Raw genomic sequence first — 40,600 nt, 5'->3', positions numbered from 1 at the left:
CGACCGGAGCGGGCTCGGGGGCCGGGGCGGCGGCGGGAGCGGGTGCAGCGGGGGCCGGGGCGACGACCGCGACGGGCGCCGGTGCTGGCGCGAATCCGGACGTGAGGGCCGGCTCGCTGGGGCAAGTGTCGAGGATGCGCGTCATCGCATCCCGCTCGGCCTGTGTCACCCAGAGACCGTAGGTCGCCTTCACCGAGATCTGCCGGGCGACGTAGTGGCACCGGTATGACTTGTTCGCGGGCAGCCAGGTCGCGGTGTCGCCGTCGCTCTTCTGTTCATTGGAGCGCCCGTCGACCGCGAGCAGGTTGAGCGGATCGTTCGCGAGCGAGACGCGCTGCGCCTGGCTGAGCTGCTGCGCGCCGGTCTGCCACGCGTTCGCGAGCGGTACGACGTGGTCGATCTGCACGAGAGCGGATGTCGACGCTCCCCGCGCGAAGGAAATCGTCGCGTTCGTGTACGGGGAGACGATGGTGCCGGTCATGACCTTGCAGCTGCCGGACTTGACGACGCTCGTGAGGTCGCGGCTGAGCACGTCGTTGCGGGTGTCGCAGCCGTTGCGGTCGACGTCGAGCCAGGCGGTGCCGAAGTCGCCGACTCGGTCGTACCCGGTCTTGGGCGCCTTGCCCTTCACCGCGAGTGTCGCGAGCAGGGTGACGGCGAGAGTATTGGTCACCGAGGTGTCGGTGATCGCGACCGTGGCGGCATCCGAGGCCGCGGTGACGCTCGTCGGGTCGGCGGGCGATTCCGCGGTGAATGCCGCGGCCGCTGGCGTGGCCGTGGCCGTGGTTTTCGCGACCGAACTGGAGCTGGCCGGGGTGGCACTCGCGCTCGCCGCCGACGTGTCGGCAAGCTGCCCGCCGCCCGGGCGCGTGGCCGCGGCGACGCCACCGGCGACGAGAGTGACGAGCAGCACTCCGGCGACGCCGCCGATCACCCGGGAGCGGATGCTGAGTGAACCGACGAACCGACGGATCTTCGCTTCGAAGGTGGCGGGTTTCTGTGGTGCGGGCGTCATGGCGGCCTTCCGGGTCACCTGAGCCTAGGCGTAACCGGAGGCTCGCCCCCACACCCACTCCGGGGCGTTCCGAATGCGGCTCAGTCGGTGAGGCGCAGGATCAGGTCGGCCCGGTCGCGCGTGCGTTCGATGAGGTCTGCGTTGGCCTGGTCGCTTCCGGCGGCGAAGGCCGCGGCATCCGCTTTGTCGCGCCCGAACCGCACGTGCCGGCCGATCAGCCGGGGGAGCCGCACCGCATCGGGAACGTCGACGAACCAGACCGCGTCGAGCTCGCCGCGCAGCTCGCGCCAGACGGGAGCGTCGGCAAGCAGGTAATTGCCCTCGGTGATGACGACCGGCACGCTGCGAGGCACGGCGATGGATGCCGCGATCGGCTCCTCGAGGCCGCGGCGGAACGAGGGGGCGTAGACGACGTCCTCGTCGCGGGCGCGGAGCCGGCGGAGCAGCGACAGGTACGAGCCGGGATCGAAGGTGTCGATCGCGCCGCGGCGTTCGGCGAGCGGCGTGCCGCGGATCAGGTCGGTCGCGAGATGGAATCCGTCCATCGGCACGATCACGGCGGTCCCGGCACCGAGCAGCTCGACGAGCGCGGCGGCGAGAGTCGACTTGCCCGAGCCGGGTGCGCCGCAGAGCCCCAGCAGGATGCGCGGTGCCACTGTGGTGGACCCGGCGAGCACCCGGCGCACGCGCGCTGCGAGTTCATCGACCGTGGCCTCGATCACGGGCGGGGAGCCCGCTCCCGTCCCGGTCACCGGGTCACCCGCGCGTCGAACTCGGCGCGGCGGGCGAGGATCTCCGCAGAGCTGCCCCTGGCCCAGGTCGCGAAGGCGAGCGCCGGTGGCAGCAGGGTGTGGCCAAGCGGCGTGAGGTCGTATTCGACCCGCGGCGGAATCTCCGCAAAGCTCTCCCGGCGCACGAGACCGTCGCGCTCGAGCTTCTTGAGGGTGAGCGTCAGCATCCGCTGGGAGATGCCGGGCACCCGGTTCTTGAGTTCGGAGTACCGGATCGGGCCGTCCTCGAGCATGCCGACCACGAGGAGGGTCCACTTGTCGCCGAGATGCTCGAGCAGGTCGCGCACGACCCGTCCGTCATCGCCCGCGCCGGAACAGATGTCGTCCATCCGGGCGGTGTGTACGTCGGCTGTCGTCATGCGGAACTCCATTTCTTACCTTCGTGTGCCCAAGGCACAGAGCTGTGCGTGGGCCCCGTGCGGTATAAAAGTAACCACTCGTGCCGTTAGGCACGAATCGTAACAATCACCGGTGCGGCACACCTGCCAGACTCCCAGACAAACACCGGAAACTCAACGAAACGGATGCCATGACTCTCGCCCTCTGGATCACCGCGGTCCTCCTCACCCTCGTCTACATCATGGCCGGGGGGATCAAGGTCGTCCGCAGCAAGGCGCAGCTGCAGCCGATGATGCCGTGGGTCGAGGACTTCACCGAACCGCAGGTCACCCTGATCGGTGCGCTGGGCCTGCTCGGCGCGCTCGGCGTAATCCTGCCGCTCGCCACCGGAATCGCGCCCGTCTTCACCCCGATCGCCGCGATCGGACTCGTGCTGCTGCAGATCGGCGCCATCAGGGTGCACGTGCGGCGCGGCGAGCGGTCCTCGCTCGGCGTCAACGTCTTCCTGCTCGCGCTCGCCGCCGCCGTCGCGATCCTGGGTTTCCTCGCCTGAGTCAGGGCACGAGCACGATCTTGCCCACGTGGGCCGATGCCTCCATCCGGCGATGCGCGGATGCCGCATCGTTGAACGGGTACCGGCTGTCGATCACGGGACGGAATGCTCCTGATTCGAGCCAGGGCCAGGCATCCGTGCGGAGGGCGGCGATGATCGCGGCCTTCTCGGCGAACGGCCGGGCGCGCAGGGTCGTGCCCCAGTACCGGCCGCGCTTCTGCATGAGGTACATCGGGTTGAAGACGGCGTCCTGGCCGCTCTGGTTGGCGATCACCATGATCCGCCCGTCGAGGGCGAGCGCGGCGACGTTGCGCGCCGCGTATGAGCCGCCCATGATGTCGAGGATCACGTCGGCGCCGTGCCCATCGGTGGCCCGGTCGATCTCGGCGGGGAAGTCCTGGCTGCGGTAGTCGATCAGGATGTCGGCGCCGAGTTCGCGGCAGACCGCAAGCTTCTCGGGGGAGCCGGCCGTGACGGCGACGCGCGCGCCGGCCAGCCGCGCCAGCTGGATCGCGGTCGTGCCGATTCCGCTTGCTCCGCCGTGCACGAGCAGCGTCTCGCCGCTCTGCAGCCCGGCGGCGAGGAACACGTTCGACCAGACTGTCGCGAGCGCCTCGGGCAGTGCGGCCGCGTCGACGAGGTCGATCGCGTCGGGAACGGGCAGGGCGAGTTCCTCGTGCACGACGGCCTCGTCCGCGTAGCCACCGCCCGCGAGCAGTGCGCACACCCGGTCGCCGACGGCGAAGAGCGTGACCGCGCTACCGACCTCGGTCACGATCCCCGACACCTCGAGACCCGGCCAGACCGGCGCCCCTGCGGGTGAGGGATAGTAGCCCTGCCGCTGGGAGACATCCGCCCGGTTGACGCCGGCAGCGGCGACCCGAATGCGGATGTCCCGGGGCCCGACCTCCAGGTCGGCCACTGTCGAGAGGGTGAGGGCGTCCGGCCCTCCGGGTACGGGTACCAGAATTGCGCGCATGCCCTCATCCTACGAGCCGCCGCTGGGACGCGGCCGGGGCCGACGGCCGCCCGAGCCCGGGTCCGGTGGCCGCGCGCGGGTCCGGTGGCCGCGCGCGGGTGAGCCTACTGTGCTGCCGAGTAGAACTTCTCGTCACTGAACGACTGCGAGATGACCCAGGTGCCGGTCGCGGCATCCGCTGTCGGGATGGCGATCACGACGTTACCGGTCGCCGTTCCGGCCGGGTAGAGCTCGTTGATGTCGGACAGCGGCGCGGGGCCGACGACCGAACTGTCCATCTCACTGTGGGTGGTGCCGGCAGCCGACACGAAGGACACGTCGAGGTCCATCCACGGGGTGCCGGTCTTGGTGCCCCGATAGGTGACCGTGATCGGCAGCATGGCGTACTGCATGCCGGCGGGTGCGGCGTCGTTGAACTGGTTCTCAGCGGCGACGATCACGTCGGCGTTGAGGGTCGGGGCGCCGAGGGTGATCTCGTACTCCGGCTCGCCGTTGGCGGTGGTCGCGATCGTCGTGCCGATCGGGGCCGGGTTCGTGCGGGTTCCGACCTCGCCCTCGTTCGAGGGAACCTCGGTAGGATCGGTCAGGCTGTTGCCGGACGAATCGCCCGACGAGGCACCGGCTTTCACGTGCTGGGCGTCATTGACGGCGGCGACGAAGCCGATCGTGTAGACGATCGCGAGCACGATCGACAGCAGAAGGGCAACAGCGGATGCCGCGATCCCGCCCTTCGCGAGACCCTTCGGCTTGCCCTTCCTGGTCACGGCGATGATTCCGAAGACGAGCCCGGCGATCGCCGCGAACCCGGACACGTAGTTGATGATCGGGATGAACGCGCCCACGAAGGCGACGGCGCCGACGATGAGGGAGACCAGGCCGAAGGTGTTCTTTGCGGGCGCTAGCGGCGCGGGACCGACCGGGGGCACCGGGGGTGCGGGTGGAACGTTGCTTCCGCCGAATTCTGGGGGTGAACTCAATGTTTGCTGTGAATCGGACATGCATCCAGCCTTGCAGCGTCCCGCTATTTTCAACTACTCCTGACTACCCCCACTTAGGGGAGTCTTCAGTACGTGTCGTTCAGCCAGCCGTCGCACGACCCCTCGCTGCCGCCGTCGTACCCGGCGAGGAAGGCCTCGTTCCGCTGCTCGGGGGTGCCGTGGTGCTGCGGGTTGTCGAACGCGTAGTCGCCGAGGTCGAGGGTCGTCTGGCCGGCCTCCACAATGTCGCCCGCGTCGAGGATCCCCTCGTCCTCCGCCGACTTCGCCCAGACCCCGGCCCAGCAGTCGGCGTGCAGTTCGATCTTGTAGACCGGGTAGATCGAGCCGGCCGAGGTGAAAATGCCGAGCTCGTTCTGCAGCTCATGCGCGTACTCGTGCGCGACCACGTAGGCCACCGAGAAGTCCCCGGTGGTGTGCGTCCTGGTGCCGTCGGTGTTCGCGTACAGGGTGCCGTCCCAGATCTTCTGGGCGAGGCTCTGCGACACCGTGATCTTGTCGTCGTACAGGCAGTAGTACGCGCTCATGTCGTCGGAGAAACCCGGTGCGCACAGTGACGGCACGACCTCGCCCGCTGCGGGGAAGGCATACGTCACGAAGGGTGCGGGGCGGCCGTCGTCCGTCCAGACGCCGGTCCAGTAGGCATCCACGTCGCCGAGCACCGATACGAGGAAGTCCTTCATCGTGCCGCTCGACCCCGCGATATTGGCCGTCGGCCCGCCCCCGATTCCCGGCGTCCCCGAGGTGCCCGTCGGCGTGATCGCCGAGGGCGCTGAGCCGACGACGGCCTGGAGTGCCCCGCCCGGTACCGTGCTGCGGGCCGGACCCTGGCCGGCGGATGCCGCGGCGAGCCCGCCGCCGGGAGTCGCGGCGACCGCAGTCACCGCGCCTCCTCCCGCGAAGGCGAGGACCGACATCAGGGCGATGGCACGCAGAGCAGACGTGAGTTTCATGGCGGTGGACTCCCTTGTGGAGTGCGTTTGTCGTGTTTTCAGAAGCGACCGGAGCGACATCATCCGATTCGCGGCGTGGAGCCCGAATGTCAACTCTCGCGAGTATAGGCAGACTCACAGCCGCTCGATAGGTCCCGTCGCACACCGTCGGGGAGAGGGAAGGAGGGGCGATGTGCGGACATCCGGGAACGAAACTACGATGGGGGTCCAACCGCTCTCCACGTTCACCAGTGAGCGGAGACCAGAAGTGAATGGGTGCGTTTTGTCAATGTCGTCAAAATCCTCGTCCGAATTGTCTACAGAGCAGGCGTCCGCCGTGGCGGCGTCCTCTGGGTCCTCGTCCGGCTTCGTCGCCGACTACTACGAGCACCTCGGGGATGATGCCCGAGAGTACGATCCCGCCACGCTGCGTGCCCGGGCGGAGAGCCACTGGCAGGTGGCCCGCACCCGGCCGCCGAAGACCGCGAACGTCGAGATCCGCACCGAAGCCGATCGCAGCATCCTCTACGTCGTCACCGACGACATGCCGTTCCTTGTCGACTCGGTCAACGCCGAGCTGGTCCGCCAGCATGCGGCCATCCACCTCGTCGTGCACCCGCTGCTCATCGTCACCCGCAACAAGGAAACCCACGAGCTCGTCAGAGTCACCCGCATGCCGGTCAACGTGGGCGTCTCGAGCGGTGACACGTCCGCGATGCCCGACATCTCCCACCTGCTCGGCACCGCGGAAGACTCGCCGCACCTCGAGTCGTGGATCGCGATCGAGATCGACCGCGCGAGCGTCGGGGCCAGCGAGCGCCTGGTCGAGGGCATCTCGCGGGTGCTCCGCGACGTGCGGGCCGCGGTGGACGACTGGCGCCCGATGCGCTCGAAGGCCCGGGAGATCGCCGACGCGCTCGGCACCGTGCCGCACGCCGAGGGCATCCCGGACCTGGTGCAGGCCAGGGACCTGCTGCATTGGCTCGACCAGGACAACTTCACCTTCCTCGGCTACCGCGAATACGACCTCGAGTCCATCGACGGCGAGGATGTGCTCAGCATCCGCGACGACAGCGGTCTCGGCCTGTTGCGCAACGTGCAGGACGGGCACGAGATCCAGCACCTGACGGATGCCGGGCGCAGGATGGCCCGCGAACGGCGCGCCCTCGTGATCACCAAGGCCAACTCCCGGTCGAGCGTGCACCGCCCGGCCTACTTCGACTACATCGGCATCAAGAGCTTCGACGCCGACGGCAACGTCAACGGGGAGCAGCGTTTCATCGGCCTCTTCGCCGTGAGCGCGTACACGAGCTCCGTGCGTGACGTCCCGATCCTGCGCGAGAAGATCGATGCCGTGATGAGCGAGGTCGGCTTCCCGCCGGGCTCGCACAGCGACAAGGACCTGCTCGGCATCCTCGAGACCTACCCCCGCGACGAGCTCTTCCAGATCGACGTGCCCACCCTCGTCGCCACGGCCGTCGCCATCCAGCGGCTGCAGGAGCGCAGGCGCACCCGGCTCTTCCTCCGCCCGGACCTGTTCGGCCGGTTCATGTCCGCCCTCGTCTACTTCCCGCGCGACCGGTACACGACGGCGGTGCGGCTCAGGATCGAGAAGGAACTCACCGATACCTTCGGTGCGGAATCCCTCGACTTCGAGGCCCGGATGACGGAGTCCACCCTCGCCCGGCTGTTCTACCGGATCCGCCTGCCGAAGACGGCCACGGTCGGAACGGCCGACGACGTCGCGGCAGCGGCCGCGGCACTCGAACCCCGCCTGGCCATGGCCGTCCGGTCCTGGGCGGAGGGGATCACCGAGCAACTGCACGACCCCAGGCTCGCTCGCCTCTGGGCCGAGGCCTTCCCGCCGAGCTACCGGGTCGACTACGAAGTCGAGGACGCCCTCGTCGACATCGGCCGATTCGAGGCATACGCTGCGGGCCTGAAGACTGCGGCGGCCCGGGATGCCGCGGCATCCGTGACGGGTTCGCCGCGCCCGAGCGTGCACGTGTACCTCTCGCCGAACGCCGCCGAGCGCCCGGTTGAAGATGCCCGGGTGAAGCTCTACATGATGGAGTCGCAGAGCCTCAGCCAGATCCTGCCGTACTTCCAGAACCTCGGCATCGAGGTGCTCGACGAGGTGCCCTTCGAAATCAAGACCTCCGACGCGCGCGAGTTCTTCCTCTATGACCTCGGCCTGCGCTACCCGGCCGGCGTCGACCCGCTCGGCACGGGCGAACTGCTCGCCGACTCCTTCGGCGCAGCGGTCAGCGGGGCGATCGAGTCCGACGGCCTCGACCGCCTGGTCCTGCGCGAGGGCATGCCCTGGCGCCGCGTCGTCATCCTCCGCAGCTACGCCAAGTACCTGCGCCAGATGGGCAACACCAACTCCTACGACTTCATCGGCGACACCCTGCTCGCCAACCCGGTCGTGACGCTCGGGCTCGTCGACCTCTTCGAGGCCCGGTTCGATCCCGCGCGGGACGAGACCGAACGCATCCGTCGCACCGAGGAGGTGCGTGCGCAGCTCGCCGCGGCCATCGAACAGGTCGCCACCCTCGACGCCGACCGGGTGCTGCGAGTGCTGCTGAACCTCATCGAGGCGACGCTGCGCACGAACTACTTCCAGAACAAGCCGTACCTGAGCATCAAGCTCGACCCGAGCCGCATCGAAGCGCTGCCGTCCCCGAAGCCGATGTTCGAGATCTGGGTGTACTCGCCGCGTGTCGAGGGCGTGCACCTGCGCTTCGGCACCGTCGCCCGCGGCGGGCTGCGCTGGTCGGACCGGCGCGAAGACTTCCGCACCGAGGTGCTCGGCCTCGTCAAGGCGCAGACGGTCAAGAACGCGGTGATCGTGCCGACCGGCGCCAAGGGCGGGTTCTTCGCGAAGAAGCTGCCTGACCCCGCGGTCAACCGCGCGGCCTGGCTCGCCGAGGGCATCGACGCCTACAAGACCTTCATCCGCGGCCTCCTCGACCTGACCGACAACCTCGTGCTGACGGATGCCGGTGAGCAGGTCGTTCCGCCGGAGAACGTCGTGCGCCACGACGACAACGACTCCTACCTCGTGGTCGCTGCCGACAAGGGCACCGCTTCGTTCTCCGACATCGCCAATGGCCTCTCCGCCGAATACGGCTTCTGGCTCGGCGATGCGTTCGCCTCCGGCGGCTCGATCGGCTACGACCACAAGGCCATGGGCATCACGGCCCGCGGCGCCTGGGAATCGGTCAAGCGCCACTTCGGTGAGCTCGACCTCGACACCCAGAACGAGGAATTCACCGTCGTCGGGATCGGCGACATGTCCGGCGACGTCTTCGGCAACGGGATGCTGCTCTCCGAGCACGTCAAGCTCGTCGCGGCCTTCGACCACCGGCACGTGTTCCTCGACCCGAACCCCGACCCCGCGGTGTCCTTCGCCGAACGGCGCAGGCTCTTCGAACTGCCCCGGTCCTCCTGGGCGGACTACGATCCGAGCCTGATCAGCGCGGGCGGCGGGGTCTTCCCGCGGCAGGCCAAGGTGGTACCGATTTCCGCGGAGGTGCGCGCGGTGCTCGGGTTGCCGGAGAACGTCACGCACCTGAGCCCGCCGGAACTGCTCCGCGCCATCCTCACGGCACCCGCGGACCTGCTCTACAACGGCGGCATCGGCACGTACGTCAAGGCGAGCACCGAAACCGCGGCGCAGGTCGGCGACAAGGCGAACGACGCCATCCGGGTCGACGGACGGGACCTGCGCGTCAAGGTCGTCGGCGAGGGCGGCAACCTCGGCTTCACCCAGCGCGGCCGCATCGAGGCGGCCCTGGCGGGGGTGGTGCTCAACACGGACGCGATCGACAACTCCGCCGGCGTGGACTGCTCAGACCACGAGGTCAACATCAAGATCTTCGTGGACCGGATGGTCGCGGCCGGCAGGCTCACGCCCGCGGAACGCCCCGAGTTCCTCGCCGCGATGACGGACGAGGTCGGCCGGCTGGTCCTGGAAGACAACGTCGACCAGAACATCCTGCTGCTGAACGACCGGGTCAAGGTCGCGAGCTGGAGCCCGAGCTACGAACGCCTGATGGACTCGCTCGAGGCATCCGGTGACCTCAACCGCGAGCTCGAGGCGCTGCCGACCACCACGGAGTTGCACGAGCGGATCGACCGGGGCCAGGGGCTGACCTCGCCCGAGCTGGCGGTGCTCGCCGCATACGCCAAGATCGAGCTCGCGACCGCGCTGCGGGACAGTGACCTCGCGGACGACCCCTGGTTCCGGGGCACCCTCCGCCGGTACTTCCCGCGCCAGCTCGCCGAACGCTTCGACGCCGAGCTCGACACGCATCCGCTGCGCCGGGAGATCATCGCGACCGTCGTCGCGAACGACATGATCAACCTCGGGGGAGTGACCTTCGCCTTCCGGGCCATGGAGGAGACCAGCGCGACCCCCGCCGCGATCGCCCGTGCGTTCGTCGCGCTGCGGGAGATCTTCGAGCTCGAGACCATGGTCACCGAACTCAGTGCCCTGCCGAAGTCGTTCCCGACGGCGCACTGGACGGCGATCCACCTCGACATCCGCCGACTGCTCGACCGGGCCGTGCGCTGGCAGGTCAACCACGGTGGTTCGCAGTCGGTCGCTGAGGTCGTGGCGCGGTACAAGCCGCAGATCGCGCTCGTCCGCGCGCACCTGGGCGACTACGTGCGCGGCGCCGACCAGGCCCGGCTCGGGTCGCTGCTCACCAAGGCGGAGGAGTGGGGCCTGCCCTCCGGCCTCGGTCACCGCTGGACCCAGCTCTTCGAGGCCTTCGCGCTGCTCGACGTCGTGAAGATCGCGGCGCAGTCCGGCGAACAGCTCGGGGATGTCGCTTCCGTCTACTACACGGTCTACGACCGGTTCGGCGTGGACAACCTGCTCGAGCGCATCACCGCGCTGCCGCGCACGGACCGCTGGCAGGCCCTCGCCCGTGCGGCCCTGCGCGACGACCTCTACTCGACGGTCGCCGACATCACCACGGCCGTGCTCGAGGCGACGGATGCGGGAAGTGCGGAGCACCGTCTCCTCGCCTGGGAGGCACTCAACGCCGAAAAGCTCGCCCGCTCACGCAGCGTGTTCGACGAGGTCAACGCCCTCGGCCAGGACGACATGGCGTCGCTTTCGGTGGCGATGCGGCTGCTGCGCTCGATCGTGCGGCGGTAGGCAGGCCGCGGGCGGATGTTGCGGACGACGCGCCTGGCAGCGGGTTCGGTCGAGTACCGGCTCGATGTTCGCGCGTCCCCGGTGATCGTGGTCTTCCACGGCGGGCATCTCCGCGCCGGGATCGCGGTCGGCGAGGAGGTGTTCGCCGCTGCCGGCTACACCGTGCTCGCACCCTCCCGACCTGGCTACGGGCGCACGCCGCTGTCCACCGGGACGACCGTGACCGGATTCGCGGATGTCGTCGGTGACCTGTGCGAGCACCTGGGCATCACCGGGGTGGCGGCCGTCGTCGGAATTTCCGGCGGCGGACCGACCGCCGCGACGTTCGCCGCGCGGCACGCCGGCCTCGTCCACCGGCTGATCCTGATCAGCGCAGTCGGCTGGCTGCCGTACCCGGGCCCGGTCACTCGCCTGGCATCCCGGATCGGTTTCAACGGCGTGACCGGGAGGGTCACCTGGGGCCTGGTCCACGCGCTCGCCCGGTTTACTCCCTCCGTCTGTCTGCGCGTGATGATGGGAGCGCTGTCCACCCGCCCGGTGGGCGAGGTCCTGGACGGGTTGGACGCGGGTGCCCGCGCCGGACTCCTCGCGCTGTTCCGGCGGATGAGCTCCGGACGCGGGTTTGTCAACGACCTGCGCCCCACCCCCGATATCACCGCCCGGATCGATCAGCCCACCCTCGTGATCGCCACCCGGTCCGACGGCGGAGTGCCCTTCGCGCAGTCCCTCTCGCTCGCCTCAAGCATCCGTTCTGCCGAACTCGTCGAGAGTCACGCAGATAGCCACATGGTCTGGCTCGGTGCTGACTGGCCGGTGGTCGGCGAACGAATCGTCGCCTTCCTCGGGGGCCCTTCCTGAGCAGGCTCTGCTCAGGGCCGCACACCGCGCGGATGCCGCGTCACAACTTCCGCGCCCGGCCACCGGTCTGCCGGGAGGGGTTGCGATTCTGTTCGGCCCGGTCTGCCCGGAACGGCTGCGCTTCTGGCCGGCGTCCGGTCTGCCGGGAGGGGTTGCGCTTCTGCCCGGCCTCGGGTCTGCCGGGAGGGGTTGCGTTTCTGCCCGGCCTCGGGTCCGCCATGAGGGGTCGCGTTTCTGCCCAGCCTCCGGTCTGCCGGGAGGGGTTGCGTTTCTGTTCGGCCTCCGGTCTACCCGGAGCGGCGATGCCTCTGCCCGGCCTCCGATCTACCGGGAGCGACTGCGCCTCTTCGGAAAGGGCGGCTTCGCGGAGCCCGCGTGGGCGAGCGGCCTAGAACGGGTTCGGGTTGTCGGGGTCGTTGGGTTCGGGGTCGAGGTTCCAGACGTCGACGATCGGGGCCGGTGGTTTCGGTGCGGGTTTGGGATGTTTGGGTGGTCGCATGTCGGCGGAGGGTTCCACGATGTAGCGGTACCCGGCCGGGGACGTCCACTCGATACGACCGTCACCCAGGTGCCGGGGTGTCCACCGCGTGTAGCTCTTCACCGCGTGGTGATACGGACAGAGGTGGGCGAGATTCATCGCGTCGGTCTGCCCGCCGTGTTGCCATTCGACGCTGTGGTCCACGTCGGAGCGTTTGGCGGAGCGGCGGCAGCCGGGGAAGGTGCAGGTTTCATCCCGTACCTCGAGCCACTTCTTGAGCGCGGCCGGGACTTTGTAGGTGTCGCGTCCCATCGAGAGCACGACCCCGGTCTCGGGGTGGGTGAGCAGCCGGGTGAAACTTGGCGCCCTCGCCGCCAGGCGCCTCGCGGTGTCGGGGTCGATCGGCCCGTACCCGGCCAGATACCCGGGTTCCTCACTCTTCCCGAGGAGGGTGAGGACCGGGACGGTGACATTCACCTGAGCGGCGACCCCGGCACCGGTCCCGTCCGGGGTGACCCCGCCGATCAGGACGTCGGTGAGCACGTCCGCCGCGAGCTGGGTCAGTGTGCGGGTCTCGTCCGGGCGTTGCAGGGTGAGGGCGGTGTCGAGGGTGCGGTGATACGCGGCCTGGATCTTCTCGGCATCGCCAGTCACGTACAGGGACGCCATGCTGTCGTTGAGGGCCTGAAAGACCAGGTGCCGGTCCTCGACGCCTTTCTGGTGCCGGGCGGTGATGGTCTCCGGGTGGGTGCGTTCCCGCACCCGGCGGGCCCGGTCGGCGAGCTTCGCCACGGTCAGGAACTCCGCATCGGGCACGAGGATGTCCTCGAACACGGCCCGGGCCCGGGCGGCCGCTTCTGGGTCGCCGTCGACGGTGATGCCCCACGCCTGATCCATGATCACCTGCGCGTGCCGGTAACTGATCGCCCCGGTTGCAAGGGCTTCCCGGGTTGCGGGGAGTTCTTCGGCGAGGGTACGGCTGGCTTCGATCAGGGTCTCCGTCGTGCGCCGCGGCAGCCGGAGCAGGGCGCCGACCTCGCAGGTGAACTCTTCCTTCGTGGCCTCTTCCGGCGACCACGGCGGGCGCCGCCCGCCGGCCTGCACGGCGGCCTCGGCTCGGGCCCTCCCGACGTCGATGAGCACCCGCTGCGCGGCATAGATCGCCGCCGCCCGCTTCGCGGCGGCCCGGTTCATCTCCCGGTCCGCCTCCTTGATCGCGTCATACACCTCGGCCAAGGACGGCTCCACCAGGCCGAGGTGGCGGGCGTTGAGGTAGCTGTCGGGAGGGACGTCAGGAGGCACGTCGGGAGGGACGTCAGGAGGCACGTCGGGAGGGACATCGGGAGGGACGTTGGCAGGGGCCCTGGGAGGGGTACCTGGCGGTGGTTCCGCCGTGCAGTCCAGGTGAGATTCTGAGGGTTCTTCAGCTGTCATGGGGGCACTCTACGGACCACCACCGACATTCCACCGGCATCCGCACGCCCCACAGGTGACCTGTGGAAAACCCGGTGAAAGCCTCCTGGCGAACGTCGGCAGCCGTCAATCGTCCAGACAGATCACGTGCGGAAAGATTACCGGGCTCCCCGATGAGCGACTCCAGTCCAGCGGGGCGTCTGGAACGTCGGCTCGCAGCAGCCCCACGTGGCCGCGAAGCGCTCCCAACGTGTCGGCCAGGGCTAGACGAATGACATCCAGGCCTAGACGAGGGACATGATGTCGCGTGCCGCGGTGAGGAGAAGGGGGGCGTACGACTCGAGCTTCGCCTGCGTCACCAAAGGTGCGATTGTGGTGATGCCGATTCCGCCCAGCAGATTGTGCCGGGTGTCGAAAACGGGCGTCGCCATGCAGCGGATGTGCTCCTCGTTCTCCTCATCGTCGATCGAGTAGCCGCGATTGCGTACAAGTTCACCGTCGGCGAGGAGGCGGGTGACGTCCGTGATGGTGTTGTCCGTGCGCCGCGGCAGCCCGGTGTTCACGGCGTACCGCCGCACCTCGCTCTCGGGGAGGTAGGCCAGGACGGCCTTTCCGATCGCGGTCGAGTGCAGCGGGATCTGGGCGCCGACCCGGGACGCCATCCGGATCGGCTGCGCGGTGTCCTCGATCTTCTCGACGTAGGTGGCCCAGTCTCCGGTGCGGAGCGCGAAGTGGATGGTGCTGTGCACGTCCTGCTGCAGGCGCTGCAGCCGGGTGCGCACGCGGTCGGAATCCTCCGTGCTCGCGGTCAGACGTAGTCCGAGGAGTCGCAGCGCGCGTCCCGGTGCGTACGCCCCTTCCGCCGTGCGACTGACGTAGCCGTCGTCCACGAGCTCGGACAGCAGACGGAACACGCTCGTCTTCGAGAGGCCCGTCTCCTTAACCAGGTCGCTCAACCGGTGCGTTTCGCCGGGGTTCGACACGGCTTCGAGCACTCGGAGCAGCTTGCGCGCGGCGCTGTCCTTCGTGGGTTCGCCCGCCTCGTCCGAAGTGTGAGATTCGTCGATCAAAGTCGCTGACATTTTGTCCTCCTGCGGCCAAAGATTGTGCATTGTGCACCATGAAGGGGCGGTTCTGCCCGATGGAACTCAATACGGCAATTCTACCGTGAAAGCAGGTGGAAGGAACCTGTAAGCGAGTGCTAGTGTTTCATCTGACGGACATGCGTTCTGCTGAACGGAACGATTACCAGGCTCCGCCACACCTCGCCTCACGTCTCTCGCCTCAAAGAGGAGTACGCATGACAACCCAGGAGCTCGCACAGGGCATCCGTCTGGTGGACGGCCACGGCGGCCTCGCCGCCATCGAAGTCACCACACCCGCGGCATCCGCCCTCATCTACCTGCACGGCGCGCACGTCGCCGACTGGACTCCCGCAGGCGGCAAGCCCGTGCTCTGGATGAGCGCCTTCGGCGTCTTCTCCGAGACCGACCCGCTCCGCGGCGGCGTTCCCCTCTGCTTCCCCTGGTTCGGCCCGAACGGCACGGATGCTTCCGCTCCCAACCACGGCTGGGCGCGCCTCTCCACGTGGTCGCTCGTCGACTCCCGCACCCTGGACGCCGCGACCGCCGCCGCCGCTGCCACCGAGCTCGTCTTCGAACTGACCCAGGACAGCGTCGGCGTTCCCGCGGGATTCCACCCCTTCACCGCGCACTACACGGTCACCGTCGGCGCCGAGCTCGGCCTCGAGCTGACCGTCCGCAACGACGGCGCCACCCCGTTCGCGTTCGAGGAAGCCTTCCACACCTACTTCGCCGTCGGCGACGTCACGACGAGCACCCTCACCGGGCTCGAGACGCTCGGCTACACGGACCGCTCCACCAAGCCGGCCACCGAGGGCTCCTCCCTCCTGCCGCTCGGCTTCACCGGCGACGAAATCGATCGCCTCTACCCGATGCCCGATGCGCTGGAACTCAGCGACCCGGCGAACGACCGCATCCTCCGCGCCGTATCGCAGGGCGCCGCGCAGACGGTCGTCTGGAACGCCGGCCGCATCAAGGCCGCAGCCATCGCCGACTACGGCACCGACGAGTGGACCGAAACCGCCTGTGCAGAGACGTGCAACGTCGGCGCCCACTTCATCACCCTCGACCCCGGAGCGACGTCGACCATGCAGGTCACCGTCACAGCCACTTCTACCGAACGGAACACGAAGACCATGCAGAGACTGTCCAAGAGCGTTGTTCCCGCGATCGCGGAACTGCCCACGAAGGCCATCCAGTTCGGCGAGGGCAACTTCCTCCGCGCGTTCGTCGACTGGCAGCTGCAGCAGATGAACAACCAGGGCCTCTTCAACGGCGGCGTGAAGATCGTCCAGCCCATCGAAGGCGGCCGCGTCGCCTCCCTCGAGGAGCAGGACAACCTCTACACGGTTCTCCTCGAAGGCCTGCAGGACGGCAAGGACGTGCAGAGCCACGAGGTCATCACCGTGGTCACCGGAACCGTCAACCCGTACGTCGACAACCAGAAGTACCTGGACCTCGCCAACGACGACAACATCGAGTTCATCTTCTCCAACACGACCGAGGCCGGCATCGCGTTCGACGACCGTGACCGTTTGGACGACAAGCCCCAGCACAGCTTCCCCGGCAAGCTCACCGCTCTCCTCTTCGAGCGCTTCTCGCTCGGTAAGAAGGGCTTCCAGATCATCCCGTGCGAGCTCATCGAGCACAACGGCGACAAGCTCAAGGAATCCGTCCTCGCGACCGCCGCGCTCTGGGAACTCGACGCCGCGTTCGTCCAGTGGGTCAACACCGACAACACCTTCTACTCCAGCCTCGTCGACCGGATCGTTCCCGGCTACCCGGCCGACCGCGCCGCCGAGCTCGCCGAGGAATTCGGCTACGACGACCAGTCGATCGTCAAGGCCGAGCCGTTCCTGCTCTGGGTCATCGAAGGACCGCAGTCGCTGACCGAGTCCCTTCCGCTCGCGAAGGCCGGCCTCAACGTGACCGTCACCGACGACATGACGCCGTACCGCGAACGCAAGGTGTTCCTGCTGAACGCCCCGCACACCACGATGGCCTCGATCGCTCGCCTCGCCGGCGTCGAGACCGTGCGCGACGTGATGATCGACCCCGAGTTCTCCCAGTTCGTGAACGCGGAAATGTACGAAGAGATCATCCCGGTCATCGACCTGCCGCACGACGAACTCGCCGCATACGCCGAGTCCGTCAAGGAACGCTTCGAGAACCGTTTCATGCACCACGAGCTCGCCTCGATCGCGCTCAACAGCATCTCGAAGTACAAGTCCCGTCTGCTGCCGATCTTGGTCAACTTCCACGAGAAGGTCGGCACCTTCCCGCCCCGCGTCACCCTGGCCCTGTCCGCACTGCTGCTCACCTACAGCGGCGACGCGAATGTCACCGTCGTCCCCGTCGACAGCGACGAGGTGCTCGCCACCTTCCACGCCGCATACACGACGGCCACTACGACCGGCAGCAACGTGACGGCCGACTACGTCGAAGCGATCCTCGGCGACGACTCGCTCTGGGGCCGCGACCTCACCGAACTCCCCGGCCTCGTCGCCGAGGTCACCACCGGCCTCGACAACCTGCGCACGCTCGGCGCCCGCGCGACCATCGCGCTCCTGGCCTGATCGGCTGAATCACCCCCACCACTGCTTCACACACAACAACGACTGCACGGAACAAAGGACTGTTTCTGATGTTTTTGAATGACGATTTCCTGCTCACCACGCCGATGGCGAAGAAGCTCTTCCACAATCACGCGAAGAACATGCCGATTGTCGACTACCACTGCCACCTGAGCCCTCAGGAGATCCTCGACGACGGCAACTTCGCGACGATCACCGAGGCCTGGCTCGGCGGCGACCACTACAAGTGGCGCCTGATGCGCACCAACGGGGTCCCCGAGCGCCTCATCACCGGAGACGGCGCCGACTTCGACAAGTTCTACGCCTGGGCAGGCACCCTCGAAAAGGCGCTCGGCAACCCGCTCTACGTCTGGGCGCACCTCGAACTCAAGCGCTTCTTCGGCATCGACACCGTGATCAGCCGCGAGACCGCCCGCGAGATCTACGACGCGGCCAACCTGCTGCTCGCCACCCCGGAGTTTTCCCGCCGCAAGCTGATCACGCACATGAACGTCAAGGTCGTCGTCACGACGGACGACCCCGCCGACGATCTGCACGTCCACGAGCTGCTCAAGACTGAGAGCGCGTTCAAGGTGCTCCCGGCGTTCCGTCCCGACAAGACCCTGAACATCGACCAGGCCGGCTACGCGGCGTACATCGCCACGCTCGGCACGGCGGCGGGAGTCACCATCACCGCGTTCGCGGACATCGTCGAGGCACTCACCAAGCGCGTCGACTTCTTCCACACCATGGGCGGACGCCTGTCGGACCACGCCCTCGACATCGTCGTCTACGAAGAGGCCACCCCGGCCGAACTCGACACGATCGTCACGACCGCCCTCGCCGGCGGCACCCTGACCGCGAACGAGATCGCGCAGTACCGCACGGCTCTGCTCAAGGCCCTGATGCGCATCTACAGCGCCAAGGACTGGACGATGCAGTACCACATCCACGCCCTGCGCAACATCAACGACCCGGGCTTCGCCCGCATGGGCGCCGACACCGGCTACGACGCGATCAACGACCGCAACATCGCCGAGCCCCTCGCCAGGCTCTTCAACGCGATGGAATCCGAGGATGCGGTTCCCCGCACGATCATCTTCTCGCTCAACCCGAACGACTACCTGCCGCTGATCACCCTGATGGCCTGCTATCAGAAGGACGTCGTCCAGAAGCTCCAGCTCGGCAACGCCTGGTGGCACAACGACACCCGCAACGGCATGCGCCTGCAGCTGTCGACCTTCGCGGAGGAGAGCCTGCTCTCCAACTTCGTCGGCATGCTCACGGACTCCCGCAGCTTCCTCTCCTACCCGCGCCACGAGTACTTCCGCCGCATCCTCTGCGAACTGATCGGCGAATGGGTCGAACTCGGCGAAGTTCCCGACGACGAGGCCATCCTCGGCCGGATGGTCGAAGACATCTCGTTCAACAACGCGAACACCTACTTCGGGTTCTAGCCCGTTCGGCTCCGGCGCTTACCCGCTCGAAGCATCCACCCGCACAGTACTTCTGCACGAACGCACGAACGCACGAACGCACGAAACAGCACGACCAGCACGACCCCATTAAATCCAGCACATAGGAGTGAATCCGCATTATGAGTACAACCACAAAGGGCCTGCCCGGCGCCATGGGGGCCACCGGACCAGAAGGCTCTGCCGGCGTCACCGTTATTGAACGCATCTCCCGCAAAGAGAAGGTCGCCTATGGCTTCGGCGACTTCGGTAACGGCTTCATGTTCGACCTCGGACAGTCGTACCTGACCAAGTTCTGGATCGACACCGCCGGCATCGCGCCCGCTGTAGTCGCGCTTATCTTTACGCTCAGCAAACTGTTCGATGCCTGCATGGACCCGCTCGCGGCCGCATTCATCGACAGCCGCCGCTTCGGCAAGCGCGGAAAATTCCGTCCCGTCATGATGGTCTCCTCCATCGTGCTCGCCGTTATGACCGTCGTCACCTTCACCATGCCCGACGTGGAAATGGGCTGGAAGATCGCCTTCGCCGCCGGCACGTACGCGGTGTGGGGCATCATCTACTCCTTCACCAACGACCCGTACGGCTCCCTCGCCTCGGTGATGACCCGCGACATCAAGGACCGCGCTGAGCTCGCGACCAGCCGCCAGGCCGGTTCGCTCGGCGCCCAGTGGATCTGTGGCTTCGCGTTCATCCCGATCATGATGATGTTCGGTGGCATGACCGCCCAGAACTACATGTTCGCCGCGATGATCATGGCCATCATCGGCGTCGTCTCCTTCTACATCTGCTACCGCGGCACCAAGGAGCGCGTCTACGTCAACCGTGCCGTCGGCTTCGACAAGAACGGCGTGAAGGACTACGCCAAGGCGATCTTCACCAACAAGCCGCTCCTCGCCCTCGTTCTCATGACGCTCTTCACCATCTCCTCGATGAACGTCAACAACATGATGATGATCTTCTTCGCCCAGTACAACCTCGGCAACATCGCCCTCCAGGCCGTCCTCAACCTCGTCATGATCGGTGCCTCGATCGTGGGCATCATGTTCATCCCGAAGATGGTGGCCAAGTGGGGCAAGAAGAAGACGGCCATGGCCGGATTCATCATCTCCATCGTCGCCAACGGCCTCAACTTCGTCATCCCGACCAACCTGTGGACGTTCATGATCCTCGTCACCATCGGTTACGCCGCGCTGGCAATCCCGAACGGTGTCACCTGGGCCTTCGTCTCCGACACGATCGACTACGGCGAATGGCACACCGGTGTCCGCAAGGAAACCATGACCTACGCCGCATTCAACTTCTCCCGCAAGGTCGCCCAGTCCCTCGCCGCTCTCGTCGGAGCCGGAATGCTCGCGATCACCGGTTACGTCGTCAAGGCCACAACCCAGTCCACCGAGACGCTCGCCGGTATCAAGGCCGTCATGACGATCTACCCCGCCATCGCGCTCACCATCGCCGCCGTCATCATCTACTTCCTCTACAGCCTGAGCGACGAGAAGTACCACGCCATCGCCATCGACCTCGAAGAGGGTCGCTGGGAACACGGCATCATCGGCGAAGAGGCCCCCGCGGCCACCAAGGCGTAGTCACCCGTCGGCAGCGAACCACCCCGACCGCTTTCATCAGCACCCCAGAGAGAAAGATCTCATGAGCCACATCAACAGCATTGCGACAGGCACATCCGTGCTCGTCATGGCGGAGGGCGACGACGTCGCTGTCGCCCTCAGGGACCTCGTTCCCGGAGAAGCCATCACCCTGGGGGACAGCGTTCTGAATGTGGTCGGGGCCGTGCCCAGCGGCCACAAGATCGCACTCGGATCGGTTGCGGTCGGGGACAAGGTTCACAAGTACGGCCAGTCGATCGGCACCGCGACGGCGCCGATCGTGCGTGGCGAACACGTGCACAGCCAGAACCTCGGGATGGACCTCGGTGCCCGCGTGCACGAGTTCGGTACCGTGCACACCGAGCTGCCCGCACCGACGGTACGTCGCACCTTCGACGGCTACCGTCGGGCATCCGGGCGCGCCGGCACCCGCAACTACATCGCGATCCTCACGACGGTCAACTGCTCCGGCACGACCGCCAAGCTGATCGCGGACCGCTTCCGCGGCGACCTGCTCGACCGCTTCCCGCACGTCGACGGCGTCATCGCCCTGACCCACCAGAGCGGCTGCGGCCTGGTCCTCGAGAGCGAGGGCGCGCAGATGCTCGTCCGCACCCTCAACGGCTACGCGGCCCACCCGAACATCGCCGGCGTGCTCGTCCTCAGCCTCGGCTGCGAAATGACGCCGGCCGACGTCATTCTCGGCCAGGGCGAGCTCCCGGCAGACACCCTCCTCACGACCCTCTCCATCCAGGAGACGGGCGGCATGCGCGCCACCGTCGCGGCCGGCGTCGAGGCGATCCTCGAGATGGCGGAAAAGCTCGACGAACGCCGCCGCGAGCCCATCGACATCTCGGAACTCGTCCTCGGTCTCAACTGCGGCGGCTCCGACGGCTACTCGGGCATCACCGCGAACCCGGCCCTCGGCTGGGCGTCCGATGTCCTCGTGGCCAACGGCGCGACATCCGTGCTCGCCGAGACGCCGGAGATCTACGGCGCAGAGCACCTGCTCACCGCCCGCGCCACCTCCCGCGAGGTCGGCCTCAAGCTGATCGACCGGATCAACTGGTGGGAGAAGTACATCGTCACCGGGGGCGGCACGATGGACAACAACCCCTCACCCGGCAACAAGGCCGGCGGCATCACCACCATCCTGGAGAAGTCGCTCGGCGCCGTCGCGAAGGCCGGCCGCGCCGACCTCGCAGCGGTCTACGAATACGCCGAACCGATGAGCGTGCGTGGCCTCGGATTCATGGACACCCCCGGCTACGACCCGGTGTCCGTCACCGGCCTCGTCGCCGGTGGCGCGACGGTCGTCGTCTTCACGACCGGCCGCGGCTCGGTCTTCGGCTGCAAGCCGACCCCGAGCATCAAGGTCGGCACCAACACCGCGCTGTTCGTGCGCCAGGGTGACGACGTCGACATCAACGCCGGACGGATCGCCGACGGCACCGCCCGCGTCGAAGAGGTCGGCGCCGAGATCCTCGACATGATCATCGCCGTCGCCTCCGGCAAGCAGACCACGAGCGAAGAGTTCAATGTCGGCCAGGAAGAGTTCGTGCCGTGGCACATCGGGGCCGTGACCTGATGACGGACGAGCAGGCGGGCGCCCAGGCGCTGCAGGACGAGCCGGGCAACCCGGTCGGCTCCGGCGTCGCGCAGGGTGACCCGCAGGTGGTCTGCTTCGGCGAGACCATGGGCATGTTCACCCCGACCTCGACGACCTCGCTCGACATCGCAGAGGGCTTCCACCTCGGCGTCGGCGGTGCGGAGTCCAACGTGGCGGCGCACCTCGCCGAGCTCGGCCACCACGTGGCCTGGGCCGGCAATGTCGGCCAGGACCCGATCGGCACCAAGGTCATTTCGACGCTCGACTGCGGGGGAGTGGACACCCGCTGGGTGAACCGCACCACGGCCAGCCCGACCGGACTGTACCTCAAGGAGCCGGACACCGGCTCCGGCGCGCACGTCTTCTACTATCGTGCGGGCTCCGCCGCCTCCCAACTGGGCGTGGCGGATGTCGCGGGCTGGCCCCTCCAGTCCGCCCACCTGATCCACACGAGCGGCATCACGCCCGCGCTGTCGCCGAGTTGCTCCGCCCTGGTGGAACACGTGCTCGACCACGCGGCCGAGTGGGGCACCTCGGTGTCGTTCGACGTCAACTACCGGTCCAAGCTCTGGCCCGTGAGCGTTGCAGGACCCCGGCTGCGGGAGCTCGCCGCCAAGGCGACGGTCGTCCTCGTCGGGCTCGACGAAGCCGCCACCATCTGGGGCTGCGTCACGTCCGGAGACGTGCGGGCCCTGCTGCCCGACGTGCCGTACCTCATCGTCAAGGACGGGGCCGTCGACGCGACGGAGTACGCCCTCCTCCCCGATGGCACCCGCCGCACGACGGTCGTTCCCGCCCGCAAGGTCGAGGTCGTCGAGCCGGTCGGGGCAGGCGACGCCTTCGCTGCCGGGTACCTGTCCGCACTCCTGAACGGGGAGTCCTCCGAAGTCCGGCTGACTCACGGCCACGCGCTCGCAGCCTGGGCGCTCGGCAGCCGGGAGGACTTCCGGCCCGGTCACGGACTGTTCGCCGCAACGCCGGAAGCCGGCGCCGAACCCCGGACCACTGTCGGGATCGACTCCGACGCCCACGACTCACAATCCGATCGAACCGATCTTAGGAGACTGTCCGCATGACCAGCACAACCGCCCTTCCCACCGCTGAGTGGTTCCCCGGAGACTTCTTCCGGGTCCCCGTCCTCGCCGTTCTGCGTGGCCTCTCGCTGACCGAATCCGTGCGCCTCTCCGAGCGCGCCTGGGATGCCGGCGTCCAGCATGTCGAGATTCCGATCCAGACCGCCGACGCGGTTCCCGTCCTGAAGGCCGTCGCAGAAGCGGCTGCCGAGCGCGGCCTCGTCGTCGGCGCCGGCACCGTCACCAACCTCGAGCAGCTCGACGCTGCCGAAAAGGTCGGCGTTGCCTTCACCGTGTCCCCGGGCTTCAGCCCGGAGATCGTCGCGGAGAGCGTTCGCCGCGGCATCCCGCACCTTCCGGGGGTGGCCACCGCGACCGAGATCCTCCAGGCTCGTGCGCTCGGCCTCCGCTGGGTCAAGGTCTTCCCGGCCTCGATCCTCGGCCCGAACTGGGCGAAGTCCATGAAGGGCCCGTACCCCGACATGAACTTCATCGCCACCGGCGGAGTCACCGCGCTCAACGCGCCCGACTTCCTCTCCTCCGGAGTCAGTGTCGTCGGCCTGAGTTCCTCCTTCGGGGACGACGCCCAGCTCGAGCTCGTGCGCGGCATCATCGCCGCCAGCGCAGCATCCGCTCTGACGGGTGCAGGCCGGAAGTAAGACTCAGCAAGACCGAGTCGCACAAAGACTGCGGCGTCCAGGACGTGCTTCGGCCCCTGGGCGCCGCGTTTGCGCTTTAAAGCGTGCCGGGATGACGCCTGCTCAGAGAACCGGGTCCATCGAGTTCAGGTGGCAGGCGTCGTTCCACATCTGCAGTACGCGGTTGTCGCGTTCCCAGCCGAGGGTGGACACCGTCGCAGTCCCGAGGCTGAAGTGCTTTCCCGCTGAGGCGGGCAGGCCCATCCAGCGGGCCGTCATGATGCGCAGGAAGTGCCCGTGCGCGAACACGGCGACAGGGCCCGGAGCGGCCAGGCACTGCTCGATGGCGAGGTCGGCACGCGCGCCGACCGCATCGGCGGACTCCCCACCGGTCATCGGATGCGTCCACACTGACCAGTCTGGGATCTCCCGCCGGATGTCCTCGGTCGTTCGCCCTTCGAACACGCCATAGTCCCATTCGAGAATGTCCTGGGAAGCGATGCCCTGCGCGGCATATCCCGCGCGTTCCATGGTCTCCCAGGCCCGCTGCAGGGGGCTGGACAGCACCGTCGGGAATGCCTCGCCGTCGAGCATCTCGCCGAGCGCATCCGCCTGCTGCCGGCCGAGGTCGGTGAGGGGGATATCGGTGCGCCCGGTGTGCCGACCGGAGATGCTCCATTCGGTCTGCCCGTGCCGGACCAGGACGATGTCGTGCGCGGTCATGATGAAACCCCGTGATCTTCAGTTTCGTGGGAACGTCCGCGGATATCGACCGAAATGAACCTGTCGATTCTTCGAGTTTAGACAGGCTCGTCGCGGAGGAGGGCGGGGCACGGGTGCGGAACGCAGCGCGATTCCCATGACTTTCGGAGGGAAAAGGGATGGTTTGTGCAGGAATCCCGGCCACTATGGCCGATTCGCCTGCGCAGCATCCGAGCGCGCGGGCCTGAGACCAGTGAGTGCTGGCCCACGAAACCCTGTTCGTGCGCCCGCGCTTGCGACACCGGGACCATATGACATCGCATTCAGCACCTCTCCGCCGTTCCCCGCATTCTCGCCGGATCATCGCCATTTCCCTGGCTTCCGCGGTCGCCGTCGCCGTCGTCACCGGCGGTTCCTTCGCCCTTCAAACCGCGAACGCCGCCCAGGACCGCGCGGCCGCCACCACCGCCCTCTCCGACAGCACCGGACGCCAGCGCGACCAACTGGCGGTGTACGACTCGATCGCCACCGTGCACGCGAAGGACGCCGCCGCGGCCGCCCTCGACCGGGCCAACGCGGTGCTCGCCAGCGCACAGAACAAGGTCGACGCGACCACCCTGAGCGACGTCGCGAGCTCGCTCGCGAGCTACCAGGTGCTGCCCATCGACCAGGTCGAGTCGCTGACCCAGCGCGCGGCCGCCATCTCCACAACCGTCGAAGCCGCGGCAGCGGAAGCAGACCGCATCGCAGCAGAGAAGGCGGCCGCCGCAGCCGCCGCGGCGGAGGCGCAGCGGCTGCAGGCCCTCGCCGCATCGAACACGCCGGCCGGGGCGAAAGCGGTGGCCCAGAGCCTCGCCTCCTCGAAGTACGGCTGGGGCGACGGCCAGTTCAGCTGCCTCGTGCAGCTCTGGCAGAGAGAGTCCGGCTGGTCGTACACGGCCTACAACCCGAGTGGGGCCACCGGTATCCCGCAGGCGCTTCCCGGGAGCAAGATGGCCTCGGCCGGCTCCGATTGGGCCACGAACGCCGCAACGCAGGTCGCCTGGGGCCTCGGCTACATCGCCGGCTCCTATGGGACGCCGTGCGCGGCCTGGGCGCACTCCGAGTCCTTCGGCTACTACTGATCGCGCACTGATCCGTCGCTGCGTTCCTTCGCTGCGTTCCGTCGCTGTGGTCCGTCGGTCAGACGGCGGCCGGCCGTAAACGGGAAGCAATTCCCTGAGAAAAACTCAGGAACGGACACTTCCGCTCCCTGACAGTGGCGGACCGGACCTCGTCCGGCCCGCCACTCCGGAGGACCCAGTCGCCGGCTGCCGGCGTGGATGACTTCCGGAGGTTTTGGTCGGGACTTTGCCAGAAAGCGTCTGCACTATGGCCAATTCGCCCACGCCGTCACCGAGAGCGTGGGCCTGACACTCAGCGGACCGGACCGTTTTTCGCGCCGGTTCCCGATTGCAGGAAACATGAACTCATCTCCATCAGCACCAGATTCGCCAGCAGCTTCGGCTCCGGTCGACACCCGGGCTTCCCGCAGGACGCGCACCCGGGGGCATCGCTCCCCACGGTTCACCCTCCTCACGGCCGGTCTCGCGATCGCCGTGATCGTGGACGGAAGCGGCTTCGCCGTCAGTGCGGCCGCCGAGGCGGCCACGCGCTCCGAGAGCCGGATCGCGGCCACCGTCGACGTCGCAGCGGCGACGGGCCGGCAGCACGACCAGCTCACCGTCTACACCTCCATCGCGAAGTCACACGCCGAGGATGCGGCATCCGCCGCGTTGGCCGACGCCAACCAGGTCATCGCCGCAGCCGCGAACAAAGTGGATGCTTCCACTCTGACCGCGGCGGCGAGTTCGCTCGCGAGTTTCCAGGTTCTGCCCATCGATCAGGTCGAGTCGCTGACCGCCCGGACCAAGACGGAGACGAGCACCGTGCAGGCCGCCGTCGCGGAAGTCGACCGTATCGCTGCCGAGAAGGCCGCCGCTGAGGCGGCAGCCGCCGCCGCGCGGGCCGCAGTCGAAGCCCAGGCTGCCCAGGCGGCCAAAGCAGCGAAGGCGGCTGCTGCAGCTGCGGCGGCCGCTGCCGCACCGCAAGCGGCGTCGTCGGGGGACAACAGCCCGGCCGGCGCGCGCGCGACAGCGAGTGCGATGGCTTCCTCCCGGTACGGCTGGGGCAGCGGGGAGTTCAGCTGCCTCAGCCAGTTGTGGCAGAGGGAATCCGGCTGGAACTACGCGGCGTACAACAGCTCCAGTGGGGCCACCGGTATCCCTCAGGCAATGCCCGGCAGCAAGATGGCGTCTGCGGGTTCGGACTGGGCGACGAATGCAGCGACCCAGATCAGCTGGGGCCTCGGCTACATCAAGTCGGCCTACGGCACGCCCTGCTCGGCCTGGGCGCACTCCGAGTCCTTCGGCTACTACTGATCGGGTCGTAACCACCGCTCCACCGCTGCGGATGTCGGTGGCCGCTGTTAGCGTCGTTCCATCCACTCCCTGAGGCTCGTGCCGAGACCGAGGAGGACGGAATGAAGGTACTGGTGGCCACCGGCTCGACGCAAGGAAGCCGCAGCAGAGACTCGAACGGGTGCACCGAGGGTGAACTCGTGTGGATGCTCGAGCCGTGCCCGTACAGCCGGTGGGCGCCCTACGGGGACTGCGGTTGCGGACGCTCGTTCAGTGGCATGAATTCGCTCCAATCCACGACGACGGCGCGGGTGTCCGACGTGGCCGGCCTGACCAGGGGCGACTGCGAGCAGGCCCTGCGGGCCTGCTTCGACGCGCTCGGCTGGTGTGTCTGCTGCCAGGCGCGCCCGGTGCCGGAGGTCGTCGACGAGCTGATCACTCTCGCGACGATCCTCGAGGAGGGGACCGTGGTGGAGCGCCGCCTCGACACGCTCAACGTGCGTCGGGTGCCCGGGGGGAAGAAACGAAGCGGGAGCGAGCGCGGGTAGCGCGCCCGGCCCGGGCAGCGGCGTCGCCGGCGCGGCGCCGGGAAAACTCGGCGCCCCATCCGCGCTGCACCGCGGCATGAAGCGCGTCGGATTCCTCTCGTTCGGCCACCACCACGCGGTGCGGGGCTCCCTCGCCCGCACCGCACGCGACGCCCTGCTCCAGACGGTGGAGCTCGCGGTGGCCGCAGAGGAACTCGGTGTCGACGGGGCATAAGTGCGCGTGCACCACTTCGCGCGGCAATTCGCCTCGCCGTTTCCGCTGCTCGCGGCGATGTCGGCGCGCACGAGCCGGATCGAGCTCGGCACGGGCGTCATCGACGTGCGCTACGAGAACCCGCTACATACGTAGTAATCCTGCTGGCAGATGGTCTTCTCTGGTCCGGCAGGAGTCTATTGCAGCTCGGTAGCTGGAACTTGCCGGGCGGGCACTGGTCGTTTGGCAGCAGCACGTCTTGAAGCGCGCGATTTCTTGATTTCCCAGGCAATTCGTTTCTTCTCTGCGTCGCTTTCGGCGGAGTAGCGAACGTCGAAAAGGCGCTGATCGAGGGCGACATTGCCGTTCCAGCGCAGTTCGACCTTTCCCTTGACCAATATCGATCTAACTACGCGATCGCGACGTGAGGTCACCATAAGGTCGAGAGCAAGCACCATGAACAAGACGTAGCCGATGGCAAAACCTGTCAGCTGCCACCCCAAGGAATCCACAGCCTTCGACAACGGGGCGGACTGGGCTTCGTCACGAAGTCTCGCCAGCATGACGGCACCGAATCCAGCGCTCGCCAGAACCATAAGAATGGCGCTGCGCATTCCCGTCGGATGCTGGACGAGCGACAAGGAAGCAAGCCGCACGGCGTCACGCTCGGCAGCGTTATTCAGCGCCGACCGAGACACTGATCCGATTTCGAAGGAACTCGCGAGTTCGAGGGACTCTCTTACGGATTTCCGAAGGCGAACCACGCGGGAGAAGTTCACGCCATACGCAAGGGCGCCCGCGAGGCCTGTACTGCCGAACGTTGCGGCAAGCACGCCGACTACTGAAGGGTCCATTCGTCCAGCATATGTGGTCACCGTGATTTAAATTCCCGGTCAAATTCACTTTATTGAGTGCTGTTGTGGTCTGATTTTTGGGACAGGCGGCGCGTTGGGAAGGGGCAGGTGAACAGCCTCAATCGTCAGATTGTGATTCTGGACCGAGACTCCGATGAGCTGCGCGGCGCTTATCGCGAGATGATGCGAGCCCGTGGCCGATGGTCGAAGGCCCGTCGGCTGACGGCGCTCTCCTCCCCGCAGCTGAGCTGCTAATGGCATGTAGAGCGGCGAATGACTCCACGCGCGACTACTTGATCGCACTTCAGGTGAATGTCGCCCAGCGTGACAGGCAGTACTTCCCGCCGATCGTCGAGGCGCTTCGAGAAGGTCAACGAGACTCGCAGGAGCGGCTGGAGTGCCGGCGAGCTGAGTTGCTTGCGCTATTAGGCGACGCGCCGAAGGCTACTGTTGGCACCAGCGGTGGGGCGGAGTCATAGGCTCGGAATATCCAGATGGGGGCATAGTGGGAATTCTTGATCGATTTAGAGCGGCGCCGGTGCAGAAGTACGACACGGAGTTCGTTCCGGAAGAATCGACGGTCTTCGTCCGCGGCGTGTCCTTCCGCCAGGTCGAACTGAAGAAGCTCGGCGCGGGCAAGCACATATTCGCCCTCGTCGCCGAGCCGACGAACAAGGCCGACAAGCACGCGGTCCGCGTTATGGGGATGAAGGGCGGCGCACTGATCCACGTCGGCTATCTGCCTGGCGGTGACAAAGCGACTGAAGCCCTCCAGGGGCTGTCTTTGGCTATGGCCGCGCGCGGCAAATTGCCGGTAGTGAACGGTGTCGTGAAGAAGGGCGACGCCGGGCTGATCGTAGATATTCGCACGCCTTACATGCGAACGACCAATACCCTCAGGGCCTCGTTAGGCTAGTGGCGGCGTAGGTATCGACGCTAATCGCACGGTAGCGTCGGTTTGCAGACAAATGGGAGAAGTAATAGCTGGTCAGGCATTCGCGTCGATAGGCATATGACAAACGGGCTCAACAGGCGCCGCGGTGACGCCCTCTGGCTAGTCGCAGTCGCGGGCCTAGCGCTTGGCGCAATCGTCACGCTGGCGGGAATCGTGATGCTCGAAGATGGACCGGCGCCACTGATCGTTGGCATAGCGTTCCTAGCATTCGTCGGTGGGGCTCTATTTACCTAACTCTCGCGCGAATAAGCTGCGGCGGACGCCTCGCCGACTCCAGTCGTTAAGAAGCCCGTCGATGCGACTCCGCGTGCTGACGCTGAGAGGCGCATGATGCGGTCATGGACGGCGACCTCATTTGGAGAGGTCCGCCGTGCCCTCCCTGTTCCGGAGAAATGAACGGCGGTGCGGTTCGGACTCGATGCGGGCTCGTGGTCGTCCAGCGGTGTCCCATATGCGACCTCACGATGATCGTGCGGGAGTCGTTTTGGGTCTTCTCTCAGTAAATGAGGCCGCGACGCGCCGTTAGGACCCCGTTCTGGGAAATCTCTGTTTGCCGATTAGTTGGGACGTTATCCACAGTCGGCTACGGATACGCGAATTGGCGGTGGATCGCTGAAGGTGTGTGGGAGGCAAGGCGAACGTGATGGTCGAATTGTCCGCTGTGTGGGGGCCGATATGCCTCTATGCGGACATGTGCGGCGTTGTGCGCAAACCATTCTCGTCCTGCGCGTCGCACAGATCGACCCAGAAAGGTGCTAGGCGCCTCGTCGGCGCCGGAAGTTATCCACAGATTCGAATGTTCGCGCGCACGGTTTCCTTTTCGAAGACCGCCTCTTTCGAACATGATTCCACCCCGTGGTGTGCTTGGTCACAGGTACTCTGAGAGCACGCAAACGCAGTAGAGACTCCGTATGAAGACTTACTGCGCCACACGTTAAAGACGAAATCTCCCGGTCGATTGTTGACCGGGAGAGATCGTGTTTTAGAAGTACCCCCGCATCGACTCCAACATCGATTGCACGTTCCATTCACCAGTTCCGCCAACGCAAGGAGACTAGTTGACCAAATCTCGAAGAACTACCGGAAGGAAGCCAGACCGTGCAGCGGCGGCTCTTCCTGCCAACGATACGACAAAGAGTGACCATATTTGCCACTATGAGGTCAATTCTGGGCACGAAGGGCATGTATCTGGCCTCCGCCGGACGAAGGCTCTCGTGTCAATCCTGATCGGAGTCGCCGTCATCATCGATCATGTCCTCAAGTGGTGGATTTTGAGTGGGGCGCCTTTCCCGCTCGCGTAGCAACGAAAGATAGTGGGGCCTCGATCGCCAGAACGGCGACCGGGGCCTCTCTGTTGTTTGGGGCGTCTATGGTGCCACACTGGGGCTCGGACGAGTCTGGGGTCGTCCGGTCCGGGGAACAGTGCTGCGGCACGGGCTGCCGGGAATACCCGGCGACCCGTCTGCGCTGCACCGGGCATGAAGCGCATCGGATTCCTCTCTTTCGGCCACCACCAGGCAGTGCGGGGTTCCCTCGCCCGCACGGCACGCGACGCCCTCCTCCAGACGGTCGAGCTCGCGGTCGCCGCTGAGGAACTCGGAATCGATGGGGCGTACGTGCGCGTGCACCATTTCGCCAGGCAGTTCGCCTCGCCGTTCCCGCTGCTCGCGGCCATGGCCGCGCGCACGAACCGGATCGAACTCGGCACCGGCGTCATCGACATGCGCTACGAGAACCCGCTGTACATGGCGGAGGAAGCCGCGATCACCGACCTGATCAGCAACGGGCGCCTCCAGCTCGGAATCAGCCGCGGGTCGCCCGAGACCGCGCTGCGCGGCTACGAGAACTTCGGCTACGGTCCCGCTGAGGGGCAGACCGACGCAGACGTCGCCCGCGAGCATACGTCGATCTTCCGGGCGGCGATCATCGGGGCGGGAATCGCGACCCCGAACCCGCAGATGTCGGCTGGCACCGCCCGGCTGCCGATCCAGCCGCAGGCGCCAGGGCTCAGCGAGCGGATCTGGTGGGGCTCCGGCACCCGGGCGACCGCGAAGTGGGTGGGGGAGCAGGGCATGAACCTGATGAGCTCGACGCTCCTCACCGAAGACACCGGCGTCCCGTTCGGTGACCTGCAGGCGGAGCAGATCGCGATCTACCGCGAAGCCTGGGCCGCTGCGGGGCATGCCGGCACGCCGCGGGTGTCGGTGAGCCGCAGCATCCTGCCGCTCGTCACCGAGGAGGACCGCGCCTACTTCGGCCGCCCGGGCAGCCGGGAATCCGAGGACCAGGTCGGCTACCTCGATGGCGGTCTTGCGCGTTTCGGCAAGAGCTACGTCGGCGAGCCCGACCAGATCGTCGCCGAACTGGCGACGGATGCCGCGGTGCAGGCAGCGGACACCGTGCTCGTGACGATCCCCAACCAGCTCGGAGTCGCCTACAACGCGCGCCTCCTCGAGAGCATCGTCACCCATGTCGCTCCGGGCCTCGGCTGGCGCTGAGCCTCCTGAGACGGGCACGCGACCGGCGCGAGAAAGTTCGCTGTCCCGGCTAGCGTGAACGCGGCCCACGTCGTACCGTGATCGCACCGGGCCACGCGGCCCGGCATCGGGGCACACGGGCCGAAAGGGACACGGGATGCCGCACACCGGGCTGACCGCCGCCGAGGTCGCCGAACGCGTCGCGGCAGGGCGCACCAACGCCTTCGTGCAGGACACCAGCCGCAGCGTGTGGAGCATCGTGCGCGCGAACGTGCTCACGCTGTTCAACGGCATCATCCTGGCCTGCTTCCTCGTCCTGCTGGCGATCGGCCGCTGGCAGGACGCCCTGTTCGGCTTCAGCGCGATCGCGAACGCGATCATCGGCACGGTCCAGGAATACCGGGCCAAGCGGGCGCTCGACCGGCTGGCGCTCCTCAACGCCCCGCACGCCCGGGTGCTCCGTGACGGCGGCGAGCAGGAGATCGACGTCGCCGCGGTCGTGATGGACGACACCCTCGTGCTGCGCGCAGGCGACCAGGTGACCGCCGACGCGATCGTGGCCGGCTCACGCGGCCTGCAAATCGACGAGTCGATGCTGACCGGCGAATCGGATGCCGTCGACAAGGCGCCCGGCGACCGGGTGCTGTCCGGCTCGGTGGTCGTGGCCGGGGAGGGGACCGCCACAGTCGACCGGGTCGGGGCCGACTCGTTTGCGAACTCCCTCACGGCCGAAGCGAAACGGTTCTCCCTCGTCGCCTCGGAGATCAGGACCTCCCTCAACCGGGTACTGAAGTGGGTGGCGTGGATCATCGGTCCGATCGCCCTGCTGGTGCTGAACGCCCAGATGGTCGCGCAAGGCGGCTGGGAGGAGGCGACCGCGGGCGGCGCGTGGCGGGATGCGGCCACCGCGACGATCGCCGCCGTCGTCGCGATGGTGCCCCTCGGACTCGTGCTCATGACGAGCATCACGTTCGCCGTCGGCGCCGTGAAGCTCGCCCGGCAGCAGGTGCTCGTGCAGGAACTGCCCGCGGTCGAAGGACTCGCGCGAGTGGACATCATCTGTCTCGACAAGACCGGGACCCTGACCCAGGGCGACATCGTGTTCGACGAGACGCATCCGCTGACACCGGTCGCCGGGTGGGAGGGCGTCCTGGCCTGGTACGGGGCGCAGCACGATGCCAACGCGACCGCACGGAGCCTGGCCGGTCGCTTCACCGATCCGCCCAGCGAGGACCCGGTCGACCGAGTCCCGTTCTCCTCCGCCCGCAAGTGGAGTGCCGTCGTATTCGGCGACGGCATGTGGGTCCTCGGCGGGCCGGAAATGGTCTTCCCCGGGGGAGAGTCCGACAGTCCCAGCCTCCGACAGGTCGCCGGCGCGGCGCGCGACCTCGCGGCCACGGGTCGGCGCACCCTCGTGCTCGCCCACGGCACGCCGACTCACGACGAAACCGTGCCCGGCGACGCCGTTCCGGTCGTGCTGCTCACCTTCCGGGAGAACATCCGCGAGGACGCCGCCGCAACCCTCGCCTACTTCGCGGCGCAGGACGTCGGTGTGCGGATCATCTCCGGCGACAACCCGCACACCGTCGCCGCGATCGCCCGCGAGGTGGGCCTCGACGCTCCGGACGGCTTCGACGCCAGGGAACTGCCGACCAGGGACGAGGACCTCCTCGCGGTCCTCGGCGAGCATCTGGTCTTCGGGCGGGTCACCCCCGACCAGAAGAAGCGGATCGTGGTCGTGCTCAAGGCGGCCGGGCACACGGTCGCCATGACCGGCGACGGCGTGAACGACGCCCTCGCCATCAAGGAGGCCGACATCGGGATCGCCATGAACTCCGGAGCGGCCGCGACGAAGGCGGTCGCCCGGCTGGTGCTGCTCGACGGCCGGTTCTCCCATCTGCCGAGCGTGGTCGCGGAGGGACGCCAGGTGATCGCGAACATCGAACGCGTCTCGATGCTCTTCCTCACCAAGACCGCGTACGCGACGTTCCTCGCGATCACCTTCGGGATCCTGCTGCTGCCGTTCCCGTTCCTGCCCCGGCAACTGTCCGTGACCGACGGGCTCACCATCGGCATCCCGGCTTTCTTCCTCGCGCTGCTCCCGAATGCGCAGCGTTACGTGCCGGGTTTCCTCCGCCGCTCGCTGACCTTCGCGATTCCCGCGGGGGTCGCCGTGACCTTCGGCCTCGCCACGTACTCCAAACTCGCCGCGAATCTCCACATCCCCGAGGCCGAGATCCGCAGCGGCTCCACGCTCATCCTAACCATCATCGGCCTCTGGATCCTCGTGGTGCTCTCCCGGCCCGTGACCCGGTTCAAGGGCCTCGTCATCGGCGCCATGATGGTCGGGCTCGTGCTGATGTACGCGCTGCCGATCAGCCGCAGCTTCCTGCAGCTCGTCGACCCCACCCTGCCAACGGCGGTGCTCGTGCTCGCGACCTCCGTCGTGTGCATCGCGCTCATCGAGATCGTGCGCTTCGCCCACCGACGCATCGCCCGTCGCGATGCGGAGCGGGCCCTCGGTCAGCGCCTCGCGAAGTAGCGGCGCCCCGCCCCCGTCCACAACGGCAGGACCACGCACGCGACGACGACGCCCTGGATCGCCACGCCGGACCAGTCCCCGTCGTCCGTGACGATCAGGTCCGCGAGCATGAGCACCAGGCCCAGTGCGACCACGACCGTCGCACTCAACCGCGAGACCCGGCTGCCCCGAGCGACCCCGGATGCGAGAGCGACGACGAACAGGCCGAACAGGACCATGCCGGCACCCGTCAGAGACACCGCGAACGTGGTCCCGTCTGCGGCCACATCGGGTGCGTACCGCAGGAAGATGGTCAGGACTCCGAGGGCGATCTGGATGATTCCGCCGATGTACATCAGCACGACCGCGAACGTCACCCCGCCGGGCCGCTTCACCGTCATGGACCTGGCCTCCTCGGGTTCGCCGTCGTCGCGACCAAACTACCGATGCAGGGTACCTCTGTGCAATGACCACGGTGCAACCCAGCTGAGCGCATTAGGCTTGAATCACCACCACGAGTCGGAAGTCAGGTCAGAGACGTGCGGGTCATCAGCTACAACCTCAGGAAGAACCGGGCGGTCGGCGAACTCGCCGCCCTGTCCATCACCTATGAGCCGGACATGCTCTGCCTCCAGGAGGCGGACACCCTCGAGTTACCGGACGACATCGGCACGCTGCACCTCGCCGATTCGACCCTGACCAACCGGCTCGGCCTCGCGATCTACTATCGCCAGGACCGCTTCGACGCCGTCACCTCGCAGGCCTTCGCGCTCAAGAAGTCCCTGCACGACATGGTGCTGCGTCCGGCGCACGAGCGCCTGATCGGCACCCGGCTCGTCGACAAGGAGGCGCAGCGCGAGCTCGTCGTCGCGTCCTTCCATGCGGCACCGCTGACCGCCCGGAACTCCCTGCGCCGCAACCAGATCCGCTCGGCCCACGAGGAACTCAGCCGGCTCGGCCCCGGCCTCCCGACGCTCATGGTCGGCGACTACAACTACCCCATCTTCAAGGGCAACCTCGGCGACAAGGTCACGGAGTCCGGGTACGACCTCACGCTGAGCGACACCCGCACCTACACGCGCTACAGATTCTTCCGCGGGCACTTCGACCTCGCGACCTCGGTCGGCCTGACCATCGAGAACGTCGAGACCCTCCCGCGCGGCACGTCCGACCACATGCCGATCATGGTCACCTCCTCCTATACCGAGGATCTGCCGACGCAGACCCTCCGGCAGAGCGCCCGGAAGAGCATTCGCGAGACGGATGCCGCCCGCTCGTCGTCGAGGACCGCGACGACGACCGCCGCGCCAACCGTCGCGGACTTCGACATCTGATCGAACCGATCTCGGCCCGCAGGGCTGGCCCTGCGGTTCAGTCCGTGGGCGGCGGAACCGGGAGCGGCCGACCGGCCAGCCGCTCAACGAGGGCCTTGAGCTCGCCGATCTCGACGGTGAGGGCGTCGAGCTTGTCCTCGTTCACGCCGAGCTCGACCTTGATCGCCTCCTCGGCCTCGCGGCTGGCGGTGGCGAACCAGGACGCGATGTATGCGGTGATGGTGCCGATCAGCGCGATCCCGGTGACCACGAGGCCGACCGCGACAAGACGGCCGTCGATCGTGACGGGGAAGTGGTCCCCGAATCCGACGGTGGCCATCGTGATGAACGACCACCACCAGCCGTCCCACACCGTGACGATATTCGCGCCGGGCGCGTTCCGTTCCGCGTCGGTCACCGCGAGGCCCGCGATGAACCAGACCGACACGGCCGTGATGCCCACGTAGGTCATCACGCGGTTCTTGAGTACCTTGCTCAGCCTGCGCGTGGAGAGAATCACGACCGAGACCACCCGCAGGGCCCGCAAGGGCCGGAACAGCGGGAGGGCGACCGCGAGCAGGTCGAGCACATGCGTGCGCACGAACGCGCGGCGATCCTCCGCGAGGCTCACCCGAACGACGAAATCGGTGGCGAAGGCCGCCCACGTGCCGATCTCGATCCACTCGAGGAACAGGTGCCAGCCGGGGCTGATCTCCGGCGCGATGATCGGGGTCGCGTATGCGATCAGGAACGCAATACCGAGAGCCAGCAGGGGGGTGTCCGTCGCGCGTTCCCAGCGGGAGCTTCGTGTCATCGCCTTCTCCTGGCTCGTCATGGTCGCAGGTTGCGTGCCCATGCTAGAGGGCGATTGTTGCGCCCGCGTTTCCTGCCAGCGTGTCCGGCTCAGGCGAGCGGGAACACGATCCGGGTGCGCCAGTTCGCGGGGTCCGGTTCGGAGTCCGGACCCACCAGGTACTCCTCCCACATGTCCCCGGCGACGGTGAGCTTCTGCGCGGCGATCCAGTCCGTCACGGCCGCATACGTCTCGGTCATCGTCTCGTACGGGCCCACGTGGAACGTCTCCACCGCCGGACCGGACGGGAGGTGCACGACCTCCACGGCCCTGGTCGCACTGACGTCGTCGATAACGGGGAATCCGGCGGTCACGTCGACCGCGGCATCCGTCGGGGCGCCGTGATACAGCGCGATCGGCGGTCCGCTCGGGTGGGCCCCCATCCTGCCGAGTTCGGCCGCGGAGGTCCTGAAGGCGCGATCGAAGTATTCGGTCAGCCTGCTCATCGGGATCACTTCGTGGACTCCGAGGAACGTGCGTGGTTCGAGGGTGATCTGTTCGGCCTGCATCTGACTCTCCCTGGTCCGCGGCGGGGCCCCGGACGGGCCCGATGCGGCCCAGAGTAGACCGCGGCCCGTATCGAAGTAAGGTCCACCAGCGTGGCGATTCTGCACCGACAACCCGGATGCGGGTCGATCCCGGTAACCGCTGAGGTCAAAACCACCGTAGCGTTGACTCGTGGTCTTCGAACACGGGTATTCGAAGAATGTGGGGGACACGAACACGAGAGGTTTTCTGGCTTTGAGCAACGAATGCATCCACGGACTCGAAGGAGGCCTCTGCGCCCTCTGTTTCCCGAAACCGATTCCGGAGGCTGTGCCAGCGGCACCGGCTGTGCGCGCGAGCCGTGCCAAGTCCGCCCCATCGCCGGTCCGCTCGAAGTCGGCTTCGAAGCCGCCGTCGCTGCGAAGCGCTCCAGCGAGCGCCGCCTCCGGAACGACGAGTGTGACCCGCCCCCGCCCCTCGACCAGGGCGAAGTCGTCGATCGGGCCGAAATCCGCCCCCGACAACGTCGGCGAACAGCGCATCTACCACCTGACCCACATCCGCAACCTCGCGGGCATCCTCTCCAGCGGCGGCCTCCTCGCCGACGCGAGCGAAGCCTGGGCTGCGCGACCCGCTGTCGACATCTCGTCGGCTCCCAACCGGGAGAAGCGCCGCAACACCCTGATCGACGGCACCGAGAACACGACCGTGGCACACTTCGTGCCGTTCTTCCTCTCGCCGAACGCGACCATCTGGGACAACATCCTCACGAACACCGGTGACCCGCGTCTGTCCAGCGATGCCCCGTCTGCCGAGAACTTCGACTTCGTGATCCTGGTCAGCACCGTGAAGAAGGTCGTCGAGGCCCAGTCAGGACCGGGCGAGGCCGCTCTCGGCATCGTCGCCGTCACCGACGGGGACGCGGCAGGCACCCTGACCCGGGTCGGAACGACGCCGGAAACGAGCGAGAGGGTACTCCGCCGGCTGCGTGCCGCGACGGATGCCGCAGCGCTCCTCGAAGCCGAACTCCTCGTCGAGGAGACCTTCCCGTTCGAACTCGTCACCATCGTCGCCGTCGCGAACGACAAGGTCCGCGACGTAGTGCGCGGCATCCTCGCCGAATCCGGTCACCGCCCGAAGGTCGCCGTATACCCGCCGTGGTTCCACGCCTCGGAGACGGTCACGGCCTAGGCCGGCAGACCCCGGCCCAGGCCGGGACCGGCGCCCGTCACACCACGCCGAGGGGGACCTGGTCCCCCTCGGGCAGCTCGATCCGGATCGCGTCGCCGGGCTCGACCGCGCCACCGGACGCGACCACGCTCATCACACCGGCCTTGCGGGTGATGCGACCGGCGGCATCCGTGGCGATGAGTTTCTTCATAAGCCCGCCCTGGTACCCGTTGATCAGTGAGCAGGGGTTGCGCAGGCCGGTCAGTTCGACGACGGCACTGGCGCCGAGGTGCAGCCGGGTGCCGCGGGGGAGAGCGGTGAGGTCGATCCCCGTCGTCGTGACGTTCTCGCCGAGCTCGCCGGGCCGCACGGTGTAGCCGCCGCGCGCGAGCTCGTCGAAGAGCTCGGCCGGGATCAGGTGCACCTGGGTGAGGTTCGGCGCCGTCGGGTCCTTCTTCACGTGGTACCGATGCTGCACGGTCACCCCCGCGTGCACGTCGCCCTCGACGCCGAGCCCTTCGAGCAGGCGGATGCGCGGCGCGGCCGGCTTGCTGAAGTGGTGCGCGTTATCGAGGCTGACCGACACGACCGCCGCGCCCTGAGCGGGCTCTGCGTGCGGGTGGTGTGGTGTGGGCTGTTCGGGCGGAGTAGTCACCATGAGACGATTCTGGCATGCCACCCCCTGACGAATTCGTCAGGGTCGGCGGCCGGGGCCGGCGGCCAGCCAGGCATCGAACTCGGCGGCGGGGAGCGGCTCGCCGAACAGGTCGCCCTGGGCGGAGTCGCAGCCGAACCGTACGAGGGCCGCATAGGCCTCTTCGTTGTCGACGCCTTCCGCGACCATCCGCAGCCCGAGGCTGTGGGCGAGGGCGATCGCGGAATTGACGAGCGTCGACGAGCGTTCGTCGTGCCCCATCGCCACGATGAACGATTCGTCCAGGCGGAGTTCGTCGATGGCGAGGTCGCGGAGCAGCGCGAGGGAGCTGTAGCCCGTCCCGAAGTCGTCGATGGACATCCGCACGCCCTGACCCCGCAACCGGTTGAGCACCGCGCGCGCCCGGGACTGGTCGGCGAGCAGGAACTCCTCGCCGATCTCGAGGGTGAGCACGAACGGCGGCAACGCGCGATTCGCGATCATGGCGCCGAGGTGTTCGGGGAGTCCGGCGTCGATCAGGGCGGCCGGGGGAAGCCGGATCGCGACGCCGAGGTCCAGTCCCCGGTTCCGCCAGACGACCACCTGATCGAGCGCCTGCACGAGCAGGATTTCCGACAGCGCCCTGACGAGGCCGGCGTCCTCGATGAGATCGATGAAATCGGCGGGCTGCACCAGTCCGCGCACCGGGTGATTCCAGCGGATCCGGGCCTCGGCGGTCGTGACTTCCGATGTGTCGAGATCGATGCGGGGCTGGTAGTGCAGGGTGATCTGGCCTTCGACGAGCGCGTCCCGCAACTCCTGCAGGGTGCGCAGGCGCACCTCGCTGTGCCGGTCGTCGTCGGACTGATAGACGTGGAACCCGCTGCCGGAGGACTTCGCCACGTACATCGCCGTGTCGGCCTTGCGCATCAGGGCGCTCAGATCGCGGCCGTGGCTCGGGTACAGCGCGATGCCGATGCTGACACTCGTCTGCAGGGAAATTCCCTCGAGGGTGAAGGGCACGGCCAGCGCCGCCCGCAACCGATCGGCGAGGGCGGATGCCTCGCCATCCCTGTTCCGTGCGACGAGAATTGCGAACTCATCGCCGCCCAGCCGCGCCAGCAGGTCGAGCGGACCGAGCTCGCGCGCGAGGCGCACGCCCACCTGCACGAGGAGCCGATCGCCGGCGTCGTGACCGAGGCTGTCGTTGACCTCCTTGAACCGGTCGAGGTCGAGGAGGAGGAGCGCACTGCCCTGCTTCCGGTCGGAGGCGAGGCGCGCAGCCACGTCGGAATACATGGCCCGGCGATTCGGCAGCCCGGTCAGGTCATCGGTGCGGGACAGGTGGTTCAGCCCGCGCTCCCGGGAGATCATCGGGAAGACGGCGAGGGCCAGGGTGATGCTGGCGAGACCGATCGCGAGCGCCGAAATGTGGACCTGGGTCGCATAGATCAGGATCCCGAGCCCCGCGGCCGTCGCGATCGCCGGAACGACGAACGCCATCACACCGTTCGGTTCCCGCGCCGACCCGATCACGGGGTACGACGCCCGGTCCACCCAGACGGCGACGAGTACGAGCCCGATCGCCCAACTGGCATCGAGCAGGGTGCCGAGGGCGTAGCCGCCGTCCAGAAGCGCGTAGATCACGTCGGCGCCCGTGACGATCACGAGGCCTGCGATGAGGGCGACCCAGGCGCGCCCGGCGTGCCGGCCGTACAGTGCGGCAACTCCCGCGATGGCCGCGATCAACAGCAGGTCGAGCAACGGGTAGGCGAGGCTGATGACCGTTTCGAGGGAAAACGGTTCGGCGGATGCAGCGACGAGCACCGGGTTGAGCAGGAGGGCCATGAACGCCGCGACGCTGACCGAGCCGACGGCGCTGTTCAGGAAGACCGACCAGGGCACCCTGCGGAGC

At 67.5% G+C, this 40,600-nt stretch carries 32 protein-coding genes and 1 pseudogene (1 of these 33 running past the window's edge); 18 read left to right on the top strand and 15 right to left on the bottom strand.

Going from position 1 to position 40,600, the window contains the following annotated elements:
* From E3O44_RS04770 to E3O44_RS04760, 3 genes are all read right to left on the bottom strand, one after another.
* Positions 1 to 1,015: HNH endonuclease family protein (locus E3O44_RS04770; RefSeq protein ID WP_134532913.1), on the bottom strand; the 1,015-nt coding region annotated here is incomplete at its 3' end.
* A gap of 80 nt (positions 1,016 to 1,095) precedes the next feature.
* Positions 1,096 to 1,767, bottom strand: a complete 672-nt coding sequence (locus E3O44_RS04765) for a nucleoside/nucleotide kinase family protein (protein WP_134532911.1) — start codon at positions 1,765 to 1,767, stop codon at positions 1,096 to 1,098.
* Entirely contained in the window at positions 1,764 to 2,165 is a 402-nt protein-coding gene (locus tag E3O44_RS04760; RefSeq protein WP_241976030.1) for a winged helix-turn-helix transcriptional regulator, read from the bottom strand. Before E3O44_RS04760 ends, E3O44_RS04765 begins: the two co-directional genes overlap by 4 nt.
* A 170-nt stretch (positions 2,166 to 2,335) precedes the next feature.
* Here E3O44_RS04760 and E3O44_RS04755 point away from each other — a divergent pair, with 170 nt between their 5' ends.
* A complete protein-coding gene (locus E3O44_RS04755) occupies positions 2,336 to 2,698 on the top strand; it encodes a DoxX family protein (protein WP_134532909.1) in 363 nt (120 codons plus the stop codon).
* 1 nt (position 2,699) lies between these two features.
* Here the strand turns inward: E3O44_RS04755 and E3O44_RS04750 are convergent, their stop codons facing one another.
* From E3O44_RS04750 to E3O44_RS04740, 3 genes are all read right to left on the bottom strand, one after another.
* Positions 2,700 to 3,677, bottom strand: a complete 978-nt coding sequence (locus E3O44_RS04750) for an NAD(P)H-quinone oxidoreductase (protein WP_134532907.1) — start codon at positions 3,675 to 3,677, stop codon at positions 2,700 to 2,702.
* Positions 3,678 to 3,781: 104 nt separating this feature from the next.
* On the bottom strand, positions 3,782 to 4,675 hold the full coding sequence (locus tag E3O44_RS04745; RefSeq protein ID WP_134532905.1) for a DUF4190 domain-containing protein: 894 nt from the start codon (positions 4,673 to 4,675) through the stop codon (positions 3,782 to 3,784).
* Between the two features lie 65 nt (positions 4,676 to 4,740).
* A complete protein-coding gene (locus tag E3O44_RS04740; protein ID WP_166792540.1) occupies positions 4,741 to 5,625 on the bottom strand; it encodes a neutral zinc metallopeptidase in 885 nt (294 codons plus the stop codon).
* A gap of 268 nt (positions 5,626 to 5,893) precedes the next feature.
* On the opposite strand from E3O44_RS04740, the gene E3O44_RS04735 reads away from it, so the two are divergent.
* Entirely contained in the window at positions 5,894 to 10,774 is a 4,881-nt protein-coding gene (locus E3O44_RS04735; protein WP_134532901.1) for an NAD-glutamate dehydrogenase, read from the top strand.
* Positions 10,775 to 10,789: 15 nt separating this feature from the next.
* Positions 10,790 to 11,632, top strand: coding sequence for an alpha/beta fold hydrolase (locus E3O44_RS04730; protein ID WP_134532899.1), 843 nt, complete (start codon positions 10,790 to 10,792; stop codon positions 11,630 to 11,632).
* 388 nt (positions 11,633 to 12,020) lie between these two features.
* Here the strand turns inward: E3O44_RS04730 and E3O44_RS04725 are convergent, their stop codons facing one another.
* Together E3O44_RS04725 and E3O44_RS04720 are read right to left on the bottom strand one after the other, a co-directional pair.
* Positions 12,021 to 13,544: an HNH endonuclease signature motif containing protein gene (locus E3O44_RS04725; RefSeq protein ID WP_134532897.1), complete on the bottom strand. Its 1,524-nt coding sequence runs from the start codon at positions 13,542 to 13,544 to the stop codon at positions 12,021 to 12,023.
* 263 nt (positions 13,545 to 13,807) lie between these two features.
* The gene (locus E3O44_RS04720) at positions 13,808 to 14,605 is read right to left on the bottom strand and encodes an IclR family transcriptional regulator (RefSeq protein WP_166792539.1); all 798 of its coding nucleotides are present in this window, start codon (positions 14,603 to 14,605) and stop codon (positions 13,808 to 13,810) included.
* A 218-nt stretch (positions 14,606 to 14,823) separates the two neighbouring features.
* On the opposite strand from E3O44_RS04720, the gene E3O44_RS19135 reads away from it, so the two are divergent.
* From E3O44_RS19135 to E3O44_RS04690, 6 genes are all read left to right on the top strand, one after another.
* Positions 14,824 to 17,181, top strand: coding sequence for a tagaturonate reductase (locus E3O44_RS19135; protein WP_166792538.1), 2,358 nt, complete (start codon positions 14,824 to 14,826; stop codon positions 17,179 to 17,181).
* Positions 17,182 to 17,249: 68 nt separating this feature from the next.
* Positions 17,250 to 18,635 (top strand): glucuronate isomerase, encoded by a 1,386-nt coding sequence (gene uxaC / locus E3O44_RS04710; protein WP_134532894.1) that lies wholly within the window; start codon positions 17,250 to 17,252, stop codon positions 18,633 to 18,635.
* Between the two features lie 140 nt (positions 18,636 to 18,775).
* Entirely contained in the window at positions 18,776 to 20,242 is a 1,467-nt protein-coding gene (locus E3O44_RS04705; protein WP_198415866.1) for a glycoside-pentoside-hexuronide (GPH):cation symporter, read from the top strand.
* A 61-nt stretch (positions 20,243 to 20,303) separates the two neighbouring features.
* The gene (locus E3O44_RS04700; protein WP_134532892.1) at positions 20,304 to 21,848 is read left to right on the top strand and encodes a UxaA family hydrolase; all 1,545 of its coding nucleotides are present in this window, start codon (positions 20,304 to 20,306) and stop codon (positions 21,846 to 21,848) included.
* Positions 21,824 to 22,945, top strand: a complete 1,122-nt coding sequence (locus E3O44_RS04695; protein WP_241976029.1) for a sugar kinase — start codon at positions 21,824 to 21,826, stop codon at positions 22,943 to 22,945. The genes E3O44_RS04700 and E3O44_RS04695 overlap by 25 nt, the downstream gene beginning before the upstream one ends.
* Entirely contained in the window at positions 22,942 to 23,601 is a 660-nt protein-coding gene (locus tag E3O44_RS04690) for a bifunctional 4-hydroxy-2-oxoglutarate aldolase/2-dehydro-3-deoxy-phosphogluconate aldolase (protein WP_134532890.1), read from the top strand. Before E3O44_RS04695 ends, E3O44_RS04690 begins: the two co-directional genes overlap by 4 nt.
* 102 nt (positions 23,602 to 23,703) lie before the next feature.
* On the opposite strand, the gene E3O44_RS04685 is transcribed toward E3O44_RS04690, so the two are convergent.
* A complete protein-coding gene (locus tag E3O44_RS04685) occupies positions 23,704 to 24,303 on the bottom strand; it encodes a histidine phosphatase family protein (RefSeq protein ID WP_134532889.1) in 600 nt (199 codons plus the stop codon).
* Between the two features lie 290 nt (positions 24,304 to 24,593).
* On the opposite strand from E3O44_RS04685, the gene E3O44_RS04680 reads away from it, so the two are divergent.
* The 4 genes and pseudogenes from E3O44_RS04680 to E3O44_RS04665 form a co-directional block, all read left to right on the top strand.
* A complete protein-coding gene (locus E3O44_RS04680) occupies positions 24,594 to 25,406 on the top strand; it encodes an aggregation-promoting factor C-terminal-like domain-containing protein (RefSeq protein ID WP_134532887.1) in 813 nt (270 codons plus the stop codon).
* Between the two features lie 339 nt (positions 25,407 to 25,745).
* The gene (locus E3O44_RS19360) at positions 25,746 to 26,702 is read left to right on the top strand and encodes an aggregation-promoting factor C-terminal-like domain-containing protein (protein ID WP_174775026.1); all 957 of its coding nucleotides are present in this window, start codon (positions 25,746 to 25,748) and stop codon (positions 26,700 to 26,702) included.
* 101 nt (positions 26,703 to 26,803) lie between these two features.
* Complete coding sequence (locus E3O44_RS04670; RefSeq protein ID WP_134532885.1) at positions 26,804 to 27,229, top strand: DUF7715 family protein; 426 nt, start codon at positions 26,804 to 26,806, stop codon at positions 27,227 to 27,229.
* 76 nt (positions 27,230 to 27,305) lie between these two features.
* A pseudogene (locus E3O44_RS04665) lies at positions 27,306 to 27,572 on the top strand (LLM class flavin-dependent oxidoreductase); the annotation flags it as partial.
* Between the two features lie 47 nt (positions 27,573 to 27,619).
* On the opposite strand, the gene E3O44_RS04660 reads toward E3O44_RS04665, so the two are convergent.
* The gene (locus E3O44_RS04660) at positions 27,620 to 28,276 is read right to left on the bottom strand and encodes a hypothetical protein (RefSeq protein WP_134532883.1); all 657 of its coding nucleotides are present in this window, start codon (positions 28,274 to 28,276) and stop codon (positions 27,620 to 27,622) included.
* Positions 28,277 to 28,814: 538 nt separating this feature from the next.
* On the opposite strand from E3O44_RS04660, the gene E3O44_RS04655 reads away from it, so the two are divergent.
* The 3 genes from E3O44_RS04655 (at position 28,815) to E3O44_RS04645 (ending at position 34,250) form a co-directional block, all read left to right on the top strand.
* Positions 28,815 to 29,192, top strand: coding sequence for an HIRAN domain-containing protein (locus tag E3O44_RS04655; RefSeq protein ID WP_134532881.1), 378 nt, complete (start codon positions 28,815 to 28,817; stop codon positions 29,190 to 29,192).
* A gap of 1,517 nt (positions 29,193 to 30,709) precedes the next feature.
* Complete coding sequence (locus tag E3O44_RS04650) at positions 30,710 to 31,729, top strand: LLM class flavin-dependent oxidoreductase (protein ID WP_134532879.1); 1,020 nt, start codon at positions 30,710 to 30,712, stop codon at positions 31,727 to 31,729.
* A gap of 136 nt (positions 31,730 to 31,865) precedes the next feature.
* Positions 31,866 to 34,250, top strand: coding sequence for an HAD-IC family P-type ATPase (locus tag E3O44_RS04645; protein WP_134532877.1), 2,385 nt, complete (start codon positions 31,866 to 31,868; stop codon positions 34,248 to 34,250).
* On the opposite strand, the gene E3O44_RS04640 is transcribed toward E3O44_RS04645, so the two are convergent.
* Positions 34,232 to 34,630 carry a DUF7144 family membrane protein gene (locus tag E3O44_RS04640; protein ID WP_241976028.1) on the bottom strand — a complete coding sequence of 133 codons (399 nt, stop codon included), beginning with the start codon at positions 34,628 to 34,630 and terminating at the stop codon, positions 34,232 to 34,234. The two genes, E3O44_RS04645 and E3O44_RS04640, sit on opposite strands and share 19 nt — an antisense overlap.
* 138 nt (positions 34,631 to 34,768) lie before the next feature.
* Between E3O44_RS04640 and E3O44_RS04635 the strand changes: the two genes are divergently transcribed.
* Positions 34,769 to 35,563 carry an endonuclease/exonuclease/phosphatase family protein gene (locus tag E3O44_RS04635; protein WP_241976027.1) on the top strand — a complete coding sequence of 265 codons (795 nt, stop codon included), beginning with the start codon at positions 34,769 to 34,771 and terminating at the stop codon, positions 35,561 to 35,563.
* A 37-nt stretch (positions 35,564 to 35,600) separates the two neighbouring features.
* On the opposite strand, the gene E3O44_RS04630 is transcribed toward E3O44_RS04635, so the two are convergent.
* Positions 35,601 to 36,356 carry a potassium channel family protein gene (locus E3O44_RS04630; RefSeq protein WP_166792537.1) on the bottom strand — a complete coding sequence of 252 codons (756 nt, stop codon included), beginning with the start codon at positions 36,354 to 36,356 and terminating at the stop codon, positions 35,601 to 35,603.
* 89 nt (positions 36,357 to 36,445) lie between these two features.
* On the bottom strand, positions 36,446 to 36,904 hold the full coding sequence (locus E3O44_RS19130) for a GyrI-like domain-containing protein (RefSeq protein ID WP_166792536.1): 459 nt from the start codon (positions 36,902 to 36,904) through the stop codon (positions 36,446 to 36,448).
* Between the two features lie 436 nt (positions 36,905 to 37,340).
* Between E3O44_RS19130 and E3O44_RS04620 the strand changes: the two genes are divergently transcribed.
* Positions 37,341 to 38,072, top strand: a complete 732-nt coding sequence (locus E3O44_RS04620; protein ID WP_166792535.1) for a DarT ssDNA thymidine ADP-ribosyltransferase family protein — start codon at positions 37,341 to 37,343, stop codon at positions 38,070 to 38,072.
* 37 nt (positions 38,073 to 38,109) lie between these two features.
* Here the strand turns inward: E3O44_RS04620 and E3O44_RS04615 are convergent, their stop codons facing one another.
* Both E3O44_RS04615 and E3O44_RS04610 read right to left on the bottom strand, forming a co-directional pair.
* Positions 38,110 to 38,709, bottom strand: coding sequence for an MOSC domain-containing protein (locus tag E3O44_RS04615; RefSeq protein ID WP_241976025.1), 600 nt, complete (start codon positions 38,707 to 38,709; stop codon positions 38,110 to 38,112).
* A 36-nt stretch (positions 38,710 to 38,745) separates the two neighbouring features.
* Positions 38,746 to 40,600: the 3' portion of a putative bifunctional diguanylate cyclase/phosphodiesterase gene (locus E3O44_RS04610; protein WP_134532871.1), read on the bottom strand. 419 nt of this gene lie beyond the right edge of the window; the window shows 1,855 of its 2,274 coding nt (coding positions 420–2,274); its start codon lies beyond the right edge, outside the window — the gene reads right to left on this strand; the stop codon is at positions 38,746 to 38,748.

This window comes from Cryobacterium algoricola, from assembly GCF_004402485.1.
Lineage (GTDB): Bacteria > Actinomycetota > Actinomycetes > Actinomycetales > Microbacteriaceae > Cryobacterium > Cryobacterium algoricola.
Note: the sequence above shows the minus strand (reverse complement) of the source record. Positions and strands in the feature narration are given on the sequence as shown.

Bases quoted from the DNA above. Each gene is read 5' to 3' on its own strand.
- E3O44_RS04760 (WP_241976030.1), bottom strand. From the start codon at position 2,165: ATGACGACAGCCGACGTACACACCGCCCGGATGGACGACATCTGTTCC.
- E3O44_RS04640 (WP_241976028.1), bottom strand. From the start codon at position 34,630: ATGACGGTGAAGCGGCCCGGCGGGGTGACGTTCGCGGTCGTGCTGATG.
- E3O44_RS04755 (WP_134532909.1), top strand. From the start codon at position 2,336: ATGACTCTCGCCCTCTGGATCACCGCGGTCCTCCTCACCCTCGTCTAC.
- E3O44_RS04750 (WP_134532907.1), bottom strand. From the start codon at position 3,677: ATGCGCGCAATTCTGGTACCCGTACCCGGAGGGCCGGACGCCCTCACC.
- E3O44_RS04700 (WP_134532892.1), top strand. From the start codon at position 20,304: ATGAGCCACATCAACAGCATTGCGACAGGCACATCCGTGCTCGTCATG.
- E3O44_RS04730 (WP_134532899.1), top strand. From the start codon at position 10,790: ATGTTGCGGACGACGCGCCTGGCAGCGGGTTCGGTCGAGTACCGGCTC.
- E3O44_RS04650 (WP_134532879.1), top strand. From the start codon at position 30,710: ATGAAGCGCATCGGATTCCTCTCTTTCGGCCACCACCAGGCAGTGCGG.
- E3O44_RS04645 (WP_134532877.1), top strand. From the start codon at position 31,866: ATGCCGCACACCGGGCTGACCGCCGCCGAGGTCGCCGAACGCGTCGCG.
- E3O44_RS04740 (WP_166792540.1), bottom strand. From the start codon at position 5,625: ATGAAACTCACGTCTGCTCTGCGTGCCATCGCCCTGATGTCGGTCCTC.
- E3O44_RS04720 (WP_166792539.1), bottom strand. From the start codon at position 14,605: ATGTCAGCGACTTTGATCGACGAATCTCACACTTCGGACGAGGCGGGC.
- E3O44_RS04690 (WP_134532890.1), top strand. From the start codon at position 22,942: ATGACCAGCACAACCGCCCTTCCCACCGCTGAGTGGTTCCCCGGAGAC.
- E3O44_RS04705 (WP_198415866.1), top strand. From the start codon at position 18,776: ATGAGTACAACCACAAAGGGCCTGCCCGGCGCCATGGGGGCCACCGGA.
- E3O44_RS04615 (WP_241976025.1), bottom strand. From the start codon at position 38,709: ATGGTGACTACTCCGCCCGAACAGCCCACACCACACCACCCGCACGCA.
- uxaC (WP_134532894.1), top strand. From the start codon at position 17,250: ATGTTTTTGAATGACGATTTCCTGCTCACCACGCCGATGGCGAAGAAG.
- E3O44_RS04660 (WP_134532883.1), bottom strand. From the start codon at position 28,276: ATGGACCCTTCAGTAGTCGGCGTGCTTGCCGCAACGTTCGGCAGTACA.
- E3O44_RS04680 (WP_134532887.1), top strand. From the start codon at position 24,594: ATGACATCGCATTCAGCACCTCTCCGCCGTTCCCCGCATTCTCGCCGG.
- E3O44_RS04685 (WP_134532889.1), bottom strand. From the start codon at position 24,303: ATGACCGCGCACGACATCGTCCTGGTCCGGCACGGGCAGACCGAATGG.
- E3O44_RS04630 (WP_166792537.1), bottom strand. From the start codon at position 36,356: ATGACACGAAGCTCCCGCTGGGAACGCGCGACGGACACCCCCCTGCTG.
- E3O44_RS04670 (WP_134532885.1), top strand. From the start codon at position 26,804: ATGAAGGTACTGGTGGCCACCGGCTCGACGCAAGGAAGCCGCAGCAGA.
- E3O44_RS19360 (WP_174775026.1), top strand. From the start codon at position 25,746: ATGAACTCATCTCCATCAGCACCAGATTCGCCAGCAGCTTCGGCTCCG.
- E3O44_RS04725 (WP_134532897.1), bottom strand. From the start codon at position 13,544: ATGACAGCTGAAGAACCCTCAGAATCTCACCTGGACTGCACGGCGGAA.
- E3O44_RS04735 (WP_134532901.1), top strand. From the start codon at position 5,894: ATGTCGTCAAAATCCTCGTCCGAATTGTCTACAGAGCAGGCGTCCGCC.
- E3O44_RS04745 (WP_134532905.1), bottom strand. From the start codon at position 4,675: ATGTCCGATTCACAGCAAACATTGAGTTCACCCCCAGAATTCGGCGGA.
- E3O44_RS19135 (WP_166792538.1), top strand. From the start codon at position 14,824: ATGACAACCCAGGAGCTCGCACAGGGCATCCGTCTGGTGGACGGCCAC.
- E3O44_RS19130 (WP_166792536.1), bottom strand. From the start codon at position 36,904: ATGCAGGCCGAACAGATCACCCTCGAACCACGCACGTTCCTCGGAGTC.